The organism is Pseudomonas sp. WT-JTC, assembly GCF_056711565.1.
The window spans coordinates 1,778,018-1,833,528 of record NZ_CM160042.1 but is presented as its reverse complement, the minus strand read 5'-3'; the positions used below and the strand labels follow the sequence as shown (position 1 = coordinate 1,833,528).

The following is a 55,511-nucleotide window of genomic DNA, read 5'->3' as shown; positions in this document are numbered from 1 at the left end:
GGGTCCTTGATGGCCAGCAGTTCCAGGTCGAATACCAGCACCGAATTGGCTGGAATCGCCGGGCTTGGGCTTTGAGCGCCGTAAGCCAGGTCAGCCGGGATGTACAGTTTGTACTTCTCGCCAACGTGCATCAGTTGCAGGCCTTCGACCCAACCCGGGATCACACCGCTGACCGGCAGATCGATCGGGCTGCCGCGCTCGACGGAGCTGTCGAATACGGTGCCGTTGGTCAATTTGCCGGTGTAGTGAACGGTCACTACGTCAGTCGGCTTTGGCTGAGGGCCATCGGCTTTCTGCACGACTTCATACTGCAGGCCCGAAGCCGTGGTGGTCACACCGGCTTTCTTGCCGTTTTCCTCGAGGAATTTCTTGCCGGCAGCGGCCGACTCTTCGCTCATCTTGGCCATGCGCTCTTCGGCACGCTTTTGCAGTGCGGCGAACGCCTCAACCAGTTCTTCGTCCTTGAGCTTCTGCTCTTTCTTGCCGACGGCGTCTTCGATGCCCTGGGCTACAGCTTTGGAATCGAGATCGTCCATGCCTTCCTGAGCCAGGCTCTTGCCCATGTTCAGGCCAATTCCGTAGGAAGCTTTTTGCGCCGGGGTTTTCAGCTCTACGCTGGTCTGCGAATCACAACCCGCGAGTACCAGGCTAACCAGGGCCACCGCCGCCGCCAACCGATGCTGTTTCATGCTATTTCCTTGTTCATGCGCCTAAAGGGCAATCGAGTAAAGCCGCGAGCTTATCAGGCCGCCACGACCAATGGCTACCGGCATGAGAGCCGGAAACACTTGATAAGTTCAGGTGTTTAAACGCATTTCACAATTCGGCTGATGAAGCTTCTTTCATCTTGTTCCGACGCAGACTGATTCCAGAACCCGCAACATCTGGCGTAATGGCCTCTTGCCGCACCCTGGGTACTCAGGCATAACGGCATGACAACTTGACATGGATGTTTATCTTGCGCCTCTTCCTACGCTTGCTGGTTCTCATCGCAGTACTGTTCGGGCTGGTCATGGCCGTGGTTCTTTACTACGTCGCCAACCCGAAATTGCCGGCCTGGTCGCCTGCTCAACAGGTGCATTACCTGGAGCAATGGAGCGCCGCAGACCGCGAGACTTATTACTTCACCCCCCAGGGCACTCAGGTCAAAGGCTTGCGCTACGACTGGTTCACCGCCCTCGAACTGCCCTTCTCGCAGCAACGCTTCGCCGCCCCCGAGTACCTCGCCCGCTTCGGTTTTCTGGTGGATCCCGGCCAGAAACCGACACCGAACAACCCCGGCAACCTCCCGGCAGGCTTTACCCGGCACCAGAATGCGGGGAGCCCGGATGTGTTTCTGGATATCACCTGCGCGGCCTGCCACACCGGAGAACTGCGCTTCAAAGGACAAGCCGTGCGTATCGACGGCGGCTCGGCGCAACATGTCCTGCCGTCCAGTGTTCCTACACTCAAAGGGGGCAGTTTCGGACAAGCGCTGGTGGCCAGCCTGACCTCGACCTACTACAACCCGTGGAAATTCGAACGTTTCGCACGCACTGTGCTGGGCCAGGACTATGACGCCCGTCACCAACAGCTGCGCAAGGAATTCAAATCTTCACTGGATACGTTCCTCAAAGTGGCCTGGAACGACACCCATCGCGGGCTCTATCCGACCGAGGAAGGCCCGGGGCGCACAGACGCCTTCGGACGCATTGCCAACGCCAGCTTCGGTGACGCGATTTCCCCCGAAAACTACCGCATAGCCAATGCCCCGGTCGATTATCCGCAGTTGTGGGACATGTGGACGTTCGAATGGGTGCAGTGGAACGGCTCGGCGAAACAACCGATGGCCCGCAACATCGGCGAGGCGCTTGGCGTCGGCGCCACCCTGGACTTCTTTGACAACAATGGTCAGCCGCTGATGGGCGATGCCCGCTATCCCTCCAGTGTCCGTGTGCGCGACCTGCACCTGATCGAAAAAACCCTGCAACGACTCTCGCCTCCCGCCTGGCCGGAAGATCTGTTGGGCGCAGTCGACAAACCCCTGGCAGCAAAGGGGCGCGCCTTGTTCGCGGAAAACTGCGCGGGTTGTCATGTACCGAGCACCACCCAGGGCGAGGGACGATACGTTCAGCACCTGAAAATGCTCCCGGTGGATTACATCGGCACAGATCCCGGTGCGGCCAACAACATCGCCGACCACCGCTTCGACCTGACAGCGCTGCAATGGAATCAGGCGGAACTGGAACAACTTGATGTAGAGCCGAAACCCGACGAACCACTGGACCTGAGCAAGATGTCCGTGGCCAGGGGGCTGGCCTATGTCACGGCATTTGTCCTGGACCGCGCGTATCAGGACGCCCATGTCACCCCTGCCGAGCGTCCGGCAATGGACGGTTTCGGCCTGCCGATCGGCGTGCGCGAGTTGCGTTCGTACAAGGCCAGGCCATTGGCGGGTGTATGGGCGACGGCGCCGTTTCTGCACAACGGTTCGGTACCGAGCATTTATCAATTGCTGTCGCCTCAGGATGAGCGTGCGACCACCTTCTACAAAGGCACTTTCGAATACGACCCGGGACACCTGGGTTACCGCACCGAAGCCTTTACCAATGGTTTTCTGTTCGACACGCGAATCACTGGCAACCACAACAGTGGTCATGAATTCCGTGCCGGCAAACTCGGCAATGGCGTGATCGGCCGCTGGTTGCAGCCGGAGGAACGCTGGGCACTGCTGGAATACCTGAAAGTGCTGGGCGGCCCGCTGGAAGCGCAATTGCCATGACCACAGCCCCAGTCAAAAGGACTTTCCCATGCTGACAACTCTCTGGCTGCGCCTGGGCGCCTTCCTCGGCAAGCTGTTGCTGTGGCTGCTGGGTCTCGGAGTGCTTGGCTGGGCATTGGCCACCGCCTGGTTTGCCTGGCAGCATCGCGGGCCGGTCCCGGCGCAGGAGTTGATTGCGGACGGCGAAGCCGCGATGACCCGGGACATCATCCAGACCGCCGTACGCATCGTCGATCAGCACCGTGAAAGCACTCGCTACCTGCGCGACGCCCATGCCAAGGCCCACGGATGTGTGAAGGCCGAGGTTCAGGTGCTGCCGGAACTGCCAGGCGAACTGCGCCAGGGCGTGTTCAGCGAACCGGGTAAAACCTGGCGAGCGACGATGCGCCTGTCCAACGGCAATGCCTACCCGCAGTTCGACAGCATCCGCGACGCCAGGGGCATGGCGATCAAACTGCTCGATGTTCCGGGCAAACAACTGTTGAGCGATCGGCAGGGGCGAAGCGAACAGGACTTTGTGATGTTCAGCCATCCGAACTTCTTTGTCAGTGATGTCGCCGAATACCGTCAGAACGTCGCCGCCCAGGCTGACGGTAAAAAGATCATGGCTTTTTTCCCCGGCTGGGATCCACGCGCCTGGCAGGTTCGCCACCTGTTTATTGCCTTGGCGACATTGTCCCCCGCCCCGTCGAGCCCAACCCGGACGACGTACTTTTCGGTTTCACCCTACAAATTCGGTGAAGCCAATGCGAAGTTCCGGGTCATACCCGATCCGGATAACTGCCCGGCCTACAACCTGCCGGAACAAAATCGCAAGCTGCCGAACTTTCTGCGCAATGCGCTGAACCAACAGCTGTCCACCGACCGGGTACCCGCGTGTTTCGCTCTGCAAATCCAGCGACAGGACGCCAACAAGTACATGCCGATCGAAGACACCAGCATTGAGTGGCGAGAGAGTGATGCGCCCTTCGAGACGGTGGCGCGGATCAACGTGCCAGCACAGGACTTCGATACACCGGCGCTGAACCTGCAATGCGACAACCAGTCGTTCAATCCCTGGTTTGGCCTTGAGGCGCACCGCCCCATTGGCGGGATCAATCGCCTGCGCAAGGCGGTGTATGAAGCCGTCAGCGACTACCGGCACAGCCGTAACGCCGAACTGTAGGAGCGAGCTCGCTCGCGAAAAACCAATGGGCGCCGCTGGGCATCTGAATTTATGCGTTATCGTTAACGATCTTCGCGAGCTAGCTCGCTCCTACAAGGAGCGAGAAAAGCCAAATCCCAGACAGCAAAAAGCCCGCACTAGGCGGGCTTTCTGTGGTGATCTGGCGTTCAGTGTTCCAGATTACCGAATATGGCGCAGCGGACGGGACTCGAACCCGCGACCCCCGGCGTGACAGGCCGGTATTCTAACCGACTGAACTACCGCTGCGCGTAGCGTTGAAAGTGGTGGGTGATGACGGGATCGAACCGCCGACATTCTGCTTGTAAGGCAGACGCTCTCCCAGCTGAGCTAATCACCCTTTACCTTCGTTGCGGGGCACATTATGCCACAGGTTTTTATAAAGTGTTGATTTATTTGAAGTTTTTTCAAAAAAATCTAAAAACCGGTGAAACGATGCAACCCACAGGAACAACAGTCATACATGAGACAGAAAAAAGCCCGCCTAAGCGGGCTTTTCCGTGGTGACCTGGCGTTCAGTGTTCCAGGTTACCGAATATGGCGCAGCGGACGGGACTCGAACCCGCGACCCCCGGCGTGACAGGCCGGTATTCTAACCGACTGAACTACCGCTGCGCTAAACACTTGAAACGAATGGTGGGTGATGACGGGATCGAACCGCCGACATTCTGCTTGTAAGGCAGACGCTCTCCCAGCTGAGCTAATCACCCTTCGCTTCGGTGTGGCGCGCATTCTACGGAGCGACCCAACCTCTGGCAAGCACTTTTTAAAATAATTTTCTCAGGCCTTCCAAAGGCTTAGAGAAAGGTTGGCCTATGGCACGGCGAAGACAATAATGCCCGCCTTTGTATAAAGGAGAGACTCACCCCATGTGGTTCAAAAACCTGCTTATCTATCGCCTGACCCAAGATCTGCCTGTTGATGCCGAGGCGTTGGAAACTGCACTGGCCACCAAACTGGCGCGCCCATGTGCAAGCCAGGAGTTGACCACCTACGGTTTCGTCGCGCCGTTCGGCAAAGGCGAAGATGCGCCGCTGGTGCACGTCAGCGGTGACTTCCTGCTGGTGTCCGCGCGCAAGGAAGAACGTATTTTGCCGGGCAGCGTTGTGCGTGACGCCGTCAAGGAAAAGGTCGAAGAGATCGAAGCCGAGCAAATGCGCAAGGTCTATAAGAAGGAACGCGATCAGATCAAGGATGAAATCATCCAGGCCTTCCTGCCCCGCGCCTTTATCCGTCGCTCTTCGACCTTCGCCGCCATCGCGCCGAAACAGGGCCTGATCCTGGTCAACTCGGCCAGCCCGAAACGCGCCGAAGACCTGCTGTCGACCTTGCGCGAAGTGATCGGCACCCTGCCGGTGCGCCCGCTGACCGTGAAAATGTCCCCGACGGCGACCATGACCGAGTGGGTCACCACGCAGAAAGCCGCAAACGATTTCTTTGTGCTGGACGAGTGCGAACTGCGCGACACCCACGAAGACGGCGGTATCGTGCGTTGCAAGCGCCAGGACCTGACCAGCGAAGAAATCCAGCTGCACCTGAGCACCGGCAAAGTGGTCACTCAACTGTCCCTGGCCTGGCAGGACAAACTGTCGTTCGTCCTCGACGACAAAATGGTGGTCAAGCGCCTGAAGTTCGAAGACCTGCTGCAAGACCAGGCGGAACAGGACGGCGGCGACGAAGCCCTGGGCCAACTGGACGCCAGCTTCACCCTGATGATGCTGACCTTCGGCGACTTCCTGCCGGCGCTGGTTGAAGCGCTGGGTGGCGAAGAGACTCCGCAGGGGATCTAAGGACCAGTGATCTCTCCTGTAGGAGCGAGCCCGCTCGCGATGGTGTGTCAGATAAAGAGGGGTGACTGACACACCATCGCGAGCGAGCTCGCTCCTACAGGGGTTTTGTGGTGTTACGTAAAAATAAGGATCAAGTCATGCGCGCACTGGCTGCATTGAGTCGCTTTGTCGGCAACACCTTTGCTTACTGGGTTCTGATTTTCGCTGCCGTGGCATTTCTGCAGCCGGCATGGTTCCTCGGCCTCAAAGGCGCCATCGTGCCCTTGCTGGGGCTGGTGATGTTCGGCATGGGCCTGACCCTCAAACTCGAAGACTTCGCCGAAGTCGCTCGCCATCCATGGCGCGTGGCCCTGGGCGTAGTTGCACATTTCGTGATCATGCCCGGCGTGGCGTGGTTGCTCTGCCAGGCGTTCCACTTGCCAGCGGAGATCGCCGTCGGCGTGATTCTGGTGGGCTGCTGCCCAAGCGGCACCTCGTCGAACGTGATGACCTGGCTGGCCCGCGGCGATCTGGCGCTGTCGGTGGCCATCGCCGCCGTCACCACCCTCCTCGCTCCGCTGCTGACGCCGGCGCTGATCTGGCTGCTGGCCTCGGCCTGGTTGCCGGTGTCGTTCATGGAGTTGTTCTGGTCGATCCTGCAAGTGGTGCTGTTGCCGATCGTGCTGGGCGTGGTTGCCCAACGGCTGCTTGGCGACAAGGTCAGGCACGCAGTGGACGTATTGCCGCTGGTGTCGGTGGTGAGCATCGTGATCATCGTCACTGCGGTAGTTGCCGCCAGTCAGGCGAAGATTGCCGAGTCCGGCCTGCTGATCATGGCTGTGGTCATGCTGCACAACAGCTTTGGCTACTTGCTGGGTTACTTCACCGGGCGCCTGTTCAAGTTGCCTCTGGCACAGCGCAAGTCCCTGGCCCTGGAAGTAGGCATGCAGAACTCCGGATTGGGCGCGGCCCTGGCCAGTGCGCACTTCTCGCCGCTGGCGGCGGTGCCCAGTGCATTGTTCAGTGTCTGGCACAATATTTCCGGGGCTCTGCTGTCGACTTACTTTCGTCGCATGAGCGAGAAACAGGAGCGGGAAATCGCCGCCCAACAAGCCACTGATTGATCCGCGATCTTGATCCGCGATCTTGATCCCCGGGTTAATACTGGGCACTATATTGCGCATCGCGGGGACGACCCCGCAGCTCGATCGAGTCATTAATCTGGGGACGACCCCGTCAGACGATGGAGGTCTTCATGTCCTGGATCATTCTGTTTTTCGCCGGCCTGTTCGAAGTCGGCTGGGCCGTCGGCCTCAAGTACACCGACGGCTTCACCCGCCCGCTCCCCACTGTTTTGACCGTTACGGCCATGGCTGTCAGCCTTGGCCTGCTCGGCCTTGCCATGAAGGAATTGCCGCTGGGTACGGCCTATGCGATCTGGACCGGTGTCGGTGCCGTTGGCACGGTGATCGCCGGGATCATTCTGTTTGGCGAATCCATGGCGCTGGTGAGGCTGGCCAGTGTGGCGCTGATCATTACAGGGCTCGTTGGCCTGAAGGTCAGCGCCTAAGCCACTATCGCCTTCGCGAGCAAGCCCGCTCCCACAGGGATTGTAGGTGTGCCTACTATGTGTGGCACAACACAAAACCTGTGGGAGCGGGCTTGCTCGCGAAGAGGCCGGTAGAATCACCGATTATCTTACGGCCCCGCGCAACTCCCCCACCAACGCCTGCAACCTGGCAGGCTCCGCCGCCTCAACCGCCACCGCCGGCCCTGCCACCAGGGTCACTCGCGACCACAGGCGATGAAACAGCCCCTTGCCCGGATCGCGGCTGAAGAAACTCCCCCACAACCCCTGCAAGGCCAGCGGAATCACCGGCACCGGCGTCTCTTCGAGAATTCGCGTCAAGCCGCCCTTGAACTCATTCAACTCGCCATCGGCGGTCAATTTACCCTCGGGGAAGATGCACACCAGCTCACCGTCCTTCAGATACCGGGCAATGCGCGTGAAGGCCTTTTCGTAGATCTGGATGTCTTCATGACGCCCCGCGATAGGAATCGTCCCTGCGGTGCGGAAGATGAAGTTCAGCACCGGCAGGTTGTAGATCTTGTAATACATAACAAAGCGAATCGGCCGACGCACCGCGCCGCCAATCAGCAAGGCATCGACGAAGGACACGTGATTGCACACCAGCAACGCCGCGCCCTCATCGGGGATCAGATCCAGGTTGCGGTGCTCGACGCGGTACATGGAATGGCTGAGCAGCCAGATCATGAAACGCATGGTGAACTCGGGGACGATCTTGAAGATGTAAGCGTTGACGCCGATGTTCAGCAACGAGACCACCAGGAACAGTTGCGGGATCGACAGCTTGGCCACACTCAGCAAGACGATCGAGACAATCGCCGACACCACCATGAACAACGCGTTGAGGATGTTGTTGGCGGCAATCACCCGCGCCCGCTCGTTCTCGGCGGTACGTGACTGGATCAGCGCGTACAGCGGCACGATATAGAAACCGCCGAAAACGCCCAGGCCGAGGATGTCGAGCAACACCAGCCAGGCGTGGCCGAAACCGAGGATTTCAATCCAGCCATGACCGGTGGCGCTGTCCGGGATTGCACCGGAATGCCACCACAGCAGCAAACCGAAGACAGTCAAGCCGAACGATCCGAACGGCACCAGGCCAATTTCGACTTTGCGTCCGGAGAGCTTCTCGCACAGCATCGAACCCAAGGCGATGCCGACCGAGAACACCGTCAGGATCAGCGTCACCACGGTTTCGTCGCCGTGCATCCATTCCTTGGCATACGCCGGGATCTGCGTCAGATAGATCGCCCCGACAAACCAGAACCACGAGTTGCCGACAATCGAGCGCGACACCGCCGGAGTTTGCCCCAGGCCGAGTTTCAACGTGGCCCAGGACTGGCTGAAGATGTTCCAGTTCAGGCGCATTTGCGGTGTGGCGGCAGCAGCACGAGGAATGCTGCGGCTGGCCAGGTAGCCGAGCACGGCAATGCCGATGATCGCCGTGGACACCACCGGCGCGTAATGCGCCGAAGACATCATGACCCCGGCGCCAATGGTGCCGGCGAGGATCGCCAGGAAGGTACCCATTTCCACCAGGCCGTTGCCGCCTACCAGCTCATCCTCACGCAGGGCCTGCGGCAGGATCGAGTACTTCACCGGCCCGAACAGCGCCGAATGGGTGCCCATGGCGAACAGCGCCACCAGCATCAACGACAGGTGATCGAACAGGAAGCCGACGGCGCCGACCGCCATGATGACGATTTCCCCTAGCTTGATCAGGCGGATCAACGCGTCCTTGGCGAACTTTTCCCCGAATTGGCCGGCCAGGGCCGAGAACAGGAAAAACGGCAGGATAAACAGCAGCGCACACAGGTTGACCCAGATAGAGCGGTCACCTTCGATGGTCAGCTTGTACAAAATGGCGAGGATCAACGACTGCTTGAACACGTTGTCGTTGAACGCCCCGAGGGACTGGGTGATGAAGAACGGCAGGAAGCGCCGGGTGCGCAGCAAGGTGAACTGTGAGGGGTGACTCATCTTCCATGTGTCCCTGATGTTAGGTAGCGAGTGGCCTGGATTCTTATTGGATTATCAAAAGCCGATCCAGGCCACACATTACCTAATCCTGACCGGTTATTTCTTCAATCCGGCAATGCAAGGCGAGACAAACAGCTCGCCACGCCAGGCGCCCAGCACTGTGCGCTTGCCGACGATCAGCCACATCACGGCCAGCAACGCCACCAGCACACAGCCGAACACACTGAAAAACGTCAGGCTCAAGGTACTGGCCAGCTTCAACGTCGCCAGAGAATAGACGCCCAACGGGAAGGTGAAACCCCACCAGCCGAGGTTGAATGGAATGCCGGCACGCAGGTAGCGCACAGTGATCAGCAGCGCCATCAGCATCCACCACAGGCCGAAGCCCCACAGGGTGATGCCGGCCACCAGACCCAATCCTGCAGCAATCTCACCGATGCCCGGCAACCCGTTGGCCGCAAAAATCAGCGGTGCATCGCCGCCCAGTACCAGCATGCCCAAGGCACCGGTGCCGATCGGGCCAAGGGCCAGCCAGCTAGAGGCGGCCATGTTTTCGTGGGGCAGTTTATGCAGGGCCATGCGCAACAACAGGATGGTCAGGATGCTGAAGGCCACCGGCAGGGAAAAGGCCCAGAGCACGTAGCTGGTCACCAGCACCACCAGTTGCGAATGAGCGTCGGCCAGATGCGGTGCCAACAGGCCACCGCTGGCGGCCGCCACCTCTGCCGCGACCACCGGCAACAACCAGACCGCTGTCATCTGGTCGATGCTGTGCTCCTGACGGGTGAACATCATGTAGGGAATCAGCACGCCGCAAGCCAGCGACATCGCCACATCCAGCCACCACAGCACCTCGGCGAGGTGAATCACGCCTTCACCCCAGCGTGGCAAGCCGAACACCAGGAAGCCGTTGATGATGGTCGCCAGGCCCATCGGGATGGTGCCGAAAAACATCGAGACCGTGGAGTGGCCGAAGATCCGTCGTGCTTCGTCGAAAAACAGCAGCCAACGCGCCGTGTACATCGCCGTAAACAGCAGAAACAGCGCGATGTTGAACAACCAGAGGGCTTCGGCGAAGGCGTGCAAGGCGGGTATGGCGACCGGCAATTGCGCCAGCGCCAACGCCAGCACGCCGGTACCCATGGTGGCCGCGAACCAGTTAGGGGTGAACTGGCGGATCACTTCGCGGGGATGCTGCAAGTGACTGAAAGGTTTGATTCCGGGCTTGATGCTATTGGCGCATGTCATGGCGTACTCCTGTCCTCTCGTGAGGTAGAGCCCATGTTAGATCCGAATAGAATATCTATATAACGGGTAATTTCTCTATATCTTATCTACTTTATAGATATTCAATCAGGCATGCCCGTGTCGCAATGTCATGGATTGGCCTCACACGCCCTGCCTGAACGCGGGCGTATCAAACCTGCCAAAGCGCCAAGGGCCAGAACAATCAACACCGCACCATACCCATCGGTGGTCGCTACCAGGCCGAGGGTACGGCTCAGGTTCCCGGCCAGCAGCGATGGCAGGCAAAAGGCGAGATAGCTGAGCGCGTAATACGCCGACACCAGCCCGGCACGTTCATGGGGCAAGGCCAGCGGCACCAGGCTACGCAAGGTGCCGAGAAAACCGGAACCGAAACCACATCCTGCGACCAGTGTGCCAAGGAAGAACAGCGGCAGGCTGGCACTGTGCACCCCCAGCAAAATCAGCACGACACCCGTTGGCATCATGCTGGCGCCCAATAACAACGCCTTGCCGGCGGGTCGGTTGCGCATGCTGTAGATCATCAGCGCGCCGGTCAGCGTCAAGGCGGCCACGGTCGCGCCGCCAATCATGTTCGAGGTCGAGCCCGTGGCGGTGCGCACCAACGAAGGCGCCAGGGATGCGTAGAAACCGCCGAGGGCCCACAGGGCAGTATTGAGCGGCAGCACTCGCCACAAAGTGGAGCGCGCTTGCAGTGGCACATGCAGAGTCGGTCGCAATGACGCCCAAACCCCGGCCTGCCGCGAGACGCTTTCCGGCAAGCGCCAGACATAAAACGCCTGCATCACGAACAACGCCAGCAGCAGCCAGAAAGTCAGATGCAACGGAGCCGGGGCGTACTCGGCCAACGCACCGCAGCCCAGCCCACCTATAGCCATGCCGGTCAACGGTGCAACGCTATTGACCAGCGGCCCCCGCTCGCGGTCGGTATCCAGTAGTGTTGCGCCCAGCACGGCGGTAGCCATCCCGGTGGCAAAACCTTGCAGAATTCGGGCACTGATCAGCCAGGCGGCGCTGTCGGCGTGAATGAACAGCAGCATCGCCAGAATGTTCAGAATCACCGCAGTAAAAATCACCGGCTTGCGCCCCAGGTAATCCGACAGCGAGCCGACCGTCAGCAACGCCGCCAACAGGCTGAGGGCGTACACGCCAAAGATCAGGGTCAGCGTCGCGGCAGAAAACTGCATCTGCTCCTGGTACAGGTGATACAGCGGCGTCGGCGCAGTGGAGGCTGCCAGAAAACTGAGCAAGGTCACTGCCAGAAACCACAGGCTGGAACGATTTGAACGAGAACCGGGCATGGACACACTCCGCAAAAGCTAATTTTTTGCTTTTGCGGAGTGTGCTACTGGATCCCTCTTAAAGCAAATTCTTTGTGTTAAGGTCCCAGGCATGGCTTTCAGGACCGAGTGCCTGCAACAGGACCCGACGCGATACAGGAAACACAGGATGACAGCTCCCACATTACGCCCCGGCGGCCGCAGCGCACGGGTACAAGAGTCGATTCATTCGGCCGTGCGCCAACTCCTGCAGGAACAGGACCGCGCAAACGTGACCGTCCCGCAAATAGCTGCGCGCGCAGGCGTCACGCCGTCAACCATCTATCGGCGCTGGGGCGATGTGTCGGCGCTGCTGGCCGACGTCGCCCTCGCCCGCATGCAGCCTGACAACGAACCGGCCAATACCGGCAGCCTTCACGGTGATGTGCGGGCCTGGGCGGAACAGTACCTGGACGAGATGAGCTCCGAACCCGGCCGTAACATGCTGTGCGACGTGCAGGCGGCGCTGAAGCCGAGTTACTGCGCAACGATCATTGGCGGGCAACTGCAGACGATTCTGGATCGCTATCCGGATGCGCCCAAGCCCAGTGTCGATCGGCTGATCAATCTGATCGCCGCGCCGACGGTGTTTCGTATCCTGTTTTCCGAGGCGCCATTGGAACTTGAAGAACTGCATCGCTTGATCGAAATTGCGTTGATTCCGTAATACCGCCATTCGCGAGCAAGCCCGCTCCCACATTTGCCCTGCGTTCACCGCCTCTGTGGGAGCGGGCTTGCTCGCGAAGGGGCCAGTCCAGACATCGCAAATCCCCCTGCGACACCCCGCCACGCCACGACCTTGGTCGACACTGACTAACGCTGGCGGTCGTGCGAGACTGTCTGTCCGGGCGCAGGCCCGGGAGTCTTTTGTCTGGAGTCCCCATGTCGCTGTCCACCGGGCTGATTGCCGCCGTCGCCCTGGCCTATATGGCCATCATGTTCGCCATCGCCTTCTATGGCGACCGTCGCAGCGCGCCCTTGCCGCCGCGTGTGCGTGCCTGGGTGTACAGCCTGTCGCTGGCGGTCTATTGCACCAGCTGGACGTTCTTCGGCGCCGTGGGCCAGGCCGCCGAACAGCTCTGGTCGTTCCTGCCGATTTACCTCGGGCCGATCCTGTTGCTGATCGGTGCGCCGTGGGTCCTGCAAAAAATGGTGATGATCAGCAAACAGGAGAACATCACCTCGATCGCCGACTTCATCGCTGCACGCTATGGCAAATCCCAGCCATTGGCGGTGGTGGTGGCGCTGATTTGCCTGGTCGGCGTGCTGCCCTACATCGCGCTGCAGCTCAAGGGCATTGTGCTCGGCGTGAACCTGCTGATCGGCGCCGGAGCCGACGCCATGGGCACCCGTGCCCAGGACACCGCACTGATCGTGTCGCTGGTGCTGGCGCTGTTCACCATCGTCTTCGGTACCCGCAACCTCGACGCCACGGAGCACCACCGCGGCATGGTGCTGGCGATTGCCTTCGAGTCGCTGGTCAAGCTGTTCGCGTTTCTCGCCGTCGGCGCGTTCGTGACCTACGGCCTGTACGACGGTTTCGACGACCTGTTCGACCAGGCCATGCTTGCGCCGCGGCTTGAGCAGTACTGGAAGGAAACCATCAACTGGCCGTCGATGGTGGTGCAGACCGGCGTGGCGATGATGGCGATCATTTGCTTGCCACGGCAGTTCCACGTGACTGTTGTGGAAAACATCGACCCCCAGGATCTGCGCCTTGCCAAGTGGGTGTTTCCGGCCTACCTCGCCCTCGCTGCCTTGTTTGTCGTGCCAATCGCCCTGGCCGGCCAGATGATGCTGCCCAGCTCAGTGTTGCCGGACTCCTTCGTTATCAGCCTGCCCCTGGCCCAGGCGCATCCGGCGCTGGCCCTGCTGGCGTTTATCGGTGGCGCATCGGCGGCCACCGGCATGGTGATCGTGGCCAGCGTGGCGCTGTCGACCATGGTGTCCAACGACATGCTGTTGCCCTGGCTGCTGCGTCGCAACAACGCCGAGCGCCCTTTCGAAGTGTTCCGCCAGTGGATGTTGTCGGTGCGCCGCGTCAGCATTGTGGTCATTCTGCTGCTGGCCTACGTCAGTTACCGCCTGCTGGGCTCGACCGCCAGCCTGGCGACCATTGGCCAGATTGCCTTCGCGGCCGTGACCCAACTGGCCCCCGCCATGCTCGGTGCGCTGTACTGGAAACAGGCCAACCGCCGCGGCGTTTTCGCTGGCCTCGCCGCGGGCACGTTCCTGTGGTTCTACACCTTGATCCTGCCGATTGCCGCCCTCAGCCTCGGCCTGTCCCTGAGCACATTCCCTGGGCTGGCCTGGTTGCACAGCAATCCACTGAACCTGCCGATCACCCCGCTGACCCAAGGCGTGGTGCTGTCACTCGCAGGCAACTTCACGCTGTTCGCCTGGGTTTCGGTGCTATCGCGCACCCGGGTTTCCGAGCACTGGCAAGCAGGCCGCTTCATCGGCCAGGAAATCAGTGCCCGCCCCAGCGCACGCTCAATGCTGGCGGTGCAGATCGACGACCTGCTGCAACTGGCGGCGCGCTTCGTCGGTGAAGAACGCGCCCGTCAAAGCTTCATCCGCTTTGCCTATCGCCAGGGCAAAGGCTTCAACCCGAACCAGAACGCCGACAGTGAATGGATCGCCCATACCGAACGCCTGTTGGCCGGTGTGCTCGGCGCCTCCTCGACCCGCGCGGTGGTAAAAGCCGCCATTGAAGGCCGGGAGATGCAACTGGAGGACGTCGTGCGCATCGCCGACGAAGCCTCGGAGGTGCTGCAATTCAACCGCGCCTTGCTGCAGGGCGCCATCGAGAACATTACCCAGGGCATCAGCGTGGTCGACCAGTCGCTGAAACTGGTGGCCTGGAACCGTCGATACCTGGAGCTGTTCAACTATCCGGACGGCTTGATCAGTGTCGGCCGGCCCATTGCCGACATCATTCGCCATAATGCCGATCGCGGTCTGTGCGGCCCCGGCGAAGCCGAAGTTCACGTCGCGCGTCGCCTGCACTGGATGCGTCAGGGCCGCGCGCATACTTCCGAACGTTTGTTCCCCAATGGCCGGGTGATCGAGCTGATCGGCAACCCGATGCCGGGCGGTGGCTTCGTCATGAGTTTCACCGACATCACCGCGTTCCGCGAAGCCGAGCAGGCGCTGACCGAGGCCAACGAAGGCCTGGAGCAACGGGTGACCGAACGGACCCACGAACTCTCGCAACTCAACGTTGCCCTGACCGAAGCCAAGGGCAACGCCGAGGCGGCCAACCAGTCGAAGACCCGTTTCCTCGCGGCGGTCAGCCATGACTTGATGCAACCGCTGAACGCGGCGCGGTTGTTCTCCGCCGCCCTCTCCCATCAGGACGACGGTTTGTCCGGCGAAGCGCAGAAACTGGTCGAGCACCTGGACAGCTCGCTGCGTTCGGCCGAGGACTTGATCAGCGACCTGCTGGACATTTCCCGCCTTGAGAACGGCAAGATCAATCCGAATCGCCAGCCATTTGTACTGAACGAACTGTTCGACACCCTCGGTACCGAATTCAAGGCACTGGCGCGAGAACAAAAACTGGAGTTCCGGGTTCGCGGCAGCGCGCTGCGGGTCGACAGCGACATCAAACTGCTGCGGCGGATCCTGCAGAACTTCCTGACCAACGCTTTCCGCTACGGCAAAGGGCCGGTGCTGCTGGGGGTTCGTCGGCGCAAAGAACAACTGTGCCTGGAAGTCTGGGACCGTGGGCCAGGTATTCCGGAAGATAAACAGCAGGTGATTTTCGAAGAGTTCAAGCGCCTCGACAGCCACCAGACACGGGCCGAAAAAGGCCTCGGCCTGGGGCTGGCGATTGCCGACGGGCTATGTCGCGTGCTCGGTCATACCCTGCGCGTTCGCTCCTGGCCGGGACGCGGTAGCGTGTTCAGCGTCAGCGTGCCGCTGGCCAGGGCGCAAACCGCAGCGCCGGTCAAAGTCGCCGAGCTCAATGGCAAATTGCTCAATGGCGCGCAGGTGCTGTGTATCGACAACGAGGACAGCATCCTGATCGGCATGAACAGCCTGCTCAGCCGCTGGGGTTGCCAGGTCTGGACCGCGCGTAATCGCGAAGAGTGCGCATCGCTGCTGGCCGAAGGCGTGCGCCCGCAATTGGCGCTGGTGGATTACCACCTCGATCATGGCGAGACCGGAACCGACTTGATGGCCTGGTTGCGCACCCAGATGGGCGAGCCGGTTCCCGGGGTGGTGATCAGCGCCGATGGCCGGCCGGAGACGGTTGATCAGGTGCATGCTGCGGGGCTGGACTATTTGGCCAAACCGGTGAAGCCGGCAGCGTTGCGTGCGTTGTTGAGCCGGTATTTGCCGTTGTAGGGTTTGAGTGACGTGGTGATGTCGGAGTGTCAGGCGACAGAGATGTTGAATGTGCCGGCCTCTTCGCGAGCAAGCCCGCTCCCACAGGAGGCAGCGGCGTTCCGACGCAGCCTTGGGCTGGAAGTTACTCAGGCAGCTCTACCAACCCATCGACATCCGTCATCGCCCGCTCCAGCAAGTCCGCCGGCAGGCTCTTGCTCGCCCGTGCGCCCAGCAGTTTGAGTTGTTCACTGCGGCTGACCAGGTTGCCTCGTCCCTCTGTCAGCTTGTTGCGTGCCGAACTGTAGGCCTTGTCCAGTTGCTGCAAGCGATTGCCGACCTCGTCCAGATCCTGAATGAACAGCACGAACTTGTCGTACAGCCACCCGGCCCGCTCGGCGATTTCCCGGGCATTCTGGCTCTGGCGCTCCTGTTTCCACAGGCTGTCGATGACGCGCAGGGTCGCCAGCAACGTGGTGGGGCTGACGATCACGATGTTGCGGTCGAATGCCTCCTGAAACAGCGTCGGCTCGGCCTGCAACGCGGCAGAAAACGCCGCCTCGATCGGCACGAAGAGCAACACGAAATCCAGGCTGTGCAAGCCATCGAGGCGCTTGTAATCCTTGCCGGCCAGGCCCTTGACGTGATTTCGCAACGACAGCACGTGTTGCTTGATGGCGATCTGGCCGATAGCCTCGTCCTCAGCCGCCACGTATTGCTGATAGGCCGTCAGGCTGACCTTGGAGTCGACCACCACCTGCTTGTCGCCCGGCAGATAAATGATCACGTCCGGCTGGAAGCGCTCGCCGTCCGGCCCCTTGAGATTGACCTGAGTCTGGTACTCGCGGCCCTTCTCCAGCCCCGCATGTTCGAGCACGCGCTCAAGGATCAGTTCACCCCAATTGCCCTGGGTCTTCTGTCCTTTCAAGGCGCGGGTCAGGTTGGTGGCTTCATCGCTCAAGCGCAAATTCAGCTGCTGCAGACGCTCCAGCTCCCTGGCCAGGGAGAAACGCTCACGAGCCTCGTTCTGATAGCTTTCCTCGACACGTTTCTCGAAGGACTGGATGCGCTCCTTGAGTGGATCGAGCAACTGCCCCAGGCGCTGCTGGCTGGTTTCGGCAAAACGCTGCTCGCGCTCATCGAAAATTTTCCCCGCCAGCTCGGCAAACTGCGCGCGCAACTCGTCCCGTGAACCTTGCAAGTCGTTGAGGCGTTGCTGATGACTGTCCTGTTGCTCGCGCAATTCGGCGTTGAGCGAGGCGGCCTGGGCATCCAGGCGGCGCAATTCGGCTTCTTTGCCGGCGCGCTCGATGTTCCACGCATGGGCGGCGTCCCGGGCGTCGTCGCGCTCGATCTGCAGCAGTTCGACTTCACGACGCAGCGCAGCCAGATCAGCCTGCTTGGCGGCATTGGCCTGGGTCAGATCGCCGACTTCATCGCGGCTGGATTCAAGTTGTGCATTCAATCCGTCCTGCGCCAGTTGCGCCATGGCCAGACGTTCTTGCAGCAGCGCAACGTCAGCCAGCGTGGTACTGGCCCGACGCTGAAGTTGCCAGGCCAATACCAGCAACGGCAACCCAGCCGCTGCCAGACCCAGCAATATGCTGGTCAAGTCCATTGCCATAGCCACTCCTGCCATTCGGATAAAGCCTGAAGGTTAACCAAGGCGCCTGATCTTGGACAGCTCAGTCTTCGATCAACCCCAGTTCCTGTTGAGCGCGGCGATCGCCTGCCCGAGCGGCCTGACGCAGCAGGTCCTGACCGATCCGGCGGTCCCGGGCGTTCCCGCATTCCCGGCACATCAACTGGCCAAGGCGACTTTGCGCAGCCACCACGCCTTCACGGGCCGGCTGCTTGAGCAGACGTCCGGCGATGTGTTTGACGTTACGGTTTTCGCCCAGATGCGGACTGTCCAACAGCCACTCTGCCACGCGCATGGAAAAGCGCTTGGTAGGGGCAACAGAGGGTGATGTGGAGGAAGAGGAAACAGGGGCTGAGCGAAACTTCATAAAGCACTGTGGGGCAGATCGGAAGGCGCGCAACTTTACTCTCTTTTTCTTACAGGTAAAGCTGAAAATATCCCGGCACGCCCGTCCTAGAGCAAGCGCTCGGGACAATCCACAGAAGCTGTGGATAACTCAGTGGACAACCGCCCTTGAACCCGCTCAAAGCCCTGTGGAATGGGGCTCGCAGTCAAACTGACGATTTTTTCACCAGTAAAAAAAAGCGATGTTTTTCATTGACTTAAATTTTGGTTACAGGCAGCTATCGTGCTTGAACATGAGATGACAGCGGGGTGACAGGCTGCGCAACTAATGTGCACAAGTGCCTTTGCGACGGTTATATCGATGCACTTTTTCGGCGCATTTTTTGTCAAGCCTGGGGATAAACCCTGGCAAACCCGGAATTTAGACCGCTGTGCAGCTACAAACCTCGATGACCGGTGGTCGGATTTTGTCCTGAAACAGGGCGCATCAATCGCAGGCAGCGCAGCTTTTTGCTCACCTCTACAGGGCAAAACAGCCAGATCAGGCACCTGCCGGGAAATTCTTTTTGCTAGCACACTTCCCTTAACCAGTTCAATCCGTTAGTATCCGCGGCGTTAGTACCAAGCTGAAAGTCAATTCTGGTCGAACAAATCCCCCCGGTCAGCCTTCCCGACGGAAGCCTCTACCGAACAAGCGGGATCGACCACCTCGATGGTTTCCAGGTAAATCTTGCGCAAACACAACCTTTGAATCGAAAGCAAAGGCTGTTGTCCCGCCTGCTTACTCTGCTCGAACCAACCTGCAAATTGATCAGGATCTTCACCCCGGGCCCAGAACCTTTGCCCTTGATGTGTTGCCTGCCCTCCTAAGTACCTACCTGCCAGCCCAAGCGCGCCAACTTATAAGCGCTTCAAACTGGCTGCTTTGTTCCAGTCGGGTTCTTCGTTCGGTCAATGGTGATCGACGTTACTGGAACGTTTTAACGTTGCACGGTTCTTATCCGTGTCATTTGTAGGAACACCCAATAATGTCTACTCAAATCCAGACTCAGGATGCCATTCGCACCCTAACCAACGCTTTTGCACCAATGAACTGCCTGATCATGGCTGCCCGCAAAGGCTGCTTCAGCTTCACCCTGGTCAACGAACACGGCATCGCTCGTCACAGCGAACGCCTGTACCCCGATCAATACTCCAGCGCCGAGCCGCTGCAGGCCGTGATCGAGCGTACCCGTCAGGCACTGGTTGCCTGAAACGCCAGAAAGGCTGAAAACCCCGAAAGCCCTGCCCGAAAAGCGGGGCTTTTTATTGCCCGATGTTTCCCTCCCCTCGAACCACGACTAAGCACGATCCGGTATAACGGTTATAACTGCTCGCTGGAAATATTTTAAAAACAGGCCTTTACGGCGCGAATATGACACTACACTTCAACTCAAGCGGCTTGACCCGCTTGCGGCGAGCCTGAGCCGATTCACAGCTGCCAAGCCCCCCTTTCAGGTATCGCCGTCCAATTCAGGTTTCGAGGGTTTTATGGGTATCGCTGCCAGCGAACTGTGCCGCTATGTGATTCGTCCGACATTGATCTATCTCGGACAACATAGCGCTACTGCCGAATCCCTGCTGCTGGGCATTGCCGCCAGCCAGTCCGCCCTTGGTTCCGCTCTGCATGACCGCCGTGGGCACGGCCTGTACCGCATCGCCGAGCCCCGCCACCAAGCCCTTTGGGACCATTATCTGGCCCTTGATCCGGAACGTGCGAGCCTGGTCCGCGGCCTGGCCAGCCAGCATGCGTTTCTGAGTGGCCCGCACCTCGAGTTGACCGTCAACCTGCGATACGCCACAGCCATCGCCTGGCTGCTGGTGGAAGAACAGAATACCCCCCTCCCCGCCCCGGATGATTTGTTGGGTATGGCCAGAATCTGGCGCCAGACATTTCAGCCCCAGGGGCGCCTGCGTGATTTCACCTGCGCCTGGCAAACCTGTGTTTCACCCCTGAATCAGGTAGCCTGCTGACACCTCTGGATCCAAAGTTCGCGCATCACGCCGCGATTCTGGTCGGATTGTCCTACAAAACCGCTCTAAATCAAGGCATACAGCCTATGGCGCCGGGACGAAAATGTTGGTAATTTTCGCCCCGGTGATCACCAGGAGTTCTAATAATGAAAAAAGTAATGCTCAAAACCAGCATCAGTCTCGCCGTTGCCATGGCATCCGCCCAGATTTTCGCAAGTGGCTTTGCCCTCAACGAACAAAGCATCAGCGGGATGGGTACAGGTTTTGCCGGGCGATCTTCCTCTGCCGATGATGCAAGCACTGTTTTTGGCAACCCTGCCGGCATGTCGCGAATCAAGCGCCAGGAAGTCACTGGCGGGATCGCAGCTATCGATGCCTCGACTGATATCAAAGACGCCCAAGGCGCCCACCCGGGTACCAACAAAGGCGACATGGTGCCATTCACAGCCGTTCCGATGGGCTATTACGTCAAGCCGATTGATGATCACTGGGCATTCGGCCTCGGTGTCTACGCACCTTTTGGTCTGATTACCGACTATGAAAATGGCTTCCAGGGTGCCGGTTTCGGCAGCAAGAGTGAAGTCAAGGTTGTCACCTTCCAGCCTACCGTCAGCTACGCCTTTAACGACAAAGTATCGATTGGTTTCGGCCCGACCATCAACCGCATTGGCGGCACACTGGAGTCGGATGTACCTCTTTTTGGCGATACCCACGTCAAAATCAAAGGGGATGATGTCGCTCTTGGCTACAACTTCGGGGTCCTGGTACAAGCAACAGACACCACTCGTGTCGGCCTGACCTATCACTCGAAAGTGAAATACAAGATTGAAGGTCATACCGATATCAGCGCAGGCGCAAATTCACCTTCCGCCTTCCTGAAAAGCAATCGATACGATGCTTCGCTGAAAATCGAAACACCTGAATCTGTCGACTTCTCCGTGACACAACAGCTGACCGATGCGTGGACCCTTTATGCAGGTTCCACCTGGACTCGCTGGAGCCGCTTGAAAGACATCACCGTCAACAACGACGGCGTAACGGCGGCACAAGGCGGTGCATTGTCCCCGGCCCTGTTCGGCACCATTACGGAAGAGCAGAACTGGCACGATACCTGGGCCTACGCCATCGGTACCTCCTACCAACTGAATAAGCAGTGGGTATTGCGCACCGGCCTGAGCTTTGACCAGTCGCCTACCAACAATACCGACCGATCCCCACGCATTCCTACAGGTGACCGCACAATCTTCAGCCTTGGCGCCGGTTACAACGTCACCGATGATCTGACCATCGACGTCGCCTACTCCTACCTGAAGGAAGAATCTGTCAAGGTGGATCACTCCAACCTGGTAGACAGTTACAGCGCCAAGTACGAAAACAGCGCCAACGGTTTCGGTGTCGGTGCGACCTACCGCTTCTGATGATTCCCGGCGAGCCTGAACCGCTCGCCATCGGAATCAAAAAAGCCCCGCTCTCCTCACGGAGGCGGGGCTTTTCATTTGTAGGGGCGAGCTTGCTCGCGATGGACGCGAACGATGACGCGTGCTGACTGGGTGAAGGAGGCGCCTTGAGATTTTCGCGAGCAAGCTCGCTCCTACAGGTCAGGGGGTCGCAACCCGCGGTGGCGAAGCCAGGGCTTTCTCCACCGCAGCAATGAACTCGGGATCATCCGGCTTGGTCAGGCTGGAGAAACTGGCGATCACCTTGCCTTGGCGATCCACCACATACTTGTAGAAATTCCACTTCGGCGCGCTGGTTTGACTGGCGAGGACTTTGAACAAGTGCGTCGCATCGTCGCCACGAACCTTTTGCGGTTCGGTCATGGTGAAGGTCACGCCATAGTTGACGTAGCAGACCTTGGCAGTCTCGGCGCCATCCTTCGACTCCTGCTTGAAGTCATTGGACGGAACGCCAATGACCTCAAGTCCCTGCCCCTTGAAGCGCTGGTTCAGCGCCTCAAGGCCTTTGAACTGCGGAGCAAAGCCACAGAAGCTTGCGGTATTGACCACAACCAACGGTTTACCGGCGAAGCGCTGGCACAAATCGATGGATTCCTTGGCACGCAGCTTGGGCAACGAGCCCTGCAACAGATCCGGGCAATCCGCCGCGTGAACCCACCCGGAAAAAGCGACCAGTAACGCGGGAACTGCCAGCCAGCGCATCAGCATCTCGGGACACCCTTGGGAATTCGTCTGGATTCGACGTTACTCGCCCCGCCATCGCGCTAGCAAGTCCCCATGCCCAACTGCATCAGCGCCAGCCCGCCCTGATGCCAGCCCCACCACACCACGGCGAGCAGCAACGCGCAGACGGCAAGAATCGTGATCCGTGGCCAAAGGCTGTTCATGTCGCACTCATTTGTGTTTGCAGGCGCGCCACCGGCCGTTCACGCACCGGCCAGTTCAGGGCGGCGGCCAACAGGCTCAAGAGAATCGCGACCTGCCAGATCAAGTCATAGCTGCCGGTACGGTCGTACACCACGCCACCCAACCAGCCGCCCAGGAACGAACCGAGCTGGTGAAACAGGAAAACAATCCCACCCAGCATGGACAGGTTTCGCACACCAAACAAGGTCGCCACCGTACCGTTGGTCAACGGCACCGTCGACAGCCACAGGAAGCCCATGGCCATGCCGAACAGGTAGGCCGACATGGTGGTCACCGGCGCCCACAGGAACAACGCAATCACCACTGCCCGCAGCAAGTACAAACCGGTGAGCAAACGCGGCTTGGACATCCGCCCGCCGAGCCATCCAGCGGTGTAGGTACCGAAGATGTTGAACAGGCCGATCAGCGCCAGCACCGTGGTGCCGACCGTCGCCGGGAGATGCTGATCCACCAGATAGGCCGGCAAGTGCACTCCGATGAACACCACCTGGAATCCGCACACGAAAAAGCCGAACGCCAGCAGCCAGAATCCGGAGTGAGAGCAGGCTTCGCGCAGTGCTTCGCCAAGGGTCTGTTCGTGACCCAGGACTGGCAGCGGCTTGTCCTTGAGCATGCTCACCAACGGTACGATCAGCGCCACCAGCAAGCCCAGCGCCAACAGCGCCGCGGACCAGCCAAGCCAGCCGATCAAACCGAGTGTGCCGGGCAACATCGCGAACTGGCCGAACGAACCGGCAGCACTGGCGATGCCCATGCCCATGCTGCGTTTTTCCGGCGGCACTGCGCGACCGACCACACCCAGGATCACCGAGAACGACGTACCGGACAGTCCGATGCCGATCAACAGGCCGGCGCTCAGCGACAAGGTCACCGCGGAATCGGAGAGCCCCATGCAAATCAGCCCGGCCGCGTACAGCACGCCACCGATCAGCACCACTTTCGCCGCGCCGAAGCGGTCGGCCAATGCACCGGTGAATGGCTGAGCGAGGCCCCAGATCAGGTTCTGCAAGGCGATGGCGAAGGCAAACACTTCACGGCCCCAGCCGAACTCGGCGCTCATCGGCGCCAGAAACAGCCCGAAGCCATGTCGAACCCCCAGAGACAACGCAAGGATCAGCGCACTCCCCAACAGAACCCAGCCGCAAGTACGCCACATCGATGTCATTGTTATTCTCCAATAGCGGGTATATACCCGCTTAAGATCGGAAAAACCGGCATCACGCCAGTTCGTCCAGCAGCTTCAATAAGGTTTCGCGCTTCTCGGCTCCCAGGCGATCGATCAAACGCTGCTGTGCGGCTTCCCAGGCCGGCAAGGCAGCCTTGAGACGCTCTGCCCCGGCCTCGGTCAGCAGGACGATGCGATTGCGCATGTCCTCGCCCTCGACCAGCGTCACCAGGCCGTCCCCCTCCAGCACCCGCAAATTGCGCCCCAGGGTGCTGCGATCCAGACCCATGGCCTCGGCCAGGACCGAGATGCTCGGCTGATCCAGACGCTGCAGATTGCACAGCAAAGAATACTGCGCAACGTTGATCCCGAAGCCGTCGAGAGCGCCGTCATAATGCCTGCTGACGCCACGGGCGGCGCGACGCAGGTTGATGCATAAACATTGGGAATCGAGCATGGTGCGTGTATATACCCGCGAGTCGTTTAAATCAAGTTACAGAACCGGAGGAACAGTCAGAACAGCGCCAAGCCTACCAGCACTGCAACTTCCAGCAACTCCAGCATTGCCCCTGCTGTGTCCCCCGTCGTGCCACCCAGGCGCCGCAACATCACCTGGCGCAGCCAGACAAACCCCACTACTGCCAGCACCAGCGCCAGCACACCACTGACGCCGGCGATCACCACACAGGCCAGCGCGCTGACCGCCAACACCTGCCTGCCCGCCGAACGCGGAAGATGATCGGCCAGCGCCTGACCCAGGCCACCGGCGCGCACGTACGGTGTGGTCAGGAACAGGCCGAGCAATGCGCTGCGCCCTATCAACGGCACGATGATCAAGGCGAGCGAATGCGGTTGCTCGATCAACGCCAGCAGCGCGCTGAATTTAAGCAACAACACCAGCACCAGCGTCACCACGGCGATCGGACCGCTGCGCGGGTCTTTCATGATAGTCAGCGTACGCTCACGATCGCCAAAGCCGCCGAGCCAGGCATCGGCGCTGTCCGCCAGGCCATCCAGATGCAACCCGCCACTGAGCAAGACCCAAACGCTCAGCAGCAACGCCCCATGCAACAACGTCGGCGTGCCGAGCAACAGCCAGTTCACTGCCCACAGAATCGCGCCAAAGAGCAATCCCACCAGCGGATAAAACAGCAGCGACCGCCCCAGTTCCCGAGGCTCGGGCATGCCGGGAAGGCGAATCGGCAGGCTGCCGAGAAATTGCAGGGCGATCCAGAACGGCAGCATGGTCAGAGCACTTCCTTCAACAAGCCAGCGGATTCCAGCGTCAGCGAAAACACCGCGCCATGGCCGACCTCGACGTTGAGCAGTTGTTCTCGCGGCAGCCCGCGAGCCTGTGCCAGCAACAGTCGCATCACTCCGCCGTGGCTGATCAGCAAAATGCGCTCACCGGGAAAGCTCGCATACAACCGCTCCAGCGCAGCCAGCACCCGTGCCGAAAAGTCTGCGACCGGTTCACCCTGAGGCGGTGTGAACGAATAGGGGTCGGCCCAGAACAAGCCCAGCGCCTGTGCGTCGGTTTCCATCAACGCCACCGCGCTCTGCCCTTCCCAGGCGCCGAAATGCAACTCTTGCAGGTCGTTGTCCAGTTGCACCGGCACAGCCAATTGCGCACCGAGCTCCTCGGCGAACCGCGCACAACGCTGCAACGGCGAACTGACCAGCCGATCCCATGGGCCTCGGCCGACCACGGCGGCGCGCATCTGCGCCCAGCCCGTGTCGGTCAACGCATCATCGATGCTGCCACGCAGCCCGCCGCCGAGTTCGGTTTCACCGTGGCGCAACAGATCCAGGTGCAAGGTCATGCCGGACGATCTGCCACGGCGGCCTCGGCGAAGGTCGCCATTTGCCCGTGCAGGTCGCAAGCCAGACGCAGCAGCGGCACGGCCAATGCCGCACCACTGCCTTCGCCAAGCCGCAGGCCAAGATCGAGCAACGGTTGCGCATTCAGGGTTTCCAGCACATGACGATGGCCCGGCTCGGCGCCACGATGACCGAACAACAGCCACTGACGGCATTCAGGATTCAAGCGCACCGCAACCAGAGCCGCGACACTGCAGATGAAACCGTCCACCAGCGCCGCGACACCCTCCTGGGCACAGGCGAGATAGGCACCGACCAGCGCGGCGATCTCGAAACCGCCGAGGTTGAACAGGGTTTGCAAGGCATCGTCACGCTGCGCGCCATGCAATGCCAAGGCACGCTCGATCACTTGGGCCTTGTGGCTGACCCCTTCGGCGTTGAGCCCGGTACCGGGTCCGGTCAGATGGCCCACCGGGCAATCGAGCAAGGCACACGCCAGGGCGCTGGCGGCGGTGGTGTTACCGATGCCCATTTCGCCACCGATAAACAGCTGCGCACCGCTGGCCATTGCTCGCTGCACGCTGTCACGGCCGGCCTGCAAGGCAAGTTGCCCCTGCGCCCCGGTCATGGCCGGACCCTGTGCAAAATTCGCCGTGCCCGGGCCGACGTTCAGGTGGCGCACACCCGGCAGGTTCAGCGACGGCGTTATCGTGCCCAGGTCCACCACTTCCAGGGAAGCGCCCAGTTGCCGCGCCAGTACGCTGATCGCCGCACCGCCGTTGACGAAATTGTGCAGCATCTGCCCGGTGACTTCCTGGGGAAACGCCGACACGCCCTCGGCGACGACGCCATGGTCGCCGGCAAATATCGCGATCCACACCTGCTCCAGGCTCGGCTTGACCCGCCCCTGCAAACCCGCCAGTTGCACCGCCACCGATTCCAGCTGACCGAGGGAGCCGGCCGGTTTGGTCAGTTGCTGTTGCCGCGCCAGTGCCTGTTCGACCACTTGGGTATCGACTGGCTTGCTCGGGTTCAGCCACCAGGATTGAGTCATAACGCAGTTCCTTTCAGAGTCAGGGGCAGGCCGGCGACGGTCAGCACGACACGCTGACAGCGCTCAGCCAGAGCTTGATGCAGCCAACCGGCCTCATCGACATAGCGGCGAGTCAATTCGCCCAGCGGCACGACACCCATTCCGGTCTCGTTGCTGACAAAAATGATTTCACCCGGCAGCGACGCCAGGCAGTCCAGCAAGGCATCACGCTCGGCTGTCAGGCGCTCGGCATCGTCGAGCATCAGCAGGTTGGTCAGCCACAGGGTCAGGCAATCCACCAGCAGGCAACTGTCGGTACGGGCGGATTCGCGCAGCACCCGAGCCAGTTCCACGGGCTCTTCGATCAATGCCCATTCGACAGGACGACGGGCGCGGTGATGGGCCACACGCTCGCTCATTTCTCCATCCAGCGGCTGGCTGGTGGCGATGTAGGTCACGGCCAGAGCGCTGTCGGTGGCGAGTTTTTCAGCCAGGCGACTCTTGCCGGAGCGGGCGCCGCCGAGGATCAGTTGCAGCATGGTTACATCCTTTCAAATGAGCGGTGTGGCCACTTCAGTCTTCGCGAGCAAGCCCGCTCCCACATTTAGAACGCGGTCAACCGTGGGAGCGGGCTTGCTCGCGAAGAGGCCAGAGCTTCCACCTCAGATTCCACAGAGTTCCCGCAACAGCCCGGTATCCAGATGCTTCTCCACCAGATCCGCCAGCCGCTCGATATCGCGCTCGCGCAAGGCGTGGTAATCCACGGCCTGCACATCCTGCAACCCGGCCCAGCGCAACAGCGCACTGCACGCCGCCGGCGATTCGAACAACCCGTGCAGGTAGGTGCCGAAAATCTGCCCGTCCAAACTTTGCGCACCGTCACAGCGACCGTCATCCAGTTGCACGGCGGCATTTTCCAGCGCCGGCCCGGTGGTCACGCCGGCATGAATTTCATAACCCGCAACCGGCGCATCTTCCAGCGCCAGACGCCCACGCACATTGCGCAACTGCTTCTCTTGTTCGAGTTGAGTCTGGAACGCCAGCAGCCCCAAACCGACACTGGAACCCGGCGCACCTTCGAGACCCAGCGGGTCATGCACTTGCTCGCCGAGCATCTGCAGGCCGCCACAAATCCCCAGCAGTTTTCCGCCGTAACGCAGGTGCCGGGCGATTGCGGTTTCCCAGCCATTGGCCCGCAGGTACGCGAGGTCGCTGCGCACGCTTTTCGAGCCAGGAAGAATGATCAGGTCGGCGGGTGGAATCGCCTGGCCGGGGCCGATGAATTGCAGGTCCACTTGCGGATGCAGGCGCAGCGGATCGAAATCGGTGTGATTGCTGATGCGCGGCAGCACCGGTACTACCACTTTCAGTACCTGGTCGGCTTTATCGGTCTGGCGTTGATCGATGCCGTCCTCGGCCTCCAGGTGCAGGTCCATCACGTACGGCAACACGCCGATTACCGGTTTGCCGGTGCGTTCTTCGAGCCAGTCGAGACCGGGTTGCAGCAACGCGATATCACCACGGAAACGATTGATGACGAATCCTTTGACCCGCGCCTGTTCGCTCGGCGACAGCAGTTCAAGGGTGCCCACCAGATGGGCGAAAACCCCGCCGCGATTGATATCGGCGATCAGCACGACCGGGCAATCCACCGCTTCGGCAAAGCCCATGTTGGCGATGTCGCCAGCCCGCAGATTGATTTCCGCCGGCGAGCCCGCGCCCTCGACCATCACCAGCGGATACTCCGCGCTCAAGCGCTGGTGGGAGGCCAGTACCGCTTGCATCGCGATGGCTTTGTAGTCGTGATAGGCAACGGCGTTCATGGTCGTGACGGCGCGACCATGGATGATCACCTGGGCACCGGTGTCACTGTTGGGCTTGAGCAGCACCGGGTTCATGTCGGTGTGCGGTTCAAGGTGCGCGGCCTGGGCCTGTACCGCCTGGGCGCGACCGATCTCGCCACCGTCGGCGGTCACCGCGCTGTTGAGTGCCATGTTCTGCGGCTTGAACGGCACCACCCTTGTGCCCTGGCGCGTGGCCCAACGGCACAGCGCGGTCACCAGTGTGCTTTTACCGGCATCCGACGTGGTGCCCTGCACCATCAGCGTGGTCATTGGTTTTCCTTGGCGAAATCTTCGAACGCCTGCGCCAGTCGCACCCAGGCGGCTTCGTCACCGGGCAAGCCGAATCGCAGGCTGCTGTTGTGCGCGAACAACCGCAGGAGAATGCCGCGCCGGGCCATGAACTCATGCAGCTCTTCGGCGCGTTCGGTGACCAGCCACTGGAATAGCGCGCAACCGCCCTGCGGCTGGAACCCATGTTGCTCCAGCAACGACGCAAGGCGCTCGCTGGCGTCATCCGCGCGTATCCGTTGCCGGGTCTGCTCTTCGGTATTGCGCAGGCAGGCGTGGCCCACCACCCGGGTCGGCCCGCTCACGGCCCACGGCCCCACTTGTTCAGCCAGCAACTTGAGCAACTTGCGCTCCGCCAGCACAAAGCCCAGGCGCACGCCGGCCAGGCCGAAAAACTTGCCGAAGGAGCGCAACACGATCAACCCGACTTGATGGGCAAACGGCGCCAGGCTCAGTCGCGGCGTGTTATCCATGAACGCTTCGTCCACGACCAGCCAGCCACCGCGTTGGGCCAGTCGCGTGTGCCAGTCGAGCAAGCGACTGGGCGTAAGGCTCAGGCCTGTGGGGTTATTCGGATTGACCACTACCAGCACGTCGAAACTGTCGATAAAGAAGTCGACTTCCTGCTCCAGCACTTCCCGCACGATGTAGCCGTTGCGACGCCACGCTTCGGCATGCTCGGCATAACACGGCGACAACACGCCGACCTTGCCCGCCCGACGCAATCGCGGCAGCAGTTGGATCGCCATCTGCGAGCCGGCCACCGGCAGCGCCTGCAAGGTACCGTAGTAATCACAGGCGGCTTGCTCCAGACCATCGTCCGTCTCCGGCAAACGGGCCCAGGCCCGCAGCGGAATATCCGGCACCGGGAACGGCCAGGGTGCCAGCCCCGTGGACAGGTCCAGCCAGTCAGCTTCATCGATGCCGTACTCGAGCGCTGCCTTGCGCAGCCGCCCACCGTGCTCAAGCATAAAACTCAGCCCCCATGCAGAGAATCAGCAGCCATAACCATACCCCGCGCTGGACCAATTGCCAGCCCCGGTCAATGGAGTCGGCATCCGCCGGCACGCCTTCGCCCAACTGCGGACGCTGATGCAGTTCGCCGTGATAAATCGCCGCCCCGCCCAGTTCGACACCCAGCGCACCCGCACCCGCCGCCATCACCGGGCCGGCGTTCGGGCTGTCCCAGGTCGGGCCCTGGGTGCGCCAGCATTTCAACGCCAGCCGGGTTTTGCCCAGCAGCGCGTAAGTCAGTGCCACCAGACGCGCAGGAATGTAATTGAGCACGTCGTCGATCTTCGCCGCCGCCCAGCCGAACCGCTCGAAGCGCTCATTGCGATAGCCCCACATCGCATCCAGCGTATTGCTCAGGCGGTAGAGCACCACGCCCGGCACACCCGCCACGGCAAACCAGAACAACGCCGCGAACACCGCATCGCTACCGTTTTCCAATACTGACTCGGTAGCGGCACGGGCAACTTCAGTTTCATCCAGTTCGCTGGTTTTACGGCTGACCAGATAGCTCACACGTTTGCGTGCTTCATCAAGATCACCACCGCGCAGGGCCTTGGCCACAGGCTCGACGTGCTCGCCGAGGCTGCGCATGCCGAGGGCGCAATAGAGCGCGAGTATCTCGACGATCCAGCCGACATAAGGCGCCCAGGAGAATGCCGTGGCCAGCAGCGTCAGCGGCAACACGGCGATCACCCACGCAGTGACGCCATGGCTGCGCCAACCGCGACCACCACCGTTGAAACGTTGCTCGATGCGCTCGGCAAAACGGCCGAACGCCACCAGCGGATGCCAGCGTTTGGGCTCACCCAGCAGCGCATCCAGCGCAACCGCGGCGACACTCAACAACGCCACACTCATTGACTCACTCCCCAGAAATTTTCGTACAGCAATTCATGTAGCGGACGCGCCTGCGCCCAGCCTTCAAGCACCAGCATCGGCGCCGGGTAGAACTCTTTGACCGGTCCCAGACACAGCACCGCCAGCGGTTTGGCGCCCGGCGGCAGCCGCAACAGGTCCGCCAGTGCCCGGGGTTCGAACAGCGACACCCAGCCCATGCCCAGCCCTTCCGCGCGGGACGCCAGCCACAGGTTCTGGATGGCACAGGACAGTGAGGCCATGTCCATTTCCGGCAAGGTGCGGCGGCCGAAGATATGCTGCTCGCGCTCGTCCATCAGTGCGGCGACCAGTACCTCGGCGCAATCGTTGATGCCTTCCACCTTGAGCTTCATGAACTCATCGCTGCGCTCGCCGAGGGCTTCGGCGGTGCGGATGCGTTCTTCTTCCACCAGGGCCTGGATTTGCCCGCGCAAGGTGCGATCACTGATGCGGATGAAGCGCCAAGGCTGCATGAGACCGACACTGGGTGCCTGGTGTGCGGCCTCGAGCAGGCGCCGGAGCAATTCAGGCTCGACGGTGCCGCCGCTGAAGTGGCGCATGTCGCGGCGTTCGGCGATGGCGCGATAGACCGCTGCGCGTTCGGCCTCGGAAAATCCGTTATCCGTCATGGCCTCTTCGCGGGCAAGCCCGCTCCCACATTTGAAAGTGAGTGGCCTGATGAAACTCGATCCCCTGTGGGAGCGGGCTTGCTCGCGAAGGCGCCCTTTCGGTCAGGCGCAAACAGCGCGGCAATCGCCGACGGATTGGACGGAAAATAGAAATGCACATAGGAGGCAGTCATCCGCCCCTCACGATAAACCGCTTCCGCCCCTCGCCCACCGTTAGGACTCAAGCCACGGGCAATCGGTGTCAATTCAGTAGTCGTCAGCGAATGGTGGTAGGTGTGCCCGCGCAGCGAACCTTCCGGCAGTTCCACCGCTTGCAACGCCAGCGCCGCCAGACGCTTTTGCATGACCGCATCACCGGCCAGCAAGCCCACCAGTTCGGCGCGAGTGCCCTCGACATCGGTCAGCGAATCGAGCAGATACAGCATGCCGCCACACTCGGCGAGCAGTGGTTTGCCTGCCTGGTGGTGGGCGCGGATCGCATCGAGCATCGTGGTGTTCTGCGCCAGCGCAACATGGTGCAGCTCCGGGTAACCACCCGGCAGGTACAGGCTGTCGGCCTCTGGTAACGCACGGTCGCGGATCGGCGAGAAGAATGACAACTCGGCGCCCATCGCCCGCAGCAAGTCCAGGCTCGCACCGTAGGTGAATGCAAAGGCTTCATCCCGGGCAACGGCAATGCGCACACCGGCCAGCAACGGTTCGGCGGCGATGGCATCCGGTGCGGCGAACTCGACTGCCGGTGGCAGCGCGACCTCGCAGCTGCTGGCCAGGGCATCGGCGGCCGCATCGAGGCGCAGGTCGAGATCGTTCAGCTCACTGGCCTGAACCAGCCCCAGGTGCCGGCTCGGCAGTTCGATCCCGGTTTCCCGGGACAGCGCGCCGTACCAGCGCAAACCTTCAGTCAGGCTGCCTTCGAGCAGTTGCGCATGGCGCAGTGTGCCGACGCGGTTGGCCAGCACGCCGGCGAACGGCAAGTCCGGCTGATAACGCGCCAGCCCCAGGGCCAATGCGCCGAAGGTCTGGGCCATGGCGGTGCCATCGATCACACCCAGCACCGGCACACCAAAATGCCGCGCCAGATCGGCGCTCGACGGCGTACCGTCGAACAGCCCCATGACGCCTTCGATCAGAATCAGGTCGGCTTCGGCCGCGGCTTCCCACAGTAACCGGCGACTCTCCTGCTCGCCGACCATCCACATGTCCAGCTGATACACCGGCGCACCGCTGGCGCGCTCGAGAATCATCGGATCGAGAAAGTCCGGGCCGCACTTGAACACGCGGACCTTGCGCCCCTGATTGCGATGCAATCGGGCCAGCGCCGCGGTGACGGTGGTCTTGCCCTGGCCGGAAGCCGGCGCGGCAATCAGTACCGCCGGGCATTGACGAGGGCTATTCATAAAGTGCGACTCACAGCTCGACGCCTTTCTGCGCTTTGATCCCGGCCTGGAAGGCATGTTTGATCACGCCCATTTCGGTGACGGTGTCAGCCATCTCGATCATTTCCGGCTTGGCGGCACGACCGGTGACCACCACGTGCTGCATCGGTGGCCGGGACTGCAAGTCGCTGAGCACCTGATCGAGGTCGAGGTAGCCATGCTTGAGTGCGATGTTCAATTCGTCCAGCACCACCAGACCAATAGACGGATCGCGCAGCAGTTGCTGCGACACCGCCCAGGCGGCTTCGGCGGCAGCGATGTCGCGCTGACGGTCCTGGGTTTCCCAGGTAAAACCTTCACCCATCACATGAAAACGCACCTGCTCGGGAAAGCGCCGGAAAAACAGCTCTTCGCCCGTGCTGTTGCGGCCCTTGATGAACTGCACCACGCCGCATTGCATGCCATGCCCCATGGCGCGGGCGAGCATGCCAAAGGCCGAACTGCTCTTGCCTTTGCCGTTACCGGTCAGCACCAGCAACAGGCCGCATTCGTTCGGGGAATTGGCGATGCGTTCGTCGATCACGGCTTTTTTGCGCTGCATGCGCGCCAGGTGGCGTTCGTCACGATCGGGGGTATCAGTCATGGGGGAGCTCTCCGTTGAGGCAGGAATAACGGCGGGCAGGCACAGCAAAAGAAGGCAACAAGCCTGGCATCGCCCACCGTGATGCCGCTGGATGAATCAGGCCGGTCTCCGGGCTCATGAGTGGCCGCGGGGCCGGACTGTGCGCCTTCCCGCATCGAATCGACACAGTGGCATCACACACAGTTTTCACTCATTTACCGTTGCGGGGGCAGCGCCGGAATTGCAGGCCTTCGACAAACAGAAGGACTCACTCACCGGCTTCCCTGTTTCACTCTGTCGACCCAAGTCACAGAGCACCTGAAACAAGCCGCGAAGGTTAGAGGGTTGGGGGTGGAGCGTCAATTAAAGCCGGGCGGCCACCTGCCGAATAACTGTCGTCAATCAATAATCTGACGTCAATCTTGTGCCACGCTCGCAGCAGTGATATCAAAGAGCCACAACCCCACAACACAATAACAAGGGTGAGCCCATGCAAGGCATGATCATCAGCAATCCAAAGCTGGAATTCCTGCGTCCGGTGCTCGAGCGCTGGTTCGAATGCATCGACCGCTATAACGCCGTCCGTGGCGATGGCGACACACCGTACTGGCATGACGAAAAAGCCAATCTCGGACTGCTCTCTGCCGCGGCCTGGATGGCCGAGATGGTCACGCTGCAACAGACCCCCACCCGCAAACAGACCGAAGAAGGCGACCGCAACGGCCGTGCCGACCTGTTCCTCGCCTCGCCCGAAACCCGCGCCTACATCCAGGTCAGCCAGCGCTGGCCACGGGTCAACAGCCTCAACCTGACCCAGGCCTTGGTCGACATCGCCAGCGATGCGAAGCGAGTGAGCCATGCCAGCGACCTGAAACTCGGCTGCCTGTTCGTCGCCCCGCAAAAAGCCCAGCAAGGCGCAACGCCGGAAGAACTCCAGGACATGGTCGACGACCTGCAAAAGGAACACACCTGCGCCGTCGCCTGGTATTTCCCTTATGCCTACCGCAAATTGCGCAACGAAGCTGGCAACTATCACCCCGGCATTGCGGTGCTGTTCAAGGAAACACGCGGCTAAGGGTTGAACCATCGGTCGATAACGCTTCTCTATGATTAGAACAAGGCATTCATAGGGAAGACCAGCATGCGCACGCCCTCGCTCGTTCTCGTTATCGCGCTCTCAGGAGGGCTCGCCGCTTGCAGCGAGACCTCCCGCCTGCAAGTCTCCGATGGCACCGGCCCTTCGCCCCGACTGCCGGAACCGAACAAAACCCTGATCCCGACCGTGAACATCGCACCGGCCATCGGCTGGCCACAGGGTGCGAAACCCGTCGCAGCAACGGGCACTCAAGTGGCCGCTTTTGCCGAAGACCTGGATCACCCGCGCTGGCTTTATGTGCTGCCCAATGGCGATGTGCTCGTGGCGGAAACCAGCGCACCAGCGAAACCCGAAGACGGCAAAGGCGTTCGCGGCTGGGTGATGAAGAAAGTCATGGGGCGTGCCGGGGCTCGCGTGCCCAGCGCGAACCGCATCACTTTGCTGCGCGACAAGGATCACGATGGCGTTGCGGAAACCCGCACGGTGTTTGTGCAAAACCTCAATTCGCCCTTCGGCATGACGCTGGTCGGCAATGACCTGTACGTGGCCGATACCGATCGCCTTCTGCGCTTTCACTATGAAAGTGGCGATACGCAGATCCAGTCACCACCGATCAAGGTAATTGACCTGCCAGGCGGCCCGCTTAACCACCACTGGACCAAAAACGTCATCGCCAGCAAGGACGGCAGCAAGCTCTACGTCACTGTGGGCTCCAACAGCAACGTTGCGGAAAACGGCATGGACAAGGAAGAAGGTCGTGCAGCGATCTGGGAAGTGGATCGCGCCACCGGCCAGCACCGGATCTTTGCCTCAGGTCTGCGCAACCCCAACGGCATGGCCTGGGAACCGCGCAGTGGTGCGTTGTGGACAGCGGTCAACGAACGGGATGAAATCGGCAGTGATCTGGTACCGGACTACATCACCTCGGTTAAAGACGGTGCATTCTATGGCTGGCCGTTCAGTTACTACGGCCAGCATGTCGATATTCGCGTCGAGCCGCAAAACCCGGACCTGGTGGCCAAGGCTATCACCCCGGACTACGCCGTCGGCCCACACACGGCGTCACTGGGCCTGGCGTTTGCCGAAGGCAACAAGTTGCCGGCGCAATTCAGGGAAGGCGCCTTCATCGGCCAGCACGGCTCCTGGAACCGCAAGCCCCACAGCGGCTACAAAGTGATTTTCGTGCCCTTCCGCGCTGGCAAGCCAGTCGGAAACCCGGTTGAAGTGCTCAGCGGGTTTCTCAACGACAAGGAAGAAGCCATGGGCCGGCCGGTGGGCGTGGTGATCGACCGGCAGGGTGACCTGTTGGTGGCCGATGATGTGGGGAACAAGGTATGGCGAGTGTCGGCAGCAAAGTAAGTCACTGAACCTGTGGGAGCGGGCTTGCTCGCGAATGCGGTGTATCAGCCAACACATCAGTCGACTGACAGCCTGTATTCGCGAGCAAGCCCGTTCCCACGGGGTTCAGCGTTTGCGGCAAAGGGTCAAACCATCCCCCAACGGCAACAACGACAGATCCACCCGCGCATCATCCTTCAACGCCCGGTTCAGCGCCTGGATCGCCCGGGTGTCCGCGCTCTCTGGATTGGTCTCAAGCACGCGCCCGCTCCACAGGGTGTTATCGAACACCGCCAGCCCGCCAACCCGCAGCAATCGCAGGGCGTGTTCCAGATAACCCGGATAGTTGGCCTTGTCGGCATCGATGAAAATCAGATCGAACTGGCCTGGGTGGTCCAGCTTGCCGAGGGTTTCCAGGGCAGGCGCCAGACGCAGATCGATGCGTCCGGCCAGCCCGGCTTCCTGCCAATAGCGCAGGGCCGTGGCGTTGTAGTCGCCGGGGATATCACAGCAAATCAGCGAACCGTCAGCGGGCAATGCCGCCGCCATGCACAGCGCGCTGTAACCGGTAAAGGTGCCGACTTCGAGCAAGCGCCTGGCCCCCGTCAGTTTCACCAGCAAAGCGAGAAACTGCCCTTGCTCCGGCGCCACCTGCCAGCGAGCCATGGGCAGCGCCTGGGTTTCATCGCGCAGGCGCTTGAGCAGCGGGGTTTCCCGCAGCGAGACGTCGAGCAGGTACTGATACAGCGAATCGTCGAGATTGAGGGTGCGAGCAGTCATGACAACCAGCTCCGGAAGTTACGGGTTGCGCGCCAGATGTTCAGGCTGCAGAACACGCTTGGCGCTCAGATAAGCCTTTTGCCAATACGTCTTGGACAGGCTGTCGAGCTTCACGGTGCCACCGGTGGCCGGCGCGTGGACAAAGCGCCCTTCCCCCACGTAGATGCCGGCATGACTGACCTGGGAACCGCCATTGGTGGCGAAGAAAATCAGGTCACCGGTTTGCAGGCCTTCCTTGCCCACACTCGCCGCTTGCATGGAGATCATCTCGCGAGTGGTGCGCGGCAAGGAAATGCCGGCGACATCGCGGTAAACGTAAGCGATCAGGCCGCTGCAATCAAATCCGGAATCCGGCGTATTGCCACCCCAGCGATAAGGCGTGCCCACCAGACCGAGCGCGCGAAACAGCACGTCTTCCGCCTCGGGCGAAAACGCTTGTGAAGAGCCAAATACGATGGGGGCACGAACCACCGGCGCTGGTGGCGGTGTACGGCTGGCACAAGCGCTGAGCAGCGCTGCGAAGAACATGATTGCGAGGCGGGCCGACGTCGTCATAAGCAGAGCATCCTGATCTGGCTGCGGCTTTTTCTGCCGGGAGTGCAGAAAAGAAAACCGCCTGCGCGGGACGCAGGCGGTTTGCCATCATTCATACATCAGGATTCTAGCGGTTATATGGCAAACTTCAAGTAAGACTTTAAGTTTGCCTTACAAACTGTGCGCTTATTTGCGGGCAGTGACGATTGGCGACGCATTAGGCGCCATTGCCAGGGCGCGCTTGGCTTCGATGAAGGTCTTGCTCCAGTAGCTGTCACCCAGGCTATCGATCCGCACGCCACCGCTGCGGCGGCTGCTGGAATGGATGAACTGGTTGTCACCCAGGTAGATCCCGGCGTGACTGACGCGACCGCGACGGCCGTTGGTTGCGAAGAACAACAGGTCGCCCGGCTCAAGCTTGCTGCGCGAGACCAGTGGAGCGTCCACGTTGATCATTTCGCGGGTGGAGCGCGGCAGGTTCATGCCCGCTTCTTCGCGGAACAGGTAACCGATGAAACCACTGCAATCGAAGCCGGCTTCAGAGGTACCGCCGAAACGGTAACGGGTACCGATCAGGGACATGCCACGTTCGAGGATGCTGTCGGCCAGTACCGGAAGCTGGTAGGACTTGCCACCGGCGAAGTCTGCGAGCTCTTTTTCGGTAGCCAGCTCTTCCTGGAAAAGAGAGGAGGACTGGGCAGTAACGGAGTTTTGAACCTGTTGTTGCGGCACTTGCTGGGACACCGGAGTGTGGGCAGCGCAACCGAACAGCAGGGTAACGAGTGCGAGAGGCACGAGGGGTGCGAAGCGATTGAGCATGGGCACGACCGTGGCTGAAAGTTGTAAAGAAGCCGAGACTATGCCCGCTATCAACCTCATTTGCAAATTCAATCGATCTTTTTGTGACTTATCCGTTTCTCGTTTACATCTAAGCGCTTAAGCCCATTTAAAACTCACACGCAGCCTGCCACCGTGCAGGAAAGCGGGTTTTCTGACGCCTGAAATATGCCAAAACCCGCCAAAGCCCCGGTTTCAGCGGGTTTACCAGCCGAGGGTTTCTTTCAAAAACGGGATGGTCAGCTTGCGCTGAGCCTGGAGGGAGGCCTGATCGAGACGCTCCAGCAGCTCGAAAAGCGCACTCATGCTGCGGGTACCGCGAGTCAGGATGAAATGCCCGACTTCATCGGTCAGATGCAGCCCGCGACGGGATGCGCGCAATTGCAAGGCACGCAATTTGTCCTCATCGGACAGCGGGCGCATCTGGAAGATCAAGGCCAGGGTCAGGCGGGATTTGAGATCTGCCAGCTTCACCGGCAACTCGCGCGGGGAGGTCGACGCGGCAATCAGCAAGCGTCGGCCGCTGTCGCGCAAGCGATTGAACAGATGGAACAGCGCCTCTTCCCAGTCCGCCTTGCCGGCAACCGCCTGCAGGTCATCGAGACAGACCAGTTCGTACTGTTCAAGGTTGTCGAGAATTTCAATGCCGCGATCGAGCAGTTCGGCCAGCGGCAGATACACCGCGGGTTCCCCCAATTGCTCGAAGCGCAGGCAGGCGGCCTGCAACAGGTGCGTACGCCCTACCCCATCCTTGCCCCAAAGGTAGATCAGGCTTTCGGTCCAGCCGGCGTCGGCTTCGCATAGCCGCTCGACATAGCCGAGTGCAGCGGCATTGGCGCCTGGGTAGTAATTGATAAAGGTGGCGTCGTCACGCAGACGCACACCTAGGGGCAGCTGAATCGGTTTCATGCTGACTGAACAGTTCCAAAGGAACCGTTAGTGGCCTCTGTGTAAAGTTTGCGAAGTTTATACCCGTGAAGCGGACCGCACAATGCGACAGACCACAAGCAAAATCAAAGGTTTGCGTTAACGCCCCGGTTTGGTGACAGATTCTTTGGCGGTGCATGTGACAGTCGCACGATGCAAGCAGGCCGACCCGGCACCAACCCGGGCAGCCCGCCATCGCCCGTCGACAACCCTTACAGCTCCGGTTCGTCGACGCCCGAGTAGATCTCAGAATCCTTATACAAATCATGCACATGACGCACCAGCACCATGATCACTGCGGCGACCGGCAATGCCAGCAGCACACCGGTAAAGCCAAACAGCTCGCCACCGGCCAGGATCGAGAAAATCACCGCCACCGGGTGCAGACCGATCCGGTCACCGACCAGCAACGGCGTCAGCACCATACCCTCCAGTGCCTGGCCGACCATGAACACCGCGACGATGCCAAGCATCGGGTATAGATCACCACCGAACTGGAACAACCCCGCAATCAGCGCCGCGCCAATGCCAATGATAAACCCCATGTACGGCACGATCGCCGCCAGACCGGCAATCAGGCCAATCAACAAACCCAGTTCCAGCCCGACCAGCATCAGGCCTGCTGCGTAGATCACCCCCAAGGCCACCATCACCAGCAACTGTCCGCGAACGAACGCTCCGAGCACTTCATGGCATTCACCCGCCAGCGACACCGCGCGCTCTTCACGCTCACGGGGCAGCAGGCTGCGGATCTTGGCCATCATCAGGTCCCAATCGCGCAACAAGTAGAAGCTCACCACCGGAATCAGCACCAGATTCGCCAGCCAGCCAATCAACGCCAGCCCCGAGGCAGTGGCATGACTCAGCACCACGCCGACAACATCGGTGGTCTGGCTCATATGCTCGCTGATGGCTGCCTTCAGCTTGTCGAACTTCCAGAAACCGTCCGACAGGCCGAACTTCGATTGCGCCCAAGGCAACGCAGTGTGCTGTATCCAGTCGAGCATCTGCGGGGCCAGTTCATACAAACGAAACAACTGCCTGGCGAGCAGCGGTACCAACACCAACAGCAACGCGGTGAAGATCAATGTAAACAGGGTAAACACCGCCACTACACCCCAGGTTCGGGACAGGCCCGCCCTCTCCAGTCGATCCACCAGCGGATCGAACAGGTAGGCCAACAGCAGTGCCACCAGGAACGGCGTCAGGATCGGGTGCAACAACCAGACAAACGCGCAAAGCAGGACCACCCCACCGAGCCAGAACCAACGCCGCGTATCGGCCATGAACCACTCCATTGCTTCTATATAAAGAAAGAAAAACTACCAGCGAAAACGCAGTTGCGGTGTCGGGGCCGGCGCTGGGGCAGGCACCGCACCACCGGCGACAGGCTGAACCGGCACTGCCGGAGTCGGGGCCTGCCCCGCCGGCGCCTCTTGCAGCCTCGCCAGCGACAGCTGTGCACGCAGTTGATCGGCGCTGCCATTGACCAGGTACACGATCCGGTCGCCCTCGACGCTTTGAACGCGCCCGCCAAATGGCTCCAGCAAGCGCCCAAGGGATGCGTAGTGCTCGAGATTCATGCCTTGCACTTCCAGCAATTGCGTGCTCGAAGCACCAGGTCTGGCGACAAACCGCGGCGCCAGGCGCTCGTTGACCGCCAGCATCACCGCATCGGCCACCGCGGCCTGATCGGCACCCTGCACGGTGCCGGCCTCTTTCTGATCGCCCAGCCACAGACGCCACTTGGCTTGCCACTGTCCGCCCTCTTCCTGGGCGTGTACCGCGAGCAAGGCATCGGCGTTGTAGCGTTCCGAGGCCGCATGCAAAGGCGCGGGATCCGCACCTTCCAGATTCGGCGCGGTCGCGACGATCTGCTCATTCAAATCCGCCAATGGCAGGCGCAGCGGCAAGCCTCGGTGCTGTGCAGCCCGACGCAGCGGTGCCGCGCTGGCCTGACCGTCGCCGACCAGACTTGAGCCCTCGGCGGAATCATTCAACCACCAGCCAAGGATCGACGGCCGACTGGCCCCCCACACGCCCAGTCCGGCGCGGCGCAGGGCCTGCTCGGTGGTGCCCGGGTCGAAATCGACTTTCAGGACTTCCGGCGGCCCGGCATCAAAGCCGTATTGGCTGATGATCTGTTGCGGGTCCTTGCGAATCGCTGCCAGCCCCGGACTCTGGGCGGCCTTGGGGTCGCCGGTCAGGCGCAACACCAAGGTGTCCAACGCTCGTTGAGTGGCCTGGTCGCGCTCCTCGGGCGACTGGCCATTCACCGGCTCGCGTACCTGGTAAAGGCCTTTGACGGTTTCGGCATGACCGACCAGGCTGACCAATGACAAACAACCTGCAAACAAGAAATTACAAAAACGCATGGGAGATTCCTGACGACAAGAGCGGCTGGAACAGACCGCATGAAGACGATCGAGCAAGGCTGTGACCATCGCCCGATACAAAACATTCACACGTCCGGGGTATGTTTTCGCACTGTCATAACGATAGACGGTTAATCTCGATACCTTATACAGCCATGCAGGATGCCATCGACAGCGCGCATCAACGGTTTTTTTTGAACGGATATGGCCCTGCTGTCGGCCTGAGGATGGCCGCTGCGGCTCAAGCCTGATAAAATCGCGCGCCTTCGCAGACCGGCAACAGCCGGGCACCCTGAAATTCGCGTATGGCCCTCGCCTTCGCCTGTTTGAGCGGTCCCGATGGACTCGGTCGTTACCCAGAAATCCCCCCCTAAAGGCCTGGATCATGAGCAAGCAACCCTCCCTGAGCTACAAGGACGCCGGTGTAGACATCGACGCCGGTGAAGCATTGGTCGAACGCATCAAGAGCGTCGCCAAGCGCACTGCGCGCCCGGAAGTCATGGGCGGCCTGGGCGGTTTCGGCGCCCTCTGCGAAATCCCGGCCGGCTACAAGCAGCCTGTGCTGGTTTCCGGTACTGACGGCGTCGGCACCAAGCTGCGTCTGGCACTGAATCTGAACAAACACGACAGCATCGGCATCGACCTGGTTGCCATGTGCGTCAACGACCTGGTGGTGTGCGGCGCCGAGCCGCTGTTCTTCCTCGACTACTACGCTACCGGCAAACTCAACGTCGACACCGCTGCCCAGGTTGTAACCGGCATCGGCGCTGGCTGCGAACTGTCGGGTTGCTCGCTGGTTGGCGGCGAAACCGCTGAAATGCCGGGCATGTACGAAGGCGAAGACTACGACCTGGCCGGTTTCTGCGTCGGCGTCGTGGAAAAATCCGAAATCATCGACGGCTCCAAGGTTGCCGCCGGCGATGCCCTGCTCGCCCTGCCGTCTTCCGGCCCGCACTCCAACGGCTACTCGCTGATCCGCAAGATCATCGAAGTGTCCGGCGCCGACATCGAAAACACCCAGCTCGACGGCAAGCCGCTGACCGACCTGCTGATGGCTCCGACCCGCATCTATGTGAAGCCGCTGCTCAAGCTGATCAAGGAAACCGGCGCCGTCAAAGCCATGGCCCACATCACCGGTGGCGGCCTGCTGGACAACATCCCGCGCGTGCTGCCAAAAGGCGCACAAGCCGTGGTTGACGTAGCAAGCTGGAACCGCCCGGCCGTGTTCGACTGGCTGCAAGAGAAAGGCAACGTTGACGAGAACGAGATGCACCGCGTGCTGAACTGCGGCGTGGGCATGGTCATCTGCGTGGCTCAAGAGCACGTTGAAGCAGCCCTGAACGTTCTGCGCGAAGCGGGCGAGCAGCCTTGGGTCATCGGCCAGATCTCCACCGCCGCCGAAGGCGCGGCTCAGGTTGAACTAAAGAACCTCAAGGCTCACTGATGCCTAAGACCTGTGATGTCGTGGTGCTGTTGTCCGGCACCGGCAGTAACTTGCAGGCCCTGATCGACAGCACGCGGACCGGCGACAGCCCGGTCCGCATCGCTGCGGTGATTTCCAACCGCGCCGACGCCTACGGCCTGCAACGCGCCAGGGACGCGGGTATCGACACCCGCACCCTGGATCACAAGGCTTTCGAAGGTCGCGAGGCCTTCGATGCCGCACTGATCGAACTGATCGACGCCTTCAATCCCGAACTCGTGGTACTGGCCGGATTCATGCGCATTCTCAGCGCGGGTTTCGTACGCCACTATCAGGGTCGCCTGCTCAATATCCATCCCTCGCTGCTACCCAAATACAAAGGGTTACACACTCATCAGCGCGCGCTGGAGGCTGGCGACGCCGAGCATGGCTGCTCCGTGCACTTCGTCACCGAGGAACTCGATGGCGGACCACTGGTCGTACAGGCTGTAATACCGGTAGAGTTACAGGATTCGCCGCAGAGTCTGGCGCAGCGGGTCCATGTTCAGGAACACCTGATCTACCCGATGGCCGTACGCTGGTTTGCCGAAGGCCGTCTAGCCCTCGGCGAGCAAGGTGCTTTACTGGATGGACAGTTACTCGCGGCCAGCGGCCACTTGATTCGAAACTAGGAGATTTTATGCGTCGCGCCCTGCTCTTCGCTTGCGCTCTGCTCGCCTTGCCCTTCGCCCAGGCGGCAGACCTTCAACCCTTCTCCGCCAGCTACACCGCCGACTGGAAACAGCTGCCCATGAGCGGCACTGCCGAACGCAGCCTGGAAAAAACCAGCGACGGCAAATGGAAACTGAGTTTCAAGGCGTCGATGATGATCGCCAGCCTGACCGAAGAAAGCACCCTGACCCTGGACAAGGACACCCTGCTGCCGCAGTCGTACCACTTCGAACGTGGTGGTCTGGGCAAGGCGAAAAAGGCTGATCTGGACTTCGACTGGAACGCCAAGATGGTCACCGGCACCGATCGTGGCGATCCGGTCAAGGTTCCACTGAACCGCGGCATGGTCGACAAGTCGACCTATCAACTGGCACTGCAGCACGACGTGGCCGCCGGCAAAAAGACCATGAGCTATCAGGTGGTCGATGGCGGTGAAGTCGACACCTATGATTTCCGCGTGCTCGGCACGGAAAAAGTCGACACCAAGGCCGGTCAGATCGAAGCGATCAAGGTTGAGCGCGTGCGCGACCCGACACAAAGCAAACGCATCACCGTGATGTGGTTCGCCAAGGACTGGGATTACCTGCTGGTCCGCCTGCAACAGGTCGAAACCGACGGCAAGGAGTACAACATCATGCTCCTGGACGGCACGGTCAACGGCAAGGCTGTCAAAGGCAGCTGATCCGGACCGATATGTAGGAGCGAGCTTGCTCGCGATGGACTCAAGAGCGCTGTGTTTAGTCAGTAAACACGCGCCATCGTTAACGACCATCGCGAGCAAGCTCGCTCCTACAGAATCCTTGACTGAACAGTATTACGCTCGCCTGTCATTCAGACCGAAAACCGCGCCACCAGCGTATTCAGGTCTACCGCCAACCGCGACAATTCCTGACTCGCCGCGCTGGTCTGGTTCGCTCCGGCCGAGCTCTGTTGCGCCAGGTCACGGATATTCATCAAGTTGCGGTCCACCTCCCGCGCCACCGCCGCCTGTTCCTCCGAGGCACTGGCGATCACGATATTGCGCTCATTGATCACGGTGAATGCCGAGGCGATATCTTCCAGGGCCACGCCCGCCGCTTTCGCTGCCTCCAGCGTCGAGCGCGCCCGGGTGTTGCTCTGCTGCATGGAGCTGACAGCCAGATCGGTGCCCTGCTGGATACCGGTAATCATCTGCTCGATTTCCCGGGTCGATTGCTGGGTGCGATGCGCCAGGGCCCGCACCTCATCGGCCACTACCGCAAACCCGCGCCCGGCCTCCCCGGCCCGCGCGGCTTCGATTGCCGCGTTCAGCGCCAACAGATTGGTCTGCTCCGCAATCGCGCGAATCACGTCCAGCACCGTAGTGATGCCATACACCTTCTGCGCCAGGTCTTCGACCTGAGTGACGTTGGTGGTGACATCTTCAGCCAGCGACTCGATCGACAGTACTGTCTGATGCACTTGTTCGCGACCATGCTGGGCAATGCGGTCGGACTCGCGCGAGGCCTGCGACGTTGCGGCGGCATTGCTCGCCACTTCTTCCACGGCCGCGGTCATCTGGTTGACCGCCGTGGCCGCCTGTTCGATCTCCAGGCTCTGCTGATGCAGGCCACGGGTGGCGTCTTCCGTGACGCTACTGAGCTCCTCCGAAGCCGAGGCCAATTGACTGGATGAATCGGATATACGCTGGATGGTTTCACGCAAACTCTGTTGCATGCTCTTGAGCGCGTGCAGCAGCCGCGCGGGCTCATCCTTGCCGGTAATGCTGATAGCTGCAGTGAGGTCGCCGCCGGCGACCACCTCGGCCACTTTCAACGACTGTGACAGCGGCAACACGATACTGCGTGTCAACAGCAGTGCCAGGCCAATGGTGATCAGCGCGGTCACACCGATCATTACCCCGACCCAGACCCGCGACTGGTTGAACACCAGGCGTCCCGCTGCAGTCGCCAGATTGGCGTTGTGCTTGTTGAGTTCGACCAACTCCCTGAGGGTGACCGTGATCTCATCGGCCAGCGGGTTCATCTCGCCATTGAGAATGGCCGCGGCCTCTTCCACCCGTCCCTGGGTAGCCTGGGCCATCACCTGACTCTGGAACTGCAGATATTTACCCTCGGCAGCCTTGAAGCGATCGAACAACACGCGATCTTCAGGCAGCACGATCAACTTGTCATAACGTTGCTTGGCATCGTCGAGAACACTTTTGAGTTCGTTGATTTTGTTGACGTTCTGCGCCTGTGCCTGTGGCTCGCGATTGATCAGCAGACGCATGGTCAGCGCCCGCAGTCGCAACATGTCCTGACTCATATCACCGACCGCCATCACACTGGGCAGCCAGTTGTCATCGACCTGATCGGACTGCGCCCGCATATTCGACATTTGCAGCAGAGCGAACACCCCCAAGCCAAACACCATCAACGCCAACAGGCCAAAACCGAGACTCGCGCGTGGCGCAATATTGAGACTTCTGATACTCATTCCCCTGGTTCCTTCCAAAAGCGCTGCATCAGGCAGCTGGTTCTTTAGACGGTATCGGACTGTTGAAAATTTGCGTAAGACGAAAAAGTGATATCAAAACACCATTACTGCTACGGTAACGATTCAGCGAAAAGACCCACCCGTACAAGAAAACCGGAACGCACATCCGGCACCATGCTCTATACCTTCAAGGTCTTTTTTGATCGAATAAATGTCCCGTTGCTTACGAGGTTTCCCATGACCGTTACTGTCAACACCGTCTGCGCCGAAGGTTTCCGTCACAGCGTGCAAATCGATGACCATGAACTCTTTGCCGATGTGCCGACCACCGCAGGCGGCGAAGGCTCGGCGCCCGAGCCACACGATTACTTCGACGCTGCACTCGGCGCGTGCAAGGCCCTGACCTTGAAGCTGTATGCGAAGAAAAAAGACATCCCGTTGACCGGTGTCGGCGTCGAGGTCAAACGCGACAACAGTGAAGAACAGAAAGGCAAGTACGCCCTGCACGTCAAGCTGACCCTCAAGGGCGTGCTCACCGACGCCCAACGCGAGGAACTGCACCGCGTGGCCGATCGCTGCCCGATCCACAAGCTGATGACCACGACTGAAGTCAGCATCGAAACGCACTTGTCCGAAGGCGCGTTCAGCCAATAGCGGCAAGGGCTGCGCAAGCGGGTTATGCTCGACCGCATCACCCGCTCAGTCTGGAATGCACCATGAACACTCCGCTCGTGATCCGCCCCCGCACCGAAGATGTCGAAGGCCAGCCGATTCTCCGCCCGCTGCCATCCGCCAAGTGCCGCAGCGTCGGACCATTCGTGTTTTTTGATCACATGCTGGAAACCCGTTATCCGCGGGGCAAAGGCATGAACATCCGCCAGCACCCGCACATCGGCCTGTCGACCCTCACCTACTTGTTCCAGGGGCAGATCCAGCACAAGGACAGCCTCGGTTCCGATCAGGTTGTCGATACCGGCGATGTCAGCTGGATGACGGCCGGCAGCGCCATCGCCCACGTCGAACGCACGCCTGAGGCCCTTAAAGAAAGCGGCTTCACGATGCACGGCTTGCAGATCTGGCTGGCTTCGCCCAAGGACAAAGAACAGGGCCCAGGGCATTACAGCCACCATCCGGCGTCCACATTGCCGGTCAGCGAAAACCTGGGGGTGAAGATTCGCATGATTGCCGGGTCAGGCTTTTGCCTGGAATCGCCGGTACCGGTGCTTTCTCCTACGCTGTACGCAGAATTGCACCTGCAAACGGCGACGTCCTTGCTGATTCCCACCGAACATGAAGAACGTGCGCTGTATGTGTTGAGCGGCGAGGTGCAACTGGAGGGCGAGCTGCTGGAGCCCTACACGCTAGTGGTGCTGCCGGCCGGGGAAGAGATGACGCTGTTCGCCGAGAGCGACTGTCATGCCGTGCTGTTTGGCGGAGCGCCACTGGACGGGCCACGGCGGATCAACTGGAATTTTGTCGCGAGCGATCCAGCTGCTATCGATGAAGCGCGCCGGCGCTGGGCGGCGGGGGATTGGCCGACGGTGCCGGGGGAAGTTGAGCGGATCGAACTGCCTTAAAATTTTCGGCGCCAGTTATACCGCCATCGCGGGCAAGCCCGCTCCCACAGGGGAACAGCATTCCAATGTGGGAGCGGGCTTGCTCGCGAAGAGGCCGGCACTCACACCGACCAAATCATGGTCAGCCCTTGAACACTTCATCCAGCAAGTTATGCATCGACGTGAATGCCCGTGCGGCAATCTTCGCGTCATACATCATCATGCCCGGCACCTTGGCGTGCGGGTCGGTGAACGAGTGGAACGCACCGCCGTAGCTCAGCAATTGCCAGTCCACACCGGCCGCGTTCATTTCATCTTCGAACGCTGGCAACTGCTCCTTCGGCACCAGTGGATCGGAGGCACCGTGCAACACCAGCACCTTGCCCTTGATGTTTTTCGCATCGGCCGGATTCGGCGTGTCCAGCGTGCCGTGGAACGACACCGCGGCCTTCACCGGCGCGCCGGTACGGGCAAATTCCAGGGCGCAGCAACCACCGAAGCAGAAACCGTAGGTTGCCAGTTTCGACGTATCGACCGCCGCTTCGCCCTGCTTTTGCAATTGTTCGAACGCTGCCTGCATACGCTTGCGCAGCAATGCCCGGTCGTTCTTCAGCGGCATCATCGCCGCGCCCGCCTCATCGTTGTTCGTTGGACGAACCGACTGGCCGTAAAGGTCCGCAACCAGCACCACGTAGCCCTTGGCCGCCACCGATTTGGCGATCTCTTCGGCTCCGGCACCGACGCCCATCCAGTTCGGCGCCATCAACAATCCCGGACGCGGGCCTTTATGGTCGGCATCAAAGGCCAGGCGGCTTTCGTAAGCCTGGCCGTCAATCTGATAAGCAACGGAACGTACAGTGATTTGGCTCATGTCTGACTCCTGATTTTGAACACCAGAATGAAAAAACCCGCCGAAGCGGGTTTTTATACAACGTTGTTAAGCCGACAGCTCAACCAGCAACTTGTTCAGGCGACGCACATAGGCCGCCGGATCTTTCAAGCTGTCGCCAGCCGCCAGGGCTGCCTGATCGAAGAGGATGTGCGACAGGTCGCCGAAGCGCTCGTCGCTCTGCTCGTTGTCGAGCTTCTCGATCAGCGGGTGAGCCGGGTTGAACTCGAAGATCGGCTTCGAATCCGGCACCTTCTGGCCACTGGCTTCGAGGATCTGACGCATCTGCAGGCCCAGGTCCCGCTCGCCGATGGCGAGGATCGCCGGGGAGTCGGTCAGGCGGTGGGAAACCCGCACTTCGGCAACGGACTCGCCCAATGCAGTCTTCAGACGCTCGACCAGACCTTCCTTGGACTTGGCGACTTCTTCCGCGGCCTTTTTGTCCTCTTCCGAGTCCAGGTTGCCCAGGTCCAGGTCACCGCGCGCCACGTCGACGAAGCTCTTGCCGTCGAAGTCGCTGAGGTAGCTCATCAGCCACTCGTCGATGCGGTCGGTCAACAGCAGCACTTCGATGCCTTTCTTGCGGAAGACTTCCAGGTGCGGGCTGTTCTTGACCTGCGCGTAGGTTTCGCCGGTCAGGTAGTAGATCTTGTCCTGACCTTCCTTGGCGCGCGCCAGGTACTCGGCCAGGCCGACAACCTGTTCGCCATCGTCGCCAGTGGTCGATGCGAAACGCAGCAGACCGGCGATTTTTTCCTTGTTGGCAAAATCTTCTGCCGGGCCTTCTTTCATGACCTGACCGAAGTTTTTCCAGAAGCCCTTGTATTGCTCTGGCTCGTTCTTCGCCAGTTTTTCCAGCATGTCCAGGACGCGCTTGGTCAGCGCCGACTTCATGGAATCGATGATCGGGTCTTTCTGCAGGATTTCCCGCGACACGTTCAGCGACAGGTCGTTGGAATCGACCACGCCTTTGATGAAGCGCAGGTACAGCGGCAGGAAGGACTCGGCCTGATCCATGACGAACACGCGCTGCACGTACAGCTTCAGGCCTTTTGGCGCTTCACGCTGGTACAGGTCAAACGGCGCACGGCTCGGCACGTACAGCAGCGAGCTGTACTCCAGCTTGCCTTCGACCTTGTTGTGGCTCCAGCTCAGCGGGTTTTCGAAGTCGTGGGCGATGTGCTTGTAGAACTCCTGGTATTCCTCGTCCTTGATCTCGGTACGCGGACGGGTCCACAGGGCGCTGGCGCGGTTGACGGTTTCCCACTCGACGGCCGGTTTCTCTTCGCCTTCAGCGGCTGCCACTTCTTTCGGCAACTCGATCGGCAAGGCGATATGGTCGGAGTACTTCTTGATGATATTGCGCAGACGCCAGCCATCGGCGAACTCGTCTTCACCGGATTTCAGGTGCAGGACGATGCGGGTACCGCGCTCGGCCTTGTCGATGGTCGCGACTTCGAAATTGCCTTCGCCCCTGGACGACCAGTGCACGCCTTCGCTGGCGGCGCTGCCGGCACGACGGCTGAACACGTCGACTTTGTCGGCGACGATGAATGCGGAGTAGAAACCGACACCGAACTGGCCGATCAGGTGCGAATCTTTCTTCTGGTCGCCGGTCAGGTGCTTCATGAAATCGGCGGTGCCGGACTTGGCGATGGTGCCCAGGTGGGTGATCGCATCCTCGCGGCTCATGCCGATACCGTTGTCTTCGAGGGTGACGGTTTTAGCGTCCTTGTCGAAGCTCACGCGGATTTTCAGTTCGGCACCACCTTCCAGCAGCTCTGGCTTGGCCAGGGCTTCGAAACGTAATTTGTCGACAGCGTCAGAGGCGTTCGAGATCAATTCGCGAAGGAAAATTTCCTTGTTGGAATACAGCGAATGGATCATGAGATGCAGCAGTTGCTTCACCTCGGTCTGGAAGCCCAGGGTTTCCTTTTGAGTTTCCACACTCATGGTCATCAAACTCCAATCAGATGGCATAAGCCGCGACCTTGAGGGTCAGCGGCGGGTTGTTCTCAGAGTTTGGGGCTGAGTTCAGGATTTCAAGGGCTCCTCGAGTTTGAAATGTGCACGGGCCGTGGCAATGGGTTCGGCCTCGGTGCTTTGCCAGGCGGTAATCGCCACGTTGGCAACCCGGCGGCCCTGGCGGCAAACCTGGCATCGGGCCCAGGTATCGCGAAACTGCCCGGCACGCAGGTAATCCAGGGAGAAGTCGATGATCTTCGGTACCCCGGGCGTTCCGGTAAACACCAGCAAGTGCAGCGCAGCGGCCAATTCCATGAAACCGGCGATCACACCGCCGTGAATCGCCGGCAACAAAGGGTTACCAATGTTGTCCTTGTTCGCTGGCAGCTTGAACAGCAACTCATCTCCCACCCTTGAGCATTCGACGCCGATAAGCCGGGCATAAGGAATCAGATCCAGCAGCGAGGCGTAATCGCCCTGCTCGTGGGCCTTTTGCAATTGCTCCTTCAGAGACTCGCTCATTGCGCACCTCCGGCAACCGCGCCAGCAAAGCCCTTGGTACCTTTGATGCCCTTGCCCATGCGCATGAAAGTGCCTACCACATGGGCAATGGGTTGCCCGGGGTCATCCTGATAGGCGAAGCCACGGGCAAAAATCACGTCGGTGGTTACCCGATAGCACTGGGCAAAGCCGTAGACATTCTTATGCGGCTCGGCAGCGTGCATATAGTCGATGCGCAGGTCGAGGGTCGGGCAGACTTCGAACTCCGGGAGCACGCAGAGTGTCGCCATGCCACAGGCCGTGTCCATCAACGAAGTCAGCGCCCCGCCATGAATCACGCCGGTTTCGGGATTACCGACGATCTGCGGGCTGTACGGCAGCACAATCGTCAGCCCCTCGCTGCTGGCGCTGTGAACGCTTAGTCCAAGTACCTGACAATGTCGCAGCGCCGACAGAAAGCGCATCGCACGCTCAAAAACGGGGTTTTCAGCCATTTTATTAAAACTCTTGTTGATGTTCGTAGAGTGCGGTGGAGGTTCGGGTAAAAGTTCCGCACTAGAGCAAACTTATATATCTGAAAGAATTAAGGAACTTAACCCTGATGCGTGGGCTCTTAAGGCCAGTAGATGCTTTTCATCAGGAGAAACACCCCATGCGTAAGACTTTAGCTATTGCCTTGATGTTGACCGCTTCCCTCGGTCTCGCTGCCTGCGGCAAAAAAACCGAGGACAAAGCTCAAGATGCTAACCAAAATGCTGAGCAAGCCCAGCAAAAAATGAACGACGCGGCGAAAGAGGCTGCTCCGGCTGCTCCGACCGCTCCAGCCGCTCCAGCCGCTCCAGCCGCTCCGGCCGCTCCGGAAGCGCCTAAGAACTAATCCGGTTTTTAGCGTGACAAAAGAAAACCCGCCAAGTGCGGGTTTTCTTTTGTCTTCAAAAAAGCGGTTAGAGCAAAATCGTCCGAAAAGTCGGACTAATTATCAGCAACAGCGAACAGATTAATCCCACCAGCCAAACCATACTGCGTTGCCAGGCCAGGTCCTTCCAGTAACACACCAGGTAAATAACCCGCGAAACCACAAAGATGATCGCCAGACAGTCGATCAGCCATCCCGCCGTCTGCGTGGTATGCGCCATCAACACACCCACCGCGAATAACATGAACGCTTCGAAACTATTCTGATGCGCGGCTACTGCCCGGGCACCCAGGCCTGTGAGTTGCAACTGCTGTTGGCGCGGCAGGTGGTTATCGTAGCCGCCCTGCTCTTTCATGGCGCTGGTAACGGGGATTCGCGCCAGGTAGATCAACACGGCACTGATAAACACGCACCAGAATGGAATACTCATCAAGCAGCCTCTTTGATTACCTCCGGCAACGGCGCCTCTGTAGGGGTATAGACCATCACGTCGAGAACGTCGGAATGAAACTCGCGGCGGTACAACACAAACACGACGCCGGCACTCATCAACATGAATAACCATGGGCTGACAAACCAGGCCAGCATGGTCATGCCGAAGTAGTAGGAACGCAGCCCGAAGTTGAACTGGTTGGCAGCCATGGAGATGACGCGGGCCGCGCGGGAGGCAAACGCCTTGCGCTCTTGCTCCGACACATGGCGCTCGCCGGCCATCGGTGCCGACCCCACCAGTACCGCCGCAAAGTTGTATTGGCGCATGCACCAGCTGAACGTGAAGAACGCATAGACAAACACCAGCGCCAGGCACAGCAACTTGATTTCCGACATGCCCTGGGACGCCTGTTGCACCATCGGGATATCTGCCAGCAACGATACCGCCCGCTCCGAAGCCCCCAACACGGTGAGAATACCGGCCAGGATAATCAATGTACTGGAGGCGAAGAACGAAGCATTGCGCTCCAGATTGCCGATCACGCTGGCATCGGCGATGCGGTTGTCACGCAGCAGCATGCGGCGCATCCAGTCCTCACGATACAGGTGCAGCACACTGGCCAGGCATGCAGTGTCACGGCCTTTCCAGGTGGCATAACGGGTGTACCCGCCCCAGCAGGTAACGAACCAGATGGCGGCAAGAATGTGGATCAGGTTGGCTTGGATGAACGACATGCAGGTCCTTGTGATGTAAGGGCGAAATACCGAAAACCTGTGGGAGCGGGCTTGCTCGCGAAAGCGGAGTGTCAGTCGACATCCATGTTGAATGATAAACCGCATTCGCGAGCAAGCCCGCTCCCACAAAGTGCTTCGACGTTAGCTTAAGGAAAAAGACACTGCCTCACGCCCATAAAAAATGCCCCGTATCGATTGAGACGGGGCATTTCCGTTTCTGCTCGAAACCCGCTTGTGGCGGGCCGTGGAGCGACTTAAGCCAAGGCTTCTTCGCGCTTGCCCAGCAGACGATCAAAGACAACTGCGACGACCAGTGTCATCACCGATGGCACCAGCCAGGCCAGGCCCTGCTCGCTCAGCGGCAGGTGGGCCAATTGCGTCGGCATCCAGTCCGCCAGACCTGCACCCTTCAGGGCGTCGATCAGGCCGAAGAGGAACGATACCAGCATGACCGGACCGACAATGCGACCTTGTTCGTGCCAGAAGTCCTTGCAGAAGCTCAGGGCCACCAGGGCGATGCACGGCGGGTAGATCGCGGTCAGTACCGGGATCGAGAACGCAATCAGCTTGGTCAGGCCCAGGTTGGACACCAGCAGGGAGAATGCAGCCAGGATGATGACCAGCGTCTTGTAGGACAGTGGCAGCACTCGGCTGAAGTATTCGGCGCAGGCACAGGTCAGGCCGACCGCGGTCACCAGGCACGCCAGCGAAATCAACACAGCGAGGAAACCACTGCCCAGCGAACCGAAGGTGTGCTGCACGTAAGCATGCAGTACCGCCGCACCGTTGGTAGCGCCTGCGGCCACTTCATGGCTGCCCGAACCGAGACGGAACAGGCTGACATACACCAGCGCCAGGCCCACACCGGCAATCAGACCGGCGATGATCGCATAGCGGGTGATCAGTGCTGGCGACTCAACGCCACGGGAACGGATGGCGTTGACGATGACGATGCCGAACACCAGGGCGCCCAGGGTATCCATGGTCAGGTAACCATTGATGAAGCCCTGGGAAAACGGCGCCGCCACATATTCAGGGGTTGCCTGGCCAATGTCACCGGCCGGCAGGGCGAATGCGGCAATGCCCAGCACCGCCAGGGCGATGATCTTCAGCGGAGCGAGGAAGCGCCCTACGGTATCCAGCAGACGGCCCGGATACAGCGAGATGAAGAACACCAGCAGGAAGTACACCGAGCTGTACAGGAACAATGCCAGCGGGCTCTCGCCGGTCAGCGGCGCCAGACCCACTTCGAACGATACCGTCGCGGTACGTGGCGTTGCGAACAGCGGGCCCACGGCCAGGTAGCACGCCGCCGCCAACAGGCCGCCGGCGATTTTACCGATCGGGCTGCTCAACGCATCCATTGCACCACCGACCTTGGCCAGGGCCACAACGGTGATCACCGGCAGACCGACCGCGGTGACCAGGAAACCCAGCGCCGCCATCCAGACATTAGGTCCGGACTGCAAACCGACGATAGGGGGGAAGATGATATTGCCGGCCCCGACGAACAGGGCAAACGTCATAAAACCAAGTGCCAGGATGTCCTGGCCTTTCAACACTTTCATTAAGGAAATACCACACTACTGAATCGGAATTTAGAGAGGGATTTCCCTATGGGTGAGGGAAATGCTGTCAGTCCGTATAAGACCGACCCTTTTAGCGCGTTGCCGCCTTGTGGGCCGCGGACGCAAAAATGGCGCGTAGATTAACGAATTTGGCCGATAAACGCACTGTTAGAGGGCGAACTATCCGATCTACGACATTTGCGTGTCGCATTTTCGCATGTAAATGGTTGGCGCCTGTAAGTCCGTCTTCGCGAGCAAGCCCGCTCCCACAGTTGACCGGGTCGTTCGCAAAAATTGCATACGGCACAACTCCCTGTGGGAGCGGGCTTGCCCGCGAAGGGGCCGGTCCTGACACCGCATGACCTCGAAAACGACAAAGGCCACCCGAAGGTGGCCTTTGTTTGGTGAAGCGTCAGCCAAGCACGAGGCTTACTTGACAGCCCAACCAGTCAGCTCGGCCAGGGCCTTGCCGATGTCTGCCAGCGAACGCACGGTTTTAACACCTGCGTCTTGCAGAGCAGCGAATTTCTCGTCTGCAGTGCCTTTGCCGCCAGAGATGATTGCGCCAGCATGGCCCATGCGCTTGCCCGGAGGAGCAGTCACACCAGCGATGTAGGAAACAACCGGCTTGGTCACGTGTGCCTTGATGTAGGCAGCCGCTTCTTCTTCAGCCGAACCGCCGATCTCGCCGATCATCACGATCGCTTCGGTCTTCGGGTCTTCCTGGAACAGCTTCAGGATGTCGATGAAGTTCGAACCCGGGATCGGGTCACCACCGATGCCGACGCAAGTCGACTGACCGAAACCGGCGTCAGTAGTCTGCTTCACAGCTTCGTAGGTCAGGGTGCCGGAACGGGAAACGATACCGACCTTGCCTGGCAAGTGAATGTGACCTGGCATGATGCCGATCTTGCATTCGCCTGGAGTGATTACGCCTGGGCAGTTAGGGCCGATCAGGGTAACACCCAGCTCGTCGCACTTAACTTTAGCGTCCAGCATGTCCAGGGTAGGAATGCCTTCGGTGATGCACACGATCAGCTTGATGCCGCCGAAGGCAGCTTCCAGGATCGAGTCTTTGCAGAAAGGAGCCGGAACGTAGATCACGCTGGCGGTGGCGCCAGTGGCAGCTACGGCGTCTTTCACGGTGTTGAACACTGGCAGGCCCAGGTGCTCGGTGCCGCCTTTGCCTGGAGTTACACCACCAACCATCTTGGTGCCGTA

53 protein-coding genes, 4 tRNA genes, 1 pseudogene and 1 riboswitch (2 of these 59 running past the window's edge) are annotated in these 55,511 nt (G+C 60.3%); of the genes and pseudogenes, 18 read left to right on the top strand and 40 right to left on the bottom strand.

The window, feature by feature from the left end:
• Positions 1-689 carry the 5' portion of a BamJ family beta-barrel-assembly machinery protein gene (bamJ, locus tag AC06G5_RS08280; RefSeq protein ID WP_413428342.1) on the bottom strand. It extends 28 nt beyond the left edge of the window, so the window shows 689 of its 717 coding nt (coding positions 1-689); the start codon lies at positions 687-689; its stop codon lies beyond the left edge, outside the window.
• A 269-nt stretch (positions 690-958) separates the two neighbouring features.
• On the opposite strand from bamJ, the gene AC06G5_RS08275 reads away from it, so the two are divergent.
• Positions 959-2,761, top strand: a complete 1,803-nt coding sequence (locus tag AC06G5_RS08275) for a di-heme-cytochrome C peroxidase (RefSeq protein WP_413428343.1) — start codon at positions 959-961, stop codon at positions 2,759-2,761.
• A gap of 28 nt (positions 2,762-2,789) precedes the next feature.
• Positions 2,790-3,926, top strand: a complete 1,137-nt coding sequence (locus tag AC06G5_RS08270) for a catalase family protein (RefSeq protein ID WP_413428344.1) — start codon at positions 2,790-2,792, stop codon at positions 3,924-3,926.
• Between the two features lie 190 nt (positions 3,927-4,116).
• Here AC06G5_RS08270 and AC06G5_RS08265 read toward each other — a convergent pair.
• From AC06G5_RS08265 to AC06G5_RS08250, 4 genes are all read right to left on the bottom strand, one after another.
• Positions 4,117-4,193, bottom strand: a tRNA-Asp gene (locus tag AC06G5_RS08265).
• A 15-nt stretch (positions 4,194-4,208) separates the two neighbouring features.
• A tRNA-Val gene (locus AC06G5_RS08260) sits at positions 4,209-4,284 on the bottom strand.
• 198 nt (positions 4,285-4,482) lie between these two features.
• A tRNA-Asp gene (locus tag AC06G5_RS08255) sits at positions 4,483-4,559 on the bottom strand.
• Positions 4,560-4,578: 19 nt separating this feature from the next.
• Positions 4,579-4,654: transfer RNA gene (locus AC06G5_RS08250), tRNA-Val, on the bottom strand.
• Between the two features lie 159 nt (positions 4,655-4,813).
• On the opposite strand from AC06G5_RS08250, the gene rdgC reads away from it, so the two are divergent.
• The 3 genes from rdgC (at position 4,814) to sugE (ending at position 7,283) form a co-directional block, all read left to right on the top strand.
• Complete coding sequence (rdgC, locus tag AC06G5_RS08245; protein ID WP_218542817.1) at positions 4,814-5,734, top strand: recombination-associated protein RdgC; 921 nt, start codon at positions 4,814-4,816, stop codon at positions 5,732-5,734.
• A gap of 137 nt (positions 5,735-5,871) precedes the next feature.
• Positions 5,872-6,837, top strand: coding sequence for a bile acid:sodium symporter family protein (locus tag AC06G5_RS08240; RefSeq protein WP_413425274.1), 966 nt, complete (start codon positions 5,872-5,874; stop codon positions 6,835-6,837).
• A 131-nt stretch (positions 6,838-6,968) separates the two neighbouring features.
• Positions 6,969-7,283 (top strand): quaternary ammonium compound efflux SMR transporter SugE, encoded by a 315-nt coding sequence (sugE, locus tag AC06G5_RS08235; RefSeq protein WP_085716911.1) that lies wholly within the window; start codon positions 6,969-6,971, stop codon positions 7,281-7,283.
• Between the two features lie 123 nt (positions 7,284-7,406).
• On the opposite strand, the gene AC06G5_RS08230 is transcribed toward sugE, so the two are convergent.
• The 3 genes from AC06G5_RS08230 to AC06G5_RS08220 all read right to left on the bottom strand — a co-directional run bounded on the left by AC06G5_RS08230 (position 7,407) and on the right by AC06G5_RS08220 (position 11,848).
• Entirely contained in the window at positions 7,407-9,281 is a 1,875-nt protein-coding gene (locus tag AC06G5_RS08230) for an MFS transporter (protein WP_413425276.1), read from the bottom strand.
• Positions 9,282-9,377: 96 nt separating this feature from the next.
• Positions 9,378-10,529, bottom strand: a complete 1,152-nt coding sequence (locus AC06G5_RS08225; RefSeq protein WP_413425278.1) for a TDT family transporter — start codon at positions 10,527-10,529, stop codon at positions 9,378-9,380.
• Between the two features lie 128 nt (positions 10,530-10,657).
• Positions 10,658-11,848, bottom strand: a complete 1,191-nt coding sequence (locus AC06G5_RS08220; RefSeq protein WP_480459235.1) for an MFS transporter — start codon at positions 11,846-11,848, stop codon at positions 10,658-10,660.
• Positions 11,849-11,996: 148 nt separating this feature from the next.
• Between AC06G5_RS08220 and AC06G5_RS08215 the strand changes: the two genes are divergently transcribed.
• Positions 11,997-12,533 (top strand): TetR/AcrR family transcriptional regulator, encoded by a 537-nt coding sequence (locus AC06G5_RS08215; protein WP_480459234.1) that lies wholly within the window; start codon positions 11,997-11,999, stop codon positions 12,531-12,533.
• 215 nt (positions 12,534-12,748) lie between these two features.
• Positions 12,749-16,219 carry a hybrid sensor histidine kinase/response regulator gene (locus AC06G5_RS08210; RefSeq protein WP_480459233.1) on the top strand — a complete coding sequence of 1,157 codons (3,471 nt, stop codon included), beginning with the start codon at positions 12,749-12,751 and terminating at the stop codon, positions 16,217-16,219.
• A 124-nt stretch (positions 16,220-16,343) separates the two neighbouring features.
• Here the strand turns inward: AC06G5_RS08210 and AC06G5_RS08205 are convergent, their stop codons facing one another.
• Together AC06G5_RS08205 and AC06G5_RS08200 are read right to left on the bottom strand one after the other, a co-directional pair.
• Positions 16,344-17,708: a DNA recombination protein RmuC gene (locus AC06G5_RS08205; protein ID WP_413425354.1), complete on the bottom strand. Its 1,365-nt coding sequence runs from the start codon at positions 17,706-17,708 to the stop codon at positions 16,344-16,346.
• A 175-nt stretch (positions 17,709-17,883) separates the two neighbouring features.
• Positions 17,884-18,207, bottom strand: coding sequence for an SEL1-like repeat protein (locus tag AC06G5_RS08200; RefSeq protein ID WP_057399384.1), 324 nt, complete (start codon positions 18,205-18,207; stop codon positions 17,884-17,886).
• A 1,006-nt stretch (positions 18,208-19,213) separates the two neighbouring features.
• Between AC06G5_RS08200 and AC06G5_RS08195 the strand changes: the two genes are divergently transcribed.
• The 3 genes from AC06G5_RS08195 (at position 19,214) to AC06G5_RS08185 (ending at position 21,616) form a co-directional block, all read left to right on the top strand.
• A complete protein-coding gene (locus AC06G5_RS08195; RefSeq protein ID WP_008051046.1) occupies positions 19,214-19,438 on the top strand; it encodes a hypothetical protein in 225 nt (74 codons plus the stop codon).
• A gap of 277 nt (positions 19,439-19,715) precedes the next feature.
• Positions 19,716-20,198 (top strand): hypothetical protein, encoded by a 483-nt coding sequence (locus tag AC06G5_RS08190; RefSeq protein WP_057715794.1) that lies wholly within the window; start codon positions 19,716-19,718, stop codon positions 20,196-20,198.
• Positions 20,199-20,344: 146 nt separating this feature from the next.
• On the top strand, positions 20,345-21,616 hold the full coding sequence (locus AC06G5_RS08185; protein WP_480459232.1) for an OmpP1/FadL family transporter: 1,272 nt from the start codon (positions 20,345-20,347) through the stop codon (positions 21,614-21,616).
• A gap of 180 nt (positions 21,617-21,796) precedes the next feature.
• Here AC06G5_RS08185 and AC06G5_RS08180 read toward each other — a convergent pair whose 3' ends face one another.
• The 14 genes from AC06G5_RS08180 to cobO form a co-directional block, all read right to left on the bottom strand.
• Positions 21,797-22,363 (bottom strand): glutathione peroxidase, encoded by a 567-nt coding sequence (locus AC06G5_RS08180; RefSeq protein WP_413425289.1) that lies wholly within the window; start codon positions 22,361-22,363, stop codon positions 21,797-21,799.
• 56 nt (positions 22,364-22,419) lie between these two features.
• Positions 22,420-22,542 carry a hypothetical protein gene (locus tag AC06G5_RS08175; protein WP_413425291.1) on the bottom strand — a complete coding sequence of 41 codons (123 nt, stop codon included), beginning with the start codon at positions 22,540-22,542 and terminating at the stop codon, positions 22,420-22,422.
• Entirely contained in the window at positions 22,539-23,747 is a 1,209-nt protein-coding gene (locus AC06G5_RS08170) for an MFS transporter (protein ID WP_413425293.1), read from the bottom strand. Before AC06G5_RS08170 ends, AC06G5_RS08175 begins: the two co-directional genes overlap by 4 nt.
• Positions 23,748-23,799: 52 nt before the next feature.
• Positions 23,800-24,204: a MarR family winged helix-turn-helix transcriptional regulator gene (locus AC06G5_RS08165; protein WP_008017903.1), complete on the bottom strand. Its 405-nt coding sequence runs from the start codon at positions 24,202-24,204 to the stop codon at positions 23,800-23,802.
• A 56-nt stretch (positions 24,205-24,260) separates the two neighbouring features.
• On the bottom strand, positions 24,261-24,992 hold the full coding sequence (locus tag AC06G5_RS08160; RefSeq protein ID WP_413425295.1) for an adenosylcobinamide-GDP ribazoletransferase: 732 nt from the start codon (positions 24,990-24,992) through the stop codon (positions 24,261-24,263).
• Positions 24,993-24,994: 2 nt separating this feature from the next.
• On the bottom strand, positions 24,995-25,570 hold the full coding sequence (gene cobC, locus AC06G5_RS08155) for an alpha-ribazole phosphatase family protein (protein WP_413425297.1): 576 nt from the start codon (positions 25,568-25,570) through the stop codon (positions 24,995-24,997).
• Positions 25,567-26,622, bottom strand: coding sequence for a nicotinate-nucleotide--dimethylbenzimidazole phosphoribosyltransferase (gene cobT / locus AC06G5_RS08150; RefSeq protein ID WP_480459231.1), 1,056 nt, complete (start codon positions 26,620-26,622; stop codon positions 25,567-25,569). The genes cobC and cobT overlap by 4 nt, the downstream gene beginning before the upstream one ends.
• Entirely contained in the window at positions 26,619-27,140 is a 522-nt protein-coding gene (gene cobU, locus AC06G5_RS08145) for a bifunctional adenosylcobinamide kinase/adenosylcobinamide-phosphate guanylyltransferase (RefSeq protein WP_413425301.1), read from the bottom strand. The genes cobT and cobU overlap by 4 nt, the downstream gene beginning before the upstream one ends.
• 123 nt (positions 27,141-27,263) lie before the next feature.
• A complete protein-coding gene (locus tag AC06G5_RS08140) occupies positions 27,264-28,715 on the bottom strand; it encodes a cobyric acid synthase (RefSeq protein ID WP_413705414.1) in 1,452 nt (483 codons plus the stop codon).
• A complete protein-coding gene (gene cobD / locus AC06G5_RS08135; protein ID WP_413425305.1) occupies positions 28,712-29,704 on the bottom strand; it encodes a threonine-phosphate decarboxylase CobD in 993 nt (330 codons plus the stop codon). The genes AC06G5_RS08140 and cobD overlap by 4 nt, the downstream gene beginning before the upstream one ends.
• Entirely contained in the window at positions 29,697-30,605 is a 909-nt protein-coding gene (cbiB, locus tag AC06G5_RS08130; protein ID WP_413425307.1) for an adenosylcobinamide-phosphate synthase CbiB, read from the bottom strand. Before cbiB ends, cobD begins: the two co-directional genes overlap by 8 nt.
• On the bottom strand, positions 30,602-31,252 hold the full coding sequence (gene bluB, locus AC06G5_RS08125) for a 5,6-dimethylbenzimidazole synthase (protein WP_413705415.1): 651 nt from the start codon (positions 31,250-31,252) through the stop codon (positions 30,602-30,604). Before bluB ends, cbiB begins: the two co-directional genes overlap by 4 nt.
• Entirely contained in the window at positions 31,249-32,649 is a 1,401-nt protein-coding gene (locus AC06G5_RS08120; RefSeq protein WP_413425311.1) for a cobyrinic acid a,c-diamide synthase CobB, read from the bottom strand. Before AC06G5_RS08120 ends, bluB begins: the two co-directional genes overlap by 4 nt.
• A 10-nt stretch (positions 32,650-32,659) precedes the next feature.
• On the bottom strand, positions 32,660-33,271 hold the full coding sequence (gene cobO / locus AC06G5_RS08115; RefSeq protein ID WP_008017892.1) for a cob(I)yrinic acid a,c-diamide adenosyltransferase: 612 nt from the start codon (positions 33,269-33,271) through the stop codon (positions 32,660-32,662).
• An 82-nt stretch (positions 33,272-33,353) separates the two neighbouring features.
• A riboswitch (cobalamin riboswitch) is annotated at positions 33,354-33,587 on the bottom strand.
• Between the two features lie 153 nt (positions 33,588-33,740).
• On the opposite strand from cobO, the gene AC06G5_RS08110 reads away from it, so the two are divergent.
• Both AC06G5_RS08110 and AC06G5_RS08105 read left to right on the top strand, forming a co-directional pair.
• A complete protein-coding gene (locus AC06G5_RS08110) occupies positions 33,741-34,325 on the top strand; it encodes a hypothetical protein (protein ID WP_413425313.1) in 585 nt (194 codons plus the stop codon).
• A 66-nt stretch (positions 34,326-34,391) separates the two neighbouring features.
• Complete coding sequence (locus tag AC06G5_RS08105) at positions 34,392-35,705, top strand: PQQ-dependent sugar dehydrogenase (protein ID WP_480459230.1); 1,314 nt, start codon at positions 34,392-34,394, stop codon at positions 35,703-35,705.
• A 105-nt stretch (positions 35,706-35,810) separates the two neighbouring features.
• On the opposite strand, the gene AC06G5_RS08100 is transcribed toward AC06G5_RS08105, so the two are convergent.
• From AC06G5_RS08100 to AC06G5_RS08075, 6 genes are all read right to left on the bottom strand, one after another.
• Positions 35,811-36,464 (bottom strand): O-methyltransferase, encoded by a 654-nt coding sequence (locus AC06G5_RS08100; RefSeq protein WP_480459229.1) that lies wholly within the window; start codon positions 36,462-36,464, stop codon positions 35,811-35,813.
• 18 nt (positions 36,465-36,482) lie between these two features.
• Complete coding sequence (locus AC06G5_RS08095) at positions 36,483-37,019, bottom strand: C40 family peptidase (protein WP_322614296.1); 537 nt, start codon at positions 37,017-37,019, stop codon at positions 36,483-36,485.
• Between the two features lie 165 nt (positions 37,020-37,184).
• Positions 37,185-37,817, bottom strand: coding sequence for a C40 family peptidase (locus AC06G5_RS08090; protein WP_413425321.1), 633 nt, complete (start codon positions 37,815-37,817; stop codon positions 37,185-37,187).
• A gap of 222 nt (positions 37,818-38,039) precedes the next feature.
• Positions 38,040-38,744 carry a DnaA regulatory inactivator Hda gene (gene hda / locus AC06G5_RS08085; RefSeq protein ID WP_007898944.1) on the bottom strand — a complete coding sequence of 235 codons (705 nt, stop codon included), beginning with the start codon at positions 38,742-38,744 and terminating at the stop codon, positions 38,040-38,042.
• Positions 38,745-38,974: 230 nt separating this feature from the next.
• A complete protein-coding gene (locus AC06G5_RS08080; protein WP_413425324.1) occupies positions 38,975-40,048 on the bottom strand; it encodes an AI-2E family transporter in 1,074 nt (357 codons plus the stop codon).
• A gap of 36 nt (positions 40,049-40,084) precedes the next feature.
• Positions 40,085-41,137, bottom strand: a complete 1,053-nt coding sequence (locus AC06G5_RS08075) for a DUF2066 domain-containing protein (RefSeq protein WP_480459228.1) — start codon at positions 41,135-41,137, stop codon at positions 40,085-40,087.
• Positions 41,138-41,522: 385 nt separating this feature from the next.
• On the opposite strand from AC06G5_RS08075, the gene purM reads away from it, so the two are divergent.
• The 3 genes from purM to AC06G5_RS08060 are packed head-to-tail and all read left to right on the top strand — an operon-like array spanning position 41,523 to position 43,953.
• Positions 41,523-42,581, top strand: coding sequence for a phosphoribosylformylglycinamidine cyclo-ligase (gene purM, locus AC06G5_RS08070; protein ID WP_008049708.1), 1,059 nt, complete (start codon positions 41,523-41,525; stop codon positions 42,579-42,581).
• Positions 42,581-43,231, top strand: a complete 651-nt coding sequence (gene purN / locus AC06G5_RS08065; RefSeq protein WP_057399406.1) for a phosphoribosylglycinamide formyltransferase — start codon at positions 42,581-42,583, stop codon at positions 43,229-43,231. The genes purM and purN overlap by 1 nt, the downstream gene beginning before the upstream one ends.
• A gap of 8 nt (positions 43,232-43,239) precedes the next feature.
• On the top strand, positions 43,240-43,953 hold the full coding sequence (locus AC06G5_RS08060) for a DUF3108 domain-containing protein (protein WP_413425328.1): 714 nt from the start codon (positions 43,240-43,242) through the stop codon (positions 43,951-43,953).
• Between the two features lie 149 nt (positions 43,954-44,102).
• Here the strand turns inward: AC06G5_RS08060 and AC06G5_RS08055 are convergent, their stop codons facing one another.
• Both AC06G5_RS08055 and AC06G5_RS08050 read right to left on the bottom strand, forming a co-directional pair.
• A complete protein-coding gene (locus tag AC06G5_RS08055; protein WP_413425356.1) occupies positions 44,103-44,966 on the bottom strand; it encodes a methyl-accepting chemotaxis protein in 864 nt (287 codons plus the stop codon).
• Positions 44,958-45,728 (bottom strand): annotated as a pseudogene (locus tag AC06G5_RS08050) (MCP four helix bundle domain-containing protein); the annotation flags it as partial. The pseudogene AC06G5_RS08050 and the gene AC06G5_RS08055, both read right to left, overlap by 9 nt.
• A 237-nt stretch (positions 45,729-45,965) precedes the next feature.
• On the opposite strand from AC06G5_RS08050, the gene AC06G5_RS08045 reads away from it, so the two are divergent.
• A complete protein-coding gene (locus tag AC06G5_RS08045; protein ID WP_413425330.1) occupies positions 45,966-46,382 on the top strand; it encodes an OsmC family protein in 417 nt (138 codons plus the stop codon).
• Positions 46,383-46,444: 62 nt separating this feature from the next.
• A complete protein-coding gene (locus AC06G5_RS08040; RefSeq protein ID WP_413425332.1) occupies positions 46,445-47,305 on the top strand; it encodes a pirin family protein in 861 nt (286 codons plus the stop codon).
• 121 nt (positions 47,306-47,426) lie between these two features.
• Here AC06G5_RS08040 and AC06G5_RS08035 read toward each other — a convergent pair whose 3' ends face one another.
• From AC06G5_RS08035 to AC06G5_RS08020, 4 genes are all read right to left on the bottom strand, one after another.
• A complete protein-coding gene (locus tag AC06G5_RS08035; RefSeq protein WP_413425334.1) occupies positions 47,427-48,155 on the bottom strand; it encodes a dienelactone hydrolase family protein in 729 nt (242 codons plus the stop codon).
• Positions 48,156-48,221: 66 nt separating this feature from the next.
• Positions 48,222-50,126, bottom strand: coding sequence for a molecular chaperone HtpG (gene htpG, locus AC06G5_RS08030; protein WP_480459227.1), 1,905 nt, complete (start codon positions 50,124-50,126; stop codon positions 48,222-48,224).
• An 81-nt stretch (positions 50,127-50,207) separates the two neighbouring features.
• On the bottom strand, positions 50,208-50,660 hold the full coding sequence (locus tag AC06G5_RS08025; RefSeq protein ID WP_413425337.1) for a PaaI family thioesterase: 453 nt from the start codon (positions 50,658-50,660) through the stop codon (positions 50,208-50,210).
• On the bottom strand, positions 50,657-51,133 hold the full coding sequence (locus tag AC06G5_RS08020) for a PaaI family thioesterase (protein ID WP_413425338.1): 477 nt from the start codon (positions 51,131-51,133) through the stop codon (positions 50,657-50,659). The genes AC06G5_RS08025 and AC06G5_RS08020 overlap by 4 nt, the downstream gene beginning before the upstream one ends.
• A 158-nt stretch (positions 51,134-51,291) precedes the next feature.
• Between AC06G5_RS08020 and AC06G5_RS08015 the strand changes: the two genes are divergently transcribed.
• Entirely contained in the window at positions 51,292-51,516 is a 225-nt protein-coding gene (locus AC06G5_RS08015) for a hypothetical protein (RefSeq protein ID WP_480459226.1), read from the top strand.
• A 67-nt stretch (positions 51,517-51,583) separates the two neighbouring features.
• On the opposite strand, the gene AC06G5_RS08010 is transcribed toward AC06G5_RS08015, so the two are convergent.
• The 4 genes from AC06G5_RS08010 to sucD all read right to left on the bottom strand — a co-directional run.
• On the bottom strand, positions 51,584-51,985 hold the full coding sequence (locus AC06G5_RS08010; protein ID WP_413425342.1) for an MAPEG family protein: 402 nt from the start codon (positions 51,983-51,985) through the stop codon (positions 51,584-51,586).
• Entirely contained in the window at positions 51,985-52,722 is a 738-nt protein-coding gene (locus AC06G5_RS08005) for a DUF599 domain-containing protein (protein ID WP_057397979.1), read from the bottom strand. Before AC06G5_RS08005 ends, AC06G5_RS08010 begins: the two co-directional genes overlap by 1 nt.
• Positions 52,723-52,976: 254 nt before the next feature.
• Positions 52,977-54,290 carry a branched-chain amino acid transport system II carrier protein gene (gene brnQ / locus AC06G5_RS08000; RefSeq protein WP_413425346.1) on the bottom strand — a complete coding sequence of 438 codons (1,314 nt, stop codon included), beginning with the start codon at positions 54,288-54,290 and terminating at the stop codon, positions 52,977-52,979.
• A gap of 429 nt (positions 54,291-54,719) precedes the next feature.
• Positions 54,720-55,511, bottom strand: the 3' portion of a protein-coding gene (gene sucD, locus AC06G5_RS07995; RefSeq protein WP_003223019.1) for a succinate--CoA ligase subunit alpha. 90 nt of this gene lie beyond the right edge of the window; the window shows 792 of its 882 coding nt (coding positions 91-882); the start codon falls outside the window, past its right edge; its stop codon occupies positions 54,720-54,722.

What these genes read in the sequence shown, in the direction of transcription:
- AC06G5_RS08270 (WP_413428344.1), top strand. Translation starts at nt 2,790, where the DNA reads ATGCTGACAACTCTCTGGCTGCGCCTGGGCGCCTTCCTCGGCAAGCTG.
- rdgC (WP_218542817.1), top strand. Translation starts at nt 4,814, where the DNA reads ATGTGGTTCAAAAACCTGCTTATCTATCGCCTGACCCAAGATCTGCCT.
- AC06G5_RS08240 (WP_413425274.1), top strand. Translation starts at nt 5,872, where the DNA reads ATGCGCGCACTGGCTGCATTGAGTCGCTTTGTCGGCAACACCTTTGCT.
- sugE (WP_085716911.1), top strand. Translation starts at nt 6,969, where the DNA reads ATGTCCTGGATCATTCTGTTTTTCGCCGGCCTGTTCGAAGTCGGCTGG.
- AC06G5_RS08230 (WP_413425276.1), bottom strand. Translation starts at nt 9,281, where the DNA reads ATGAGTCACCCCTCACAGTTCACCTTGCTGCGCACCCGGCGCTTCCTG.
- AC06G5_RS08225 (WP_413425278.1), bottom strand. Translation starts at nt 10,529, where the DNA reads ATGACATGCGCCAATAGCATCAAGCCCGGAATCAAACCTTTCAGTCAC.
- AC06G5_RS08220 (WP_480459235.1), bottom strand. Translation starts at nt 11,848, where the DNA reads ATGCCCGGTTCTCGTTCAAATCGTTCCAGCCTGTGGTTTCTGGCAGTG.
- AC06G5_RS08215 (WP_480459234.1), top strand. Translation starts at nt 11,997, where the DNA reads ATGACAGCTCCCACATTACGCCCCGGCGGCCGCAGCGCACGGGTACAA.
- AC06G5_RS08210 (WP_480459233.1), top strand. Translation starts at nt 12,749, where the DNA reads ATGTCGCTGTCCACCGGGCTGATTGCCGCCGTCGCCCTGGCCTATATG.
- AC06G5_RS08200 (WP_057399384.1), bottom strand. Translation starts at nt 18,207, where the DNA reads ATGAAGTTTCGCTCAGCCCCTGTTTCCTCTTCCTCCACATCACCCTCT.
- AC06G5_RS08195 (WP_008051046.1), top strand. Translation starts at nt 19,214, where the DNA reads ATGTCTACTCAAATCCAGACTCAGGATGCCATTCGCACCCTAACCAAC.
- AC06G5_RS08190 (WP_057715794.1), top strand. Translation starts at nt 19,716, where the DNA reads ATGGGTATCGCTGCCAGCGAACTGTGCCGCTATGTGATTCGTCCGACA.
- AC06G5_RS08185 (WP_480459232.1), top strand. Translation starts at nt 20,345, where the DNA reads ATGAAAAAAGTAATGCTCAAAACCAGCATCAGTCTCGCCGTTGCCATG.
- AC06G5_RS08180 (WP_413425289.1), bottom strand. Translation starts at nt 22,363, where the DNA reads ATGCTGATGCGCTGGCTGGCAGTTCCCGCGTTACTGGTCGCTTTTTCC.
- AC06G5_RS08175 (WP_413425291.1), bottom strand. Translation starts at nt 22,542, where the DNA reads ATGAACAGCCTTTGGCCACGGATCACGATTCTTGCCGTCTGCGCGTTG.
- AC06G5_RS08170 (WP_413425293.1), bottom strand. Translation starts at nt 23,747, where the DNA reads ATGACATCGATGTGGCGTACTTGCGGCTGGGTTCTGTTGGGGAGTGCG.
- AC06G5_RS08165 (WP_008017903.1), bottom strand. Translation starts at nt 24,204, where the DNA reads ATGCTCGATTCCCAATGTTTATGCATCAACCTGCGTCGCGCCGCCCGT.
- AC06G5_RS08160 (WP_413425295.1), bottom strand. Translation starts at nt 24,992, where the DNA reads ATGCTGCCGTTCTGGATCGCCCTGCAATTTCTCGGCAGCCTGCCGATT.
- cobC (WP_413425297.1), bottom strand. Translation starts at nt 25,570, where the DNA reads ATGACCTTGCACCTGGATCTGTTGCGCCACGGTGAAACCGAACTCGGC.
- cobT (WP_480459231.1), bottom strand. Translation starts at nt 26,622, where the DNA reads ATGACTCAATCCTGGTGGCTGAACCCGAGCAAGCCAGTCGATACCCAA.
- cobU (WP_413425301.1), bottom strand. Translation starts at nt 27,140, where the DNA reads ATGCTGCAACTGATCCTCGGCGGCGCCCGCTCCGGCAAGAGTCGCCTG.
- AC06G5_RS08140 (WP_413705414.1), bottom strand. Translation starts at nt 28,715, where the DNA reads ATGACCACGCTGATGGTGCAGGGCACCACGTCGGATGCCGGTAAAAGC.
- cobD (WP_413425305.1), bottom strand. Translation starts at nt 29,704, where the DNA reads ATGCTTGAGCACGGTGGGCGGCTGCGCAAGGCAGCGCTCGAGTACGGC.
- cbiB (WP_413425307.1), bottom strand. Translation starts at nt 30,605, where the DNA reads ATGAGTGTGGCGTTGTTGAGTGTCGCCGCGGTTGCGCTGGATGCGCTG.
- bluB (WP_413705415.1), bottom strand. Translation starts at nt 31,252, where the DNA reads ATGACGGATAACGGATTTTCCGAGGCCGAACGCGCAGCGGTCTATCGC.
- AC06G5_RS08120 (WP_413425311.1), bottom strand. Translation starts at nt 32,649, where the DNA reads ATGAATAGCCCTCGTCAATGCCCGGCGGTACTGATTGCCGCGCCGGCT.
- cobO (WP_008017892.1), bottom strand. Translation starts at nt 33,271, where the DNA reads ATGACTGATACCCCCGATCGTGACGAACGCCACCTGGCGCGCATGCAG.
- AC06G5_RS08110 (WP_413425313.1), top strand. Translation starts at nt 33,741, where the DNA reads ATGCAAGGCATGATCATCAGCAATCCAAAGCTGGAATTCCTGCGTCCG.
- AC06G5_RS08105 (WP_480459230.1), top strand. Translation starts at nt 34,392, where the DNA reads ATGCGCACGCCCTCGCTCGTTCTCGTTATCGCGCTCTCAGGAGGGCTC.
- AC06G5_RS08100 (WP_480459229.1), bottom strand. Translation starts at nt 36,464, where the DNA reads ATGACTGCTCGCACCCTCAATCTCGACGATTCGCTGTATCAGTACCTG.
- AC06G5_RS08095 (WP_322614296.1), bottom strand. Translation starts at nt 37,019, where the DNA reads ATGACGACGTCGGCCCGCCTCGCAATCATGTTCTTCGCAGCGCTGCTC.
- AC06G5_RS08090 (WP_413425321.1), bottom strand. Translation starts at nt 37,817, where the DNA reads ATGCTCAATCGCTTCGCACCCCTCGTGCCTCTCGCACTCGTTACCCTG.
- hda (WP_007898944.1), bottom strand. Translation starts at nt 38,744, where the DNA reads ATGAAACCGATTCAGCTGCCCCTAGGTGTGCGTCTGCGTGACGACGCC.
- AC06G5_RS08080 (WP_413425324.1), bottom strand. Translation starts at nt 40,048, where the DNA reads ATGGCCGATACGCGGCGTTGGTTCTGGCTCGGTGGGGTGGTCCTGCTT.
- AC06G5_RS08075 (WP_480459228.1), bottom strand. Translation starts at nt 41,137, where the DNA reads ATGCGTTTTTGTAATTTCTTGTTTGCAGGTTGTTTGTCATTGGTCAGC.
- purM (WP_008049708.1), top strand. Translation starts at nt 41,523, where the DNA reads ATGAGCAAGCAACCCTCCCTGAGCTACAAGGACGCCGGTGTAGACATC.
- purN (WP_057399406.1), top strand. Translation starts at nt 42,581, where the DNA reads ATGCCTAAGACCTGTGATGTCGTGGTGCTGTTGTCCGGCACCGGCAGT.
- AC06G5_RS08060 (WP_413425328.1), top strand. Translation starts at nt 43,240, where the DNA reads ATGCGTCGCGCCCTGCTCTTCGCTTGCGCTCTGCTCGCCTTGCCCTTC.
- AC06G5_RS08055 (WP_413425356.1), bottom strand. Translation starts at nt 44,966, where the DNA reads ATGCAACAGAGTTTGCGTGAAACCATCCAGCGTATATCCGATTCATCC.
- AC06G5_RS08045 (WP_413425330.1), top strand. Translation starts at nt 45,966, where the DNA reads ATGACCGTTACTGTCAACACCGTCTGCGCCGAAGGTTTCCGTCACAGC.
- AC06G5_RS08040 (WP_413425332.1), top strand. Translation starts at nt 46,445, where the DNA reads ATGAACACTCCGCTCGTGATCCGCCCCCGCACCGAAGATGTCGAAGGC.
- AC06G5_RS08035 (WP_413425334.1), bottom strand. Translation starts at nt 48,155, where the DNA reads ATGAGCCAAATCACTGTACGTTCCGTTGCTTATCAGATTGACGGCCAG.
- htpG (WP_480459227.1), bottom strand. Translation starts at nt 50,126, where the DNA reads ATGAGTGTGGAAACTCAAAAGGAAACCCTGGGCTTCCAGACCGAGGTG.
- AC06G5_RS08025 (WP_413425337.1), bottom strand. Translation starts at nt 50,660, where the DNA reads ATGAGCGAGTCTCTGAAGGAGCAATTGCAAAAGGCCCACGAGCAGGGC.
- AC06G5_RS08020 (WP_413425338.1), bottom strand. Translation starts at nt 51,133, where the DNA reads ATGGCTGAAAACCCCGTTTTTGAGCGTGCGATGCGCTTTCTGTCGGCG.
- AC06G5_RS08015 (WP_480459226.1), top strand. Translation starts at nt 51,292, where the DNA reads ATGCGTAAGACTTTAGCTATTGCCTTGATGTTGACCGCTTCCCTCGGT.
- AC06G5_RS08010 (WP_413425342.1), bottom strand. Translation starts at nt 51,985, where the DNA reads ATGAGTATTCCATTCTGGTGCGTGTTTATCAGTGCCGTGTTGATCTAC.
- AC06G5_RS08005 (WP_057397979.1), bottom strand. Translation starts at nt 52,722, where the DNA reads ATGTCGTTCATCCAAGCCAACCTGATCCACATTCTTGCCGCCATCTGG.
- brnQ (WP_413425346.1), bottom strand. Translation starts at nt 54,290, where the DNA reads ATGAAAGTGTTGAAAGGCCAGGACATCCTGGCACTTGGTTTTATGACG.